Consider the following 56,892-nt stretch of genomic DNA (forward strand, 5'->3'; position numbering starts at 1 on the left):
TCGGCGATCCGGGCCGCGAACACCAGCCCCTCCAGCAGCGAGTTGGACGCGAGCCGGTTCGCGCCGTGCACGCCCGTGCAGGCGACCTCGCCGCAGGACCGTCAGCGCGGCGCCGAGCCCGCACGCCGCGCGCGGCCGCCGCTGCGCCGCCGCCGCGAGCGCCAGCGCCGCGACCCCGAAGGCCGCCAGCGGCGGATCGACGGACATCAGCGCGCACGGGACGGCGACGGCGGCGATGACCGGCACCGTCCGCGGGTGCGCGGCGGCGAACGGCCGCACCAGCGCGCAGCCCGCCACCGCGGCGAGGCTCACGAACGCGGCGACCCGCAGTGCGCCGTCCGGGCTCGGGTCCGCGAGGTGCCAGACGTGCGAGAGGACGGGCGCGGCCGCCGGGCCGGGAGGGAAGATGTCCACGGTCACCTCCTGTGCGGGCGGCGGCGTCGGCCGGACGCTCCGGGTGCGAGGGCTCCAGTGTGAAATGGTCGCTAATCATTTTTCAAGTGCACGGCGGGTGCGGTGGAGCCGCTCACACCACGTGCACGTCGGGCACGTAGCGGATCCAGCGCCCGCCGCTCTCCCGGAAACCCCGCTCCTTCGCCATGATCTCCTCCGCGTGGTTCCACGCGAACAGGACGGCGTAGTCGGGATAGGGGTCGGCGAACGCCTCCGGCGGACGGACGGGTATGTGCGTGCCCGGGGTGAGCAGGCCCTGCTTGCCGGGCGTGGAGTCGCAGACGAAGGCCACCAGGTCGGGACCGATCCCGCAGTAGTTGGTCACGGTGGCGCTCTTGGCGGTCGCCCCGTAACCGGCCACCACCCGCCCCTCGGCGCGCAGCCGGCGCAGCAGCGCGGGCAGTTCCGCGCGGACCCGCTCGGCGCCCGCCGCGAGCCGCCGGAGCGAGGCCGGCTCGGCGAGGCCGAGCGCGTCCTCCCGGGCGAGCGCCGCGCCGACGGCGGCGCTCGGGCGGCGGCGGCCCGGGCGCGCCACCGTGAACCGCATCTCGCCGCCGTGCACGGGCAGGGCCTCCACGTCGACGAGCTCGAACCCGAACCGGCGTACGGCGTCCCGGACCGAGCCGACGGCGAAGAAGTAGAAATGCTCGTCGATGACCTGGTCGAACGCCGACCGGGCCAGGACGTCCCCGAGGTAGGGGTCCTCGAACACGAACCTGCCCGCGGGGGCGAGCAGCCGGTCCACGCCCGCGAACACCGACGCCAGATCGTCGATGTGGCTGATGGTGTTGGCCGAGTAGATCAGGTCGGCCGGGCCTTCCGCGGCGCGGACGCGGGCCGCCGTCTCCTCGCCGAAGAACTCGGTCACCACCCGGAGCCCGCGCACGGCGGCGGCGCCGGCCGCCTGCACGGACGGGTCGACGCCCAGGCAGCGCACCCCCGCGGCGTGCACGGCGGTGAGGAGCCCGCCGTCGTTGCAGCCGATCTCGACGACGAACGGGTCGGTCCCCGGCAGGTCCCGCAGCAGGGCCCGGCAGGTGCGGTCGAAGTGCCGGCGCATCCGGGCCGACTGCGACGAACGGTACGGGTAGTCGTGGCGGAACATCTTCTCCCGCGGCACCGGTTCGGTGAGCTGGACCATGCGGCAACGCGCGCAGCGGCCGACCGCGAGCCGGAAGAAGTACTCGGCGCCGACGTCTCCGGGCGCCACGAACGCGTCGGACAGCGGCTGCGGGCCGAAGCAGGCGAACTCGTGCACCGGGCCTCCGCAGATGCGGCAACCGCTCATCGTGGACGCCCTTCCGGCCGGGCCGGGGACGGATCCGCGGCGAGGGAGAGCAGGCAGGCGACCAGGCTCCGGGCCTGCATGCAGACGTAGTGGCTGTGGCGCAGCAGGGACGCCAGCTGCGCCAGCGTCATCCAGCGGAAGTCCGGACGGCCGTCGTAGCGGACCCGGGGGTCGGCGTCCACGATGAGGTGCCGGGCGCGCGCGTGGTCGAGGCGTCCGCCGTCCTCCGACTGCACGGCCGCGTACCTGATGCGCTCCGGTCCGGCGCCCAGGACGTCGTCCACGAAGGGCGGGCGCGCCGACGCGGGCAGGTGCGCGAGGTCGGCGGGCGCGCACCGGACCGTCGGGGCCAGTTCCGCCACGTCCACCAGTCCCGGCTCCACCTGCGCGCGCACCAGGACGTGCAGCACGCCCTCGAAGGACGTGACGACGAACGCCGCCACGCCGCCGCTCCGGGGCCGCAGGAGCGGCTGCGACCAGCGGCGCACCTCCCGGCCGGACGCCACGACCGACACGCCGCCGATGTCGAAGTACCGGCCGTCCCGATGCGTGATCGCGGTGCCGTCCGTCCGCCAGTCCCGCAGTTCGCCGAGCGGCACCCGCCGGGTGCGGAGCTCCGTGCGGGTGCGGATCTCGGTGATCCAGTGCAGGATCTCGTCCTCGGTGTGCCTGGCCGGGGCGCGGGCGTCGCACGAGCGGGCCAGCGCGTCGCGGAACCCGGAGCCGCGGGACGTCGCCGCCGCGCCCGCCTCGGGACCGGCGCCGGGCGCGGCGAACGGCAGGCAGGCGAGGACCGACCGCAGGTCCATGTTGACGAGGTCGTCGCGGGCCAGGAGCCGATGGAGCTGGCCCAGCGTCAGCCAGCAGAAGCCCGGCGCCGGGTCGACGGCGTCGGTGGTCTCCACGACCATGTTGCGGTTGCGTTTGCGGTAGAACCAGGCGCCGTGCTCCGACTGGCGCACGTCCACCAGCGCCCGGCGGCGGGCGTCCTGGAACAGCTCCAGGTACCGGACGGGCCCGCCGCGGTGCACCCGCGTGTAGTTGCTGCGCGTCGCCTGGACGGTCGGCGCCACCTGCGCACCGCCGCGGTTGCCCGGTTCCGCCTTCGCCTGCACCAGGCAGTGCAGCACGCCGTCGAACTCGCGCACCAGCAGGCCGAGGATGCCGACCTCGGGCTGCTCGATGATCGGCTGGCCCCACCGGGGCACCGGCCCGTCCGGACGGTCCACCTCCAGGCCCACGACCCGGAAGAACCCGCCGTCGGCGTGGGCCAGCGTCCCGGCGTCCGGGTCCAGCCGCCACCGGTCCAACCGCGCCAGCGGAACCCGCTCGACCGTCATGCGGGTCCTTTGCAGGGCATCGGCCCACCAGCGGCGCAGGTCGTCCGGGCCGGTGCGCGCGCCGTCGCGGCACCGCGCGGACGCGGCGATCCGCGCCGGGTCCCGCCCCGCGTCGATCATCGGCCGGCGGCCGCGCCGCGGGACGCGGCCGCGAGTTCCGCGGGCAGCAGCGGCTCCTCCAGCAGGCGGCGGTAGCGGTCCGCCACGGGCTGTCCCGGGGGACGCGCGCCCAGCCACCCGCGGACCAGCCGCGCCCCCTCGATGTAGGTCACCGTGTACGCCCGCCACAGCGGGTCGGTCAGGAAGCCCACCATGTGCCGCGCGCGCGTTTCCGGGACGAGCATCCACCGGCTCAGGTAGGCGACGACGTCGTCGACGTCGGCGCCGCGGTCGTGCAGCATGACGGCCGCGTCCTGGCGGGCCGCCAGCAGCCGCGTGGTCAGCGGCAGGAGCCGCTCGGCGAACTCGCCGTCCAGGTGCAGGCCGATCCGCTCCAGGACGCGCGCGGTCCACGGGCCCCAGCCCTCGCCCAGGAGGGCTTCCAGCGCGGCCTCGGCCATGCCCTCGGCGACGAGGCACTGGGGGGTGTTGACGAGCGAGATCACCTGTTCGCCGTGGCCCCGCTCGCGGACCAGCGCCTTCTCCTTGGCGCAGTGCTCGGTGTGGTGCCCCGGGTAGCACTCGTGCGTCGCCAGATGCGGGAGCGCCGACATGCCGTGGCCCGCGTCGGCGTTCAGCTCCACGACGGACCGGTAGCCGCCGTGGTACCGGTTGAACGCGTTCCACGGCTTGCCGGTGACCACCCGGTACTCGACGCGCTCGCCCGGTGGGAGGCCGAAGCGCGCGCCGGTGAGGTCGCGCAACTCGGCCGACAGCGCGCGCACGGCGCGTTCCAGGTCGGCGGGGGAGACCCGGTCGTCGTCCTGCCGGGCGTGCAGCCGGGCGGCGAGGGGGCCGCGCCCGGGCAGCAGCGCGTCGATCTCGTCGTGGACGGCCGCGTACCGGTCGGGCTCGGTCAACCCGATCTCGACGTCGAAGTACGCGGCGACCTCGGCGCCGAACGTCACCGGTTCCCCGGCGAGCCGCCGCGCCGAGCACTCCAGCGCCCGCACCTGCGCGTCGAGGAAGCCCAGCCGGACGGGGTCGAGCCCGCTGCCGGGCAGCCGGCGCAGCAGCCCGGCCGCGTCCCGGGCCAGGTCGGCGGGGTCGGGGACGGGCTCGGCCGCCACCCGCGCGGCCGTCCCGGGGTCGCCGAACCAGCAGTCGACGAAACCGTCGACGAGGCGGCCGAGGCGCAGCCCGAGCAGCAGGTAACCGGTCACGACTGATTCGTCGGCCACCGCGGTCACCGTCCGGCCATCGAATCCGTCAGCTTGATCATTGCCTCGACCGTGTGGTCGAGCTCGTCACGGTCGTTGTACAGGTGCGGCGCGAGCCGGACGGCGAAGCGCTCGGTGTCGGAACCGCGCGCCGGGAAGAACGTGAAGCGCAGGTTCACCCCGTGCTCGCTCTCCATGCGTTCCTCGAACTCCAGGAACTTCGCCGGGTCGACGGCGTCGGCGGGGTCGCGGAAAGGCTGGAAGGCGACCATTCCCGAGTGCAGCCGCCGGTCGCGCAGCGGGCTGAACAGCGACTCCGGCCCCCAGTGCTCGGCGATGCGCTCCTTCAGGTGGTCGCACAGCCCGTGCACGTACCGCTGGATGCCGGCCCGGCCGATGTGCTCCCAGATCTCGGCGGCGGTCTGCAGCGCGGGGCCGCGAGACAGGTCGGCCGAGCCTGTCTTCTGCAGGTAGGTGCCGATGTCGTAGGACGGTTCCCGGCCGGTGGCGCGCGGCGGCAGCTCGCCCTCGATCGGGTACCACAGCGAGATCACCGGCCAGAACTCCGGCAGCGGGAGCGGGTTGTACTCGGGCAGCACCTTGTTGCGCGCGTAGACGATGCCGGTGCCCATCGGCCCGCACTGGTACTTGGCGCCCGAGCCGCTGAGGAAGTCGACGCCGAGCTCGTGCAGGTTCATGTCGTACTGGCCCGGCAGATGGGCCCCGTCGACGACGCTGATCAGGCCGTGCCGGTGGGCGAGTTCGGCCAGCCGCCGCGTGGGCATGGCGGTGCCCACGGTGAACGTGACCGCCGCCCATTCGATGACCTTGGTCCGGGGAGTGATCGCCGCCTCGAACATCTCGACGATCTCGTCGGCGTCCTGGTCGGGGCCGAGCGGCGGCGTGAGCTTCTTGACGACCACGCCGCGCCGGTTGCGGAGCATGTTGAGCGGCGCCTGCATCGTGTAGCACTCGTGCGTGGTGGTGATGACCTCGTCGCCCTCGCCGAGCGCGAGCCCGTTGAGGATGCGCGCGTTGCCGTCCGTGGCGCCCTGCACGACGGCGATCTCGTCCGGGTCGCAGCCGTAGCAGCGCGCGAGCGCGGCGCGCGGTTCGGCGAAGGTGGTGGGCGGATAGGGGTCGCGCGGGTAGCGGGCGTATTCGGCGTCGGCCTCGCGCAGCAGGTCCAGCACCGGGCGCGGGGTCGAGCCCAGCGTGCCGACGTTCAGGTGGATCAGGTCGGGCGCCAGCGGGAACAGCGCGCGGACCCGCTCCCAGTTCGCCGGATCGTCCAGCGGCCCGGACGGCACGCGCGACGCCCACTCGGGGAGGGAGTGCCGCCCGCCTCCGGACGCCTCGGTCTCGGCCGCGGTGCGGCGGCGCGCCATCGCGACCACCGCCGACTCGGCCGTCGGCTCACTCGCCATGCCCTCCACGAGTACCTCCGTCGGAGCGAAACTGCCGGTTCCGTCCCACTCTAGGAAAGTACTTTAAAAATATCTAGTAGTTGCGGGACGGGCGTGACGGTTGACGGCGCCCCCGCGGCTCGCTATCCATGTCCCCATGCCAGTACCGATCACTGTCCCGGATCTGTCGGACCGGCCGCTGCGGCTGGTCGTCGAACGCGACATGCGCTCCTCTCCGCAGGCGATTTATCAAGCGTGGACCGAGCGGATCGACCGGTGGTTCGCCGCGCCCGGCACGGTCCTGATGGAAGGGCGCGTCGACACGCCGTTCTTCTTCGAGACCCGCTTCGAGGGCGCCCGCCACCCCCACTACGGACGCTTCCTGCGGCTGGAGCCGGAACGGCTGGTGGAACTGACCTGGGTCACCGGGCAGGGCGGGACCGACGGCGCCGAGACGGTCGTGACCGTCGAGCTGTCGCCGCTCGGCACGGGCGCGCACGTGCGGCTCACCCACGCCGGGTTCGGCACCGAAGCCGCCCGCGACCGCACCGAGGCCGCCTGGCCGAACGTCCTGGCGCAGATGGACGAACGCCTTTCCTAGCCGGCCGGGGACGAGAGGGCGAAGTCCGCGATCCGCAGCGGCGGCATCGCGGCGCGGGGCGGGCCCTCGTCCCACTCCCGGGGCAGGGCGGGCACCGTCCGGCCGACCTCGGTGACCCGCTCCAGCAGCGCCGCCGGGCTCTCGTTGAACCGGAAGTCGGGCGCCGCGCCGACGATCTCGCCGTCCTCCACCAGGTAGACGCCGTCGCGGGTCAGCCCGGTGAGCAGCAGCGACCGCTGGTCGACCGGGCGCAGGTACCACAGGGACGTGACGAGCAGACCCCGCCGCGTGCCCGCCACCATCTCCGTCAGGGACCGCGCGCCCGGCCCGCCCTCCAGCCGCAGGTTGTCGATCCGGGGGGTGACCGGCGCGCCGGTCAGCTCCGCGGACCGCCGCGTCTGCACCAGCGCGGTGAGCGTCCCGTCGCTGATCCATTCCGTGGGCCCCAGCGGCAGCCCGTTGTCGAACACCGACAGGCCCTCGCCGGAGGAACGGGCGATGACGAACGGCGCGCACTCGAAACCGGGCATCAGCGGCTCACCGCGCAGCGTCAGCGGCTGGGGGGCGAGCCGCTCGCCGATCCGCAGCCCGCCGTCCGCGCGGCCGAACGGCGAGCGGCCGTCCAGGGCGTCCTGCGCGCCCGCCGCCGCGTAGAGATGCCCCATGAGATCCGCGACGCACGAGGGCGACAGCAGCACCTCGTGGCGTCCGGGCGGGACCTCCACCCGGCGACGCCCCCAGCCCAGCCGGTACCGCAGCCGCCGGTCCAGCTCGTCCGGTCCCGGGGCGGGCGCCTCGCCGCACGACGTCGCACCGGCCCACGCGGACGCGCCGTCAGCGGCGCGACCCGTGAGGTCGACCAGCCCCGCGGGCTGGACGTGCCTCAGGCGGAGCCCCGAGCCGGTCGCCACGTAGGTCGAACACAGCTCGCGCCGGGCGAACCCGTAGAGCATGCGTTTCTCCGCGGCGGCCCGAGCCACCGCCGTCCGCAACCCGCCGGCGAGCGAGCCGAGCACCTCGCCGGGCAGCCGCTCCGGCGGAGCCGTCCAGTCGGGCGAGACGCCGCCGTCGTGCAGGGGGGCGGCGTCGGGTGCCGCGGGGGCGGAGCGGGCGGCCCGCACGGCGGCCTCCACCATGCCGCCGACCTCCGCGACCGGCTCGCCGTGCCGCGCCACCACGCCCGCCGCCGTCCCGCGCCCGCCCGCGACGACCGCCACGACCGTCACCCGCGTGTCCCGCACGTGCCCGGCCGCCGTCACGGCGTTGCCGGCCCAGCGCAGGTGGGCGGTATCGGCCTCGTCGACGATCACCACGAGGTCGTCCGGGCCGCGGACCGCGAGCGCCCGCTCGGCGATGTCCTGCGGCGCGGCGCTCACAGGCCCGCCTCCCGGGACGCGTCGACGACCCGGACCCCCTCGAACACGGCGGCGGGGGAGCCGTGGCTGGCGGCGGCCGTCTGGACCGGCTGCCCCTTGCCGCACAGGTCGGCGCCGAACACGCGGTGATCCGCCGGGCCTCCGAGCGCCCTCAGCGAGTTCCAGAAGCCGACGGTGTCGCCCTGGTACGCGACGTCGTTCACCTGCCCGGCCAGCCGGCCCCCGCGGATCCGGTGGCAGCGCTGGGCGGTGAACTGGAACCCGCGGCGCCGGTCGTCGATCGACCAGCTCCCCGAGCCGACGACGTACAGGCCGTCGGTCACCCCGCCGATCAGCTCCTCGGTGGACGGGCCGCCCGGCGCGGGGCGCAGGCAGACGTTCGGCATCCGGGTCAGCGGCGCGTGCAGTCCCGGCTCCGCGTACGCGCAGCCGGTCGAGCGTCCGGCACCGATGAGCGGGGCGGTGCCGCGATCGGTCTGGAACCCGGTGAGGACGCCGCCGGTCACCAGATCCCACTCCTGCGCCGCCACGCCCTCGTCGTCGAAGCCGACCGTCGCCAGCCCATGCTCGGTCGTCCGGTCCGCGGTGACGTTCATCTCCGGCGAGCCGTACCGCAGCGAGCCCAGCCGGTCGGGCGTGGCGAAGCTGGCGCCCGCGTACGCGGTCTCGTGGCCGAGGGCGCGGTCGAGTTCGGTCGCGTGCCCGACCGTCTCGTGCAGCGTCAGCCACAGGTTCGACGGATCGATGACCAAGTCGTAGCGGCCCGGCCGGACGGCGGGCGCCGCGAGCTTCGCGCCGAGCAGCCCGGGCAGGGCGGCGAGCTCGGCGTCCCAGTCCCAGCCGTCGCCGTCCAGGTACTCCAGGCCGCGGCCGGTGGGCGGCCCGAGCGTTCGCAGCGCCGCGGCGGCACCGGTACGCGGATGGACGCCGAGCGCCTGCAGCATCGGGTGGATCCATGTCCGCTGCTGCAACGTCACGGTGCCCGCCGAGTCGGCGTAGAACTTGGTCTCCCGGGTGAAGCGGAGCTTGGCGAGGACGTGCAGCACCTCGGGCGCGGCCAGCAGCCGCTCGCTCCACTCGACCAGGCGTGCCGTACGGTCCGCCGGAGACGCGTCGAAGGCGTCGATCCGGCAGGGAGCGGCCCAGACCGCGTCCCGGTACACGGGCTCGGCGGCCGGAGCGGGAGCACGGTGGCCGTCGGCGGCCAGGACGCGGGCGACCGCCACGGCGCGTTCGGCGACGGCCGCCGCCTCCTCGGGCGCCGGACGTCCGGCGGCGGCCGCGAAGCCCCGGGCGCCGCCCGCGGTCACCGTCACGGCCAGTCCCGTGTGCGTGGTGTCGTGGTCGCCGACCGGGGCGGCGTCGCGCAGCAGCGTCCCGTACCGCCGGACGCGCTCGACGCGGACGGCCGCGTCCCGGGCGCCCAGTGCGGCGGCCCGGTCGAGCGCGGCGTCGGCGACGGCGCGGAGCGGGAGGGCGCGGAACGCCGGGTCCACGGCCGCGTCCGTCGTCGGCATCGGGACACCTCCGCCGTCTGGTGTCGGGGTCGCCCTTTCGAAGAAGTTATAGCTTTATCAAGTGCCCGAGGAGGGTTCGCTTACCTGGTGGCGTTAAGGATCTAACCATCGGTATATACTAGTAAAGCACGGGAGGAGGCCGCCGATGAAGCAGCAGCGGCGCAACTACGGACAGTACTGCGGGCTCGCGGGGGCGCTCGACGTGATCGGCGAGCGCTGGACGCTTCTGATCATCCGCGAGCTGCTCACCGGCTCCTGCCGCTACAACGAACTGCAGGGCAACCTTCCCGGCATCGGCACCAACCTGCTGGCCGAGCGGCTGAAGTTTCTGATGGAGACCGGTCTGGTCCGCCAGCGCACGCTCCCCGGTTCCAAGGTCAAGACCTACGAGCTGACCGAGCAGGGGGAGGGGCTGCGCGAGACGGTGCTGTCCCTGGCCCGGTGGGGGCTCGGCCTTCTCGGCGCGCCCCGCGCCGAGGACGTCGTCCGCCCCCGGTGGGGCGTGCTCGCCGTCGAGGCGATGGTCGACCCGGCCGCCGCGGGCCCCGACGAGGTGTACGAGTTCCGCGTGGACGACGAGGTCTTCCACGTCGACGTCCAGGACGGCGAGGTCAAGGTCCGGCACGGGGCGCCGCACAGCGAACCGGTGCTGGTCGTCTCCACCGACGCGGTGACCTTCGTCGAGATCGGGTCCGGCCGGCTGAACCCCCTGGAGGCCACCCTCACCCGCCGCCTCGTGATGGAGGGCGACGAGGAGGCCGTCCTGCGCTGCTCGCGGCTCCTCGGTCTCGTCGGCTGACCGCCGGCCCCAAATTCCTCCTTTCCCACGTCCTTTTCGCGGACCGCGCCGACCGGTGATCCAGCCTGGCGGAGCCGGCCGGGCCGGCCGTCCGGTCGGCTTGGACCGACCCGGACTCCACCGCTCTGGGCGGCCCGGCCTGTTCTGAAGCCGCGGGCCTGGACGTCCGTTGTTCCCGGGAGCGTCGGCTCCCGCCCGTCCGCCCGCGCCCCTGCGTCGCCGCCGTGCGCCCGCCCGGTCCCGCGCCGCTTCGATCGCGCGACCGAAATACCCATTTGGGGATCATGGTGATGATTAGGCATTTCCTTCGCGAACCTTGACGGGGGCCGCGCGCGCATGATGAATGTTCTCTCGGTGGACCGAAGTAACCGGAGCGGCCTCGCGGTCGCTGCGGGGCGAGGAGGCGAGCCAGGTGCCAGGGACATCGCGACGCACGGCGGCCCGACGGCCGGCGAACCTCAGCGCAGACCCCCTGACCTGCTTCGGGTTCGCCGTCGACGCATCCTTCGGACGGCGGCCCATGCGCTACGCGATCGTCCGCCGGTTCGCCGGTGACACGGCCGAGACGTGGCTGTTCGTCACCGAGCCCGAGACGCTGGCGGGCACGCACGTGCGGATCGTCGAGGACCGGTCGCGGTGCCATTGCGAGGTGCGCACGTTCGTGCCCACGATGCGGCGGTCGCTGGTGCTGACCGAGCGGCACGTCTTCGGGTGCCTGCCGCTGACCGACATCGGATACCTGGACCTGATGGCGTGGCGCCACCCCGGGCTGGCGCCTGTTCCCGAGGACCGGGAGAGCGACCTGTCCTGGAGCCGGTGGCCCGGCGCCGAACCGCACTGCCATCTCGGCCCGGCGGTCACCCCCGGCCTGACCGTCACCGAGGCGGTCGATCCCGGCACCGGGACGGTCGTCGCCCGCGCCGTCGACCGGCGCGGCGAGCCGGAGCACCGCTGGGAGGTCCTGGAGCCGGGCGGCCCGGACGCGGTCGGACTGCCCCGGGTGGTGCGGGCCTGCGGCCCCGGGGGCCGATGGACCGAGTTCCGCCGGATCGGGGCGCCCTTCCCCGTCGATCCCGCGCACGTGGACGCGGGTCCCGACCGCCTTCTCGATGATCTCGACCGGCGCCTGAACCTCAGGACCGGCCCGGCCGCGGGCCGGTTCGCCGCGGACGGGCGCCACGGAGGACGCTGAGATGCCGGATGGAACCGTCCACCGAGCCGTGGCCGCGAGGGGCGCGCGGGTCGCCGCCGCCGGCGGCCTCGCGCTGGCGCGCGGTGCCGGTGCCCGCCTGGTGCGCGGGCGGCGCGGCACGGCGGACGACGCCGCGCGGCTCCTCGAGCGGCTCGGCGGCGGGTTCCTCAAGGCGGGCCAACTGCTCGGCACCCGTCCCGACCTGGTCGGCGAGGCGGCGGCCGCCACGCTCGGCAGGCTGCAGGACGGTATCGCGCCGATGCCTCCGGAGGCGGCGGCGACCGCGGTGCGCCGCGCCCTGGGAAAGGTGCCGGACGGCATCGCGGCCGCGCTCGCCGGTCCTCCGGTGGCCGGTGGGGCGATCGCGTGCGTGTACCGGGCCGAGGTGGACGGACGGGCGGTCGCCGTCAAGGTCCGCCGGCCCGGGGCGGACGACGCCATGGCCGCCGACGTCGCGATTCTGCGGTGGCTGGCTCGGACGGTCGCGTGGGCGCCGCCGTTCCGCCGGGCGCCGCTGACGGAGATCGTCGACGAACTGGGGACGCTGCTCGCCCGCCAATCGGACCTGCGGGCGGAGGCCGCCGCGCTGCGGCGGCTGCACCGCGCCCTCGCCGACCTGCCCGGCGTGGTCGTGCCCGACACCGTCCCCGGCCTGTGCGGGGACGGCGTGATCACCATGGACTTCGTCGACGGGCTGGACCGGGCGGGCGCCGGGACGTTGCCGGCGTCCACCCGGCGCGAGCAGACCGGTCTGCTGGTGCGCGCGGTGTACCGGATGCTGTTCGTGGAAGGGCTCGCCCATCTCGACCTGCACCAGGGGAACGTCTACTTCCGGCGGGACGGCAGCGTCGTGCTGCTGGACGCGGGCCTGGTCTGCGCGCTGGACGACGGCAGCCGCCGCGCGTTCACCGAGTTCTTCGCCGGCATGATCCGCGGGGACGGCGACGCCTGCGCCGAGATCCTGATGTCGACCGTCCGCGCCGCCGCCGCGGGAGCCGATCCGGCGGGTTTCCGCCGCCGGGTCCGTGAGCTGGTCGCCGATACCGACCGCCGCGCCGCCGGGGACTTCGACCTGCCCGGCTTCTGCGTGCGCCTGTTCGACCTGCAGCGCCGGCACCGGCTGTTCGCCGACCCCCGCTTCGTCGTCCCGATGACCTGCCTGCTCACACTGGAGGGCGCAGTACGCAGAAATCACCCCGCCATGGATTTCCAGCTGGAAGCCGCTCCCTACGCACTGGAAGGGCTGCTGCGGCCGGCCACGGCGCCGGGCCGTCCGTGATCACCGCATGATCCGCACGAGCGGCCGGTGGCCGCGCGTTTCTCGTGGGCTGCCCTAAAGTCACCGACAGAACGCCGACGCGATTCTGTTGCCATTCTTAAATGATCACTCGAAGGCTGCATAAATTGCTACATAAAATTCTACACTTGCCAGGTCGGCTAAGTATGTTATAGCCGTCTACCTGTGATGATGTTCGTTCATAAGCCGGTCTCCCCGTCTTGGTCGTGCGGGACCGGCGGTGCTGCCCCGTGCCGTAAAACGGGTGTCCGCATCCGGGCGGCCGAAAATCTCGCGTCTTGACATCCAGCTTTAAAAACAATTAGTTGGTATCTGGTCCGAACTTCGGGTGGAGATCATGTATAGGAACTTTCCTGTCGACGTACCCCGCTCCCGCCTCCCACGTCTGCTCATGCTCCACGAAAATCGGGTTTCTCTTGACAGATACGGTCATGCACGCGGCGACACCGAGATCCGGCGGCGGCTGGAGGAGGTGGTGGGCGCCTTCGCCACCGGCTACAACACGGCGCTCGAGGAGCGCGAAGGCGCACTCGACCTGAGCGGGATTCCGCGCGAGCTGCGCGGCTTCGCCTATGAGGGCGCGGCGATGAGCCGGGCGCTCCTCGACCTGCTCGCGCTCTCGCGCGGCCGTCGCCTGGACGGCCTGCGCACCGGGCCGGGCGCCGGATACCCGCACCTGATCCACGTCGGGGCGGGCTGGGCCTACGCCCGGTTCCGGCTCCCCCCGCGGACGGCGGGCAGAGGCGCGGGCGGACTGCCCCGGTGGCTGGCGTGGGACGGCTGGGGCTTCCACAACGCCTACTTCCGCCCCGGCCCGGTCTACCGCGAGCGCCGCGTCGAACGCGCGGCGCGCGGGCCGGTTCGTCCCGTCCGCGACCAGGGCGTGGGGCGTGCGCTGTGGTTCCACGCCTGCGCCGATCCCGAGCGGATCGAACGGGTCATCGGCGGGTTCCCCGCGCACCGGCGCGCGGACCTGTGGGCCGGGGTGGGGCTCGCCGCGGCCTACACCGGGATCCAGCCCCGCCCCGTGCTGGCCCGGCTCGGTGAGGCGGCCGGGGCCCACCGGGACCAGCTGGCGCAGGGCGCGGCGTTCGCCGCCAAGGCGCACGTGGTGTCGGGAGAGGTGCCCGGGCGCGTCGAGGCGGCCGTGGCCGAACTGTGCGGGACGACGGCGGCCGCCGCCGCGCGGTGGACCGACGACGCCCTGGCCGCGGCCGAGGCGCACGGCGTCGGCGTCGGCGCCTACCAGCAGTGGCGGGCCGGGGTGCGGCGCGCCTGGCGACGGGAGATCGGCGAGGTGCGGGCATGAGGCGGGTGCTGCGGAAGCGTCTGGTGCAGGTCTGCTCGATCGTGCTGCTCGTCGGCGGGTGGCAGCTGGCGACGCTGCCGGACGCCGACGAGGCCGAGGCGGCTCGGCTGGCCGCCCCGTTCGCGTTCGAGAAAGCGGCGCTCAACGGCACGGCATCGCCGCGCCGCGAGCGGACCGTCGCTCCGGCCTACGAGCGCATCCGGCACTGGATCTCCTCGGTGGGCGCGGCGGTCGCGCTGGCCGATGTCGACGGCAACGGACGGCCCGACGACGTCTGCCTGGTCGACCCGCGGGACGACTCGGTGACCGTGCGGCCGGCGCCGGGCACGGGACGGCGGATGCCGGCCGTCCGGCTCACCCCGGACGGCCTGCCGTTCGACCGGACGATGGCGCCGATGGGCTGCACGCCGGGCGACTACAACGAGGACGGCCGCACCGACCTGCTCGTCTACTACTGGGGCCGGTCGCCGGTGCTGTTCCTGCGGACCCCGGAGCGGCTCGGCTCCGCAGCCTTCGCCGTCCGGGAGATGGTCGAGCCCTACCAGGTGTGGAACACCAACGCCGTCTCCCTGGCGGACGTGGACGGCGACGGGCACGGCGACGTCGTCGTGGGCAACTACTTCCCCGACGGCGCCCGGGTGCTCGACCCGGCGGCCCGCCAGGACGAACTGGTCATGCAACGGTCCATGTCCGCGGCCTACAACGGGGGCGAGAACAAGGTCCTGCTGTGGCGGTCGGGACGCGGCGGCGAGCGCCCCGCCGCCTCGTTCGCCGAGGCGCGCGGCGCGTTCTCCGAGCGGACGGCCCGGGGCTGGACGCTGGCGACCGGCGCGCAGGACCTCGACGGCGACGGGAGGCCGGAGCTGTACTTCGCCAACGACTTCGGTCCCGACCGGCTGCTGCGCAACCTGTCCGAGCCGGGCCGGGTGAGGTTCCGGACGGTGGAGGGCACCCGGAAGTTCACCACCCCGAAGTCGAAGGTGCTGGGCGGCGACTCGTTCAAGGGCATGGGCGTGGCGTTCCCCGACCTGAACGTGGACGGGATCCCCGACATGGTGGTCAGCAACATCACCGAGACGTACGGTCTCCTGGAGAGCAACTTCGCGTGGCTCAGCCAGAGCGAGCGGATCTTCGACGGCGGCACCGCCCGCTACGACGACCACAGCGAGCCGCTGGGACTGTCCCGATCGGGCTGGGGCTGGGACGTCAAGGCGGGCGACTTCGCCGGGGACGGCCGCACCCAGATCGTGCAGGCGACCGGTTTCATCAAGGGCGAGACCGACCGCTGGGCGCAGCTCCAGGAGCTGGCCATGACCAACGACGACCTCCTCGACAAGCCGGGCGCGTGGCCGGACTTCGAGCCGGGGAAGGACGACATCTCGGGCAGCAACCACAATCCGTTCTTCGTGCGCGGTTCCGAGGGGCGGTTCGTCGACATCGCCGCGCGCCTCGGCGTGGCCGACACCAGCGTGACCCGGGGCATCGGCCTCGCCGACATCGACCACGACGGCCGGCTCGACTTCGCCACGGCCAATCAGTGGGGCCGGTCGTTCCTGTACCGCAACACGCGACCGGACCGCCGGCCCTTCCTCGGGTTGCGGCTGGTCCGCCCGGCGGGCGCCTGCTCCGCGGGCGCGCAGCGGCGGCCCCCGGCGGCCGGCGCGCCGACGACGCCGGCGATCGGGGCGTCCGCCGAACTGCACGGCGGCACCGACGGCGTCCGGATCGGCCAGGTCCATCCCGCCAACGGGCACGCCGGGGTGTCCGCGCCCGAGCTGCTGTTCGGGCTCGACCGCGGCACCACGACGGTCCCGCTCACGGTCGCCTGGCGGGACGCCTGCGGTGAGCGCCACAGCGGCAGGGTCGACATCGGCCCCGGCTGGCGCACCTTGGTCCTCAACCCCGATGGTTCGATCCGGGAGATGATCCGGTGAGTTCAGCGACCCTTCAGACGACCACGGCCGAGCCGCCCGCACGGCCCGCCAAGGACCCCCGCGTCATCGCGCTCCGCCGGTTCGCGATCTCCATCACGGCGTTCACGATCCTCGGCCACACCGTCCTCGGCTTCGAGCAGGCGTACGTCACCCCGCTGGCCGCGCTGGCCGTGGCGTACACGCTGGAGCTGGGGCTGGAGGCCCTGGACGCGTGGGCGAACCGCCGCCCGCGCAAGTTCGCCGGCGGGACCCGGGCGACGGTGGAGTTCCTGCTGCCCGCGCACATCACCGCGCTGGCGTGCGCGATGTTGCTCTACGCCAACAGCCGTCTCGGCCCCGTCGTCTTCGCGGTGATCATCGGGATCACGTCGAAGTACCTGATCCGGGTGCGGGTCGGCGACAAGGTACGGCACGTGATGAACCCGTCCAACCTGGGCATCGCGGTGATCCTGGTGCTGTTCCCCTGGGTGGGGATCGCGCCGCCCTACCAGTTCACCGAATGGGTGAGCGGGCCCGTCGACTGGCTCGTCCCGGTGCTCATCCTGCTCTCGGGCACCATGCTCAACGCCATGCTCACCAAGAAGATGCCGCTGATCCTGGGCTGGGTGGGCGCGTTCGCCGCGCAGGCGGTCGTGCGCACGCTGATCGACGGGACGTCCACGGTCAGCGCGCTGCTGGGGATGACGGGCGTGGCGTTCGTCCTGTTCACCAACTACATGATCACCGACCCGGGGACGACGCCGGTCCGGCCGCGCAACCAGGTGTGCTTCGGCGCGGCCACGGCCGCGGTGTACGGGCTGCTCGTCGCCTTCCACGTCGTCTACGGCCTGTTCTTCGCCCTGGTGATCGTGTGCGCGCTGCGGTGGGCCGGACTCGGGGCGCTGTCGCTGCGTCGGCGTGCCGCCGAGCGCGCCGCGTCCCCGTCCGGCGCCGCGGTGCCGCGGCAGGTGACGGCGCTGCCCGGCGCGACCCTGGCGACGCCCGACGAGGCCCGGTGAGCGCCGTGAACGAGCCCGGGATCGCCGTCGTGGGAGTCGGCTGCCGGTACCCCGACGCCGCCGGCCCGCAACGGCTGTGGGAGATGGTCCTCGCGGGCCGCCGGGCGTTCCGGCCGCTCCCGCCCGGACGGCTCGATCTGGACGACTACGCCGGCGACGGCCCGGACTCGACGTACGCCCGGTTCGCCGCCGTCCTGGAGGATTGGACCTTCGACCGCGCCCGCCACCGCGTGCCCGGAACGACGTACCGCGTCACCGACCCGACCCACTGGCTCGCGCTGGAGGTCGCCGCGGACACGCTCGCCGCGGCCGGGTTCCCCGGCGGGCGCGGGCTGGACGGGGACCGCGCGGGCGTGGTCCTGGGCAACACACTGGGCGGCGAGTTCGGCCGGGCGTCGCTGCTGCGGCTGCGGTGGCCGTACGTGCGCCGCCGGGTGGAGGCCGCGCTGGCCGGGACGAGCCTGCGCCCGGCCGAGCGGGACGCGCTGCTGGCGGGCCTGGAGCAGGACTTCAAGAAACCGTTCCCCGAACCGACCGACGAGAGCCTCGCCGGCGGGCTGGCCAACACCATCGCGGGCCGCGTCTGCAACCACTTCGACCTCCGCGGCGCCGGCTACACCGTCGACGGCGCCTGCGCCTCGTCGCTGCTGGCGGTGACCACCGCGTGCACGGCGCTGGCGGACGGCGATCTCGACCTCGCCCTGGCCGGCGGCGTCGACCTGAGCCTCGACCCGTTCGAGCTGGTGGGATTCGCCCGGGTGGGCGCTCTGGCGGCGACGGAGATGCGGGTCTACGACGAGCGGCCGACCGGCTTCCTGCCGGGGGAGGGGTGCGGCATGGTGGCGCTGATGCGCCTCGACGACGCCCTGGACGCCGGGCGGGCGCCGCTGGCCGTGATCCGCGGGTGGGGCGTGTCGTCCGATGGGCGCGGCGGCCTCACCCGGCCGGAGAGCGACGGGCAGGTGCTGGCCATGCGCCGTGCCTATGCCCGCGCGGGTTTCGGGCCCGACACCGTGCCGCTGTTCGAGGGGCACGGCACCGGCACCGCCGTCGGCGACGAGGCGGAGTTGCGCGCGCTGGGCGAGCTGCAGGGCGGACGCACGCTGCCACCCGCCGCGATCGGGTCGGTGAAGGCGAACATCGGGCACACCAAGGCGGCCGCCGGCGCCGCCGGCCTGATCAAGGCCGTGCTGGCGCTGCACCACCAGGTGATACCGCCGACCGTCGGCTGCACGCGGGAACACGAACTGCTGCGCCGTCCCGGGGCGCCGCTCCGGGTCGTCCCGGAGGCGACGCCCTGGCCGCAGGCTCCCCTGCGGGCCGCGGTGAGCGCCATGGGGTTCGGCGGCATCAACACCCACGTCGTGCTGGAGGGCGCGGCGCCTCCGCGGCGCAGCACGTTCACGGTCACGGAGCGGCGCCTGGCCCGCCGCGCCCTGGACGCCGAGGTGTTCGTGTTCGCGGCGGAGACCGCCGGGGACCTGGCGGCGGCGCTGCGGCGGGTCGCGGACCGCGCGGACGGCATCTCGCTGGCCGAGCACATCGACCTCGCCGCGGCGCTCGCCGACTCCGCCGCGCACGCCGCGCCGCCGTTCCGCGCCGCCGTCGTCGCCGGCGACCCCCGGGGGCTGGCGCTGCGCGCGCGCCGCGCGGCGCAGCGCCTGGAAGAAACGGAGCGGCCGCCGCTGGCCGCGGGCCCGGGCATCTACCTGGGGCAGGGCGCGCCCGGAAGGGTCGGCCTGCTGTTCCCCGGACAGGGCGCCCCGGTCCGCGCCGACGCCGGAGCGCTCGGCGTGCTGCTGCCGGAGGTCGCGGACCGCTTCGCCGACCCCGGCGGCGACCGCTTGGACACGGCGGTGGCGCAGCCCGCGATCGTGCGGGCGTCCCTCGCCGGACTGCGGTGGCTCGCCCGCATCGGCGTCGACGCCGATGCGGCGACCGGGCACAGTCTCGGCGAGATCACCGCGCTGTGCTGGGCGGGCGCGCTGACCGGGGAGGACGCCGTCCGGCTGGCGGCGGCGCGCGGACGCGCCATGGCCGACGCGGGGGAACCGGGCATGGGCATGGTCTCGCTCGCCGCCTCGCCCACGACGGTGGCGGAGCTCATCGCCGGGACCCGGCTCGCGGTGGCGGCCGACAACGGCGCCGTCCAGGTCGTGGCCGGCCCGCTCGCCGACCTGGACACGGTGTCGGACCGCGCCGCCCGCGCCGGCGTCACGGCCCGGCGGCTCGCCGTCGGCCACGCGTTCCACACCGCCGCGGTCGCCGCGGCGGGCCCGCCGCTCGCCCGCCTGCTGCGCGGCGTCCGGCTGGACCGGCCGCACCGGCCGGTGTACTCCACGATCACCGGTGGTGCCCTCGAGCCGGACGCCGACCTGCACGAACTCCTCGTCCGGCAGATCACCGAGCCGGTCCGGTTCCGCGCCGCGCTGGCGGCGCTGACGGCCGGCTGCGACCTGCTGGTCGAATGCGGTCCCGGGCACTCGCTGAGCACCCTCGCCCAGGAGGCCGCGGGCGTGCCCGTGGTGACGCTGGACGTCGGCGCGGCCTCGGCCGAGCCGGTGGCGCGGGCGAACGGCGCGCTGTTCGCGGCGGGCGTCGTCGGGGACCCGAAGGCGTTCTTCGCCGAGCGGTTCCACCGCCCGTTCGTCATCGACCGTGTGCCGGCCTTCCTCACCAACCCGTGCGAGACCGCCCCGCGGATCCCCGAGCGCCGTCCCGGTCCGGGCCCGGCGGGCGAGGCCGAGGAGGCGGCGCCCGTCCCGCCCCGAACGGCCCCGGACCCGGCCGCCGCGGACGACCGGGCGGCCGGCGACGGCGCGGCCGGGACCGTCGGCACCGACCCGGTGGAGGCGGTGCGCCTCCTGGTCGCCGAGGCCCTCGAACTGCCCGCCGAGATGGTCGGCGACGACGACGAACTGCTCAGCGACCTGCACTTCAACTCGCTGCGGGTGATGCAGCTGGCCGTCCGGGCCGCCGAACGGTGCGGGCGCGGGGTACCGTCCGTGCCGCCGCCGCTGGCGTCGGCCACCGTGGCCGACCTCGCCGCGGCCGTCGCCGCGCTGCCCGCGGCCGACCGGTCCGGCGGACGCCCCGGCGGTCCGCCGCCCGGCGTGGACGAGTGGTTCCGCGTGTTCGCCGGTGAGCGCCGTCCCGTCCGGCTCTCCGGCGAGCGCGCCGCCCGCCGCTGGCGGGTCTGCGGCGGGGGAGCGCTCCGCGACCTCGCCGAACCCCTCCTGGACTCGGCCGCGGACGCCCCGCCCGCGTACGCGGTGTTCCTTCCCGAAGACCCCGGCGACGAGGCGATCGGCGCGCTCCTGGAGGCGGCGGCGGACGCCCTGGCCGCGGGCGCGTCGCTGACCGTGGTGGATCTCGGGGTCACCGCGCCCGGATTCGTCGGCGGCCTCGCCCAGGAGTATCCGGGTCGCGACCTGCGCTGGATCGGCGCCGACGCGGCGACCGAGGCCGCGGCCCGGACGGTCGCGGACGCGCTCGCGACACCGCACCGCGGCCACGTCGAACTGCTGGTCGACGCGCGCGGAGAGACGGCCGAGCCGGTGCACCGGCCCGTCCGGCTCGCGGCCGGCGAACCCCCGCTCGCGCCGGGCGAGGTGCTGCTCGTGACGGGCGGCGGCCGCGGCATCGGGCTGGAGACCGCCGCCTTCCTCGGCGACCGCTGGGGGGTGCGGCTCGCCCTCATCGGCCGCGCCGACCCCGCGGACGACGCGGAACTGCGCGCCGCGCTCGACCGCCTGGAGGCGGGCGGGGCCGTGTTCCGGTACGAGGCCGCCGACGTCGGCGACCCGGCCGCGCTGCGCGCGGCGGTCGACCGCGTCACCGCCGCGCTCGGCCCGGTGCGCGGCGTCGTCCACGGCGCCGCGATCAACCGTCCCGCGCGGTTCGCCGAGCTGGGCGTCCGGGACTTCGCCGCCCACGCGGCGCCGAAGCACCACGGCCTGCGGACGCTCCTCGCCGCCCTCGACCCGCTCGAGCTGCGGCTCGTCGTCACCTACGGGTCGGTGATCGGCCGCTTCGGGCTGCCGGGCGAGGCGCACTACGCCCTCGCCAACGGCCGCCTGCGGGAGCTGGCGAGGGTGCTGGCGGCCGACCTGCCCCGGTGCCGTGTCCACAACATCGACTGGACCGCGTGGTCCGGCGCCGGCATGGGCGAACGCCTAAACGTCCTGGACGGGCTGGTCGCCGCGGGCGTCGCGCCGATGCCCGTCGAGGTCGGCACCCGCATGGCCGCGCGGATCGCCGAGTCCGGCACCGCGGCGACGACCGTCCTGGCCACCGGACGGCTGCCGGCGCTGCACTCCGCGGCCACCGAGCCCGCGGACGCGCTGTTCCGGCACGTCCGCACGCACACACCGGGCGTCGAGCTCGTCGCCGACGCCGAGCTGAGCCTGCGGGACGCGCCCGACCTCGACGACCACCGCATCGACGGGCTCGCGGTCCTGCCCGCGGTGAGCGCGCTGGAGATGATGGCGCGGGCCGCCTCCGCGCTGACGGGACGGCCGTCCGGGTCCGTGGCCGACGGGACCTTCGAACGTCCGATCATCGTCCCGGAGAAGGGGCTCCGTACCGTGCGGGTGTGCGCGCTGGCCGAACCGGACGGCGCCGTGCGGGTCGTGCTGCGCAGCGACGAGACCGACTTCGCCGTCGACCACTTCTCCGGCACCGTGACCGGCCCCGCGGAGCCCCCGGAGCCGCCCCGCGTCGACGGCGTCCCCGTACCGCACGACGGGCGTTCGCTGTACGGTCCGCTGTTCTTCCACGGTCCGCGCTTCCGGCGGCTCCAGCGTTACGAACGCCTGGAGGCCACGGGGTGCACGGCACTGCTCGACGCGGGGGAGGCGGGGCCGTGGGCGCTGGGCGACCCGGCGCGCAACGACGCCGCCATCCACGTGCTGCAGGCCTGCGTTCCGCATCGGCGGCTACTGCCCGTGGGATGCGGCCGCTTCACGGTCCACGGCGGCGGACGCGGCGAGCTGACCCTGCACGCCGCCGAACGGTCGCACGACGGCTCGGAGTACGTGTACGACGTCCTGCTCCTCGACGCCGACGGGCGGCCCGTGCTGAGCTGGACCGGGCTGCGGCTGCGCGACGTCGGGCCGCTGCACGCCGCGCGCGGACTCGCGCCCGTGCTCGTCGGCGTCCACCTGCAACGGGGGTTCGCCGACCTGCTGCCCGGCGTGCGGGTGAGCATGGACGGTCCCGTCCCGTCGGTGTCCGGCGGCGCCGTCGCGATGGGCGGGGACGGCGGCGACGTCCCGTGGCCGGTGCAGGCGGACCGTCTGCGCACGCTGATGGACGAACCCCCGGAACACGTTCGCGCCCGCCTGGGCGCCGTGCGGGAGTGCCTGCGGAAGGCGGGACGCGAGCCGCCGGCGGAGCTCGCCATCGAGGGAGTGTACGAGGGCGGCTGGGTGGCGCTCCGGACGCCGGACGCGTGCCGGATCGTGTCCGTCCTGCTCGCCGTCGAGGGACGTCCGGAGCCGGTCGCGGTCGCGGCCCTCACGACGGAAGGGCGGTGCTCATGACGAACGCGCCCTACTACGAGTACAGGCACCGGGTGACGTTCGCGGAGACGAACGTGGTCGGCAACGTCTACTTCGCGGTCTACCTCGGCTGGCAGGGCGCCTGCCGGGAGATGTTCCTCGCCGACAAGGCGCCGGGCGTGGTCGAGCGGTTGCACGACGATCTGGCGCTGGTGACCGTGTCGTGCTCCTGCGAGTACTTCGCAGAACTGTTCGCGCTGGACACGGTGGCGGTCCGCATGACCCTCACCGGAATCGACGACCACCGGATCGGCATGGGCTTCGACTATTACCGGTTCGGGCGAGGGCCCGCACAACTCGTGGCGCGCGGTGAGCAGACCGTCGCCTGCATGGCCCGCTCGTCCGGCGAGCTCTTTCCGGAACCGATCTCGGAGGAATTGATGCGAGCTCTGCGCCCCTACGCCGCGAGAGCGACGGAACTTAAGTAGTCAACTCGAAAGCAGCGGCGAAAGCAGCCCGCCGTGTGGCGCCGCAAGTCTTTAGAAATCTGATCATAAAAAACCCGCCCGGACCTTTTCTGGTCCGGGCGGGCCGTCACGCCCGCTGTCACGCCCAAGGCGCCACGGGGAACCAGATCAGGTCGCGACGGGCCAGCAGCCGGACGTCCCAGTAGAGGATGGTGAAGACGCCGGCCGTGATGAGCATGACGCCGGTGATCAGCGCGGCCCGCCCCGGCTTCGCCGTGATCCGGCGGCCGAGACGCCCGCCGGCGACGACCGCGAGGGCCACGAAGACCGCCCCGAAGATGACGACGTTGCCGAGGGACTGCAAGGCGAAGGCCCCGGCCCCGTAGAACACGTTGCCCTCGTCGGCGACGTCCCGGAACAGCTGCCGGTAAAGCCCGTACGGCCGGCCGATCAGGAAACCGCCGATCAGCCCGCCCATCACCAGCATGCGCCCGTTCGGGAACTGGCTCAGCGGGTCTTTGACCAGGCCCAGGGCCGCCAGCCCGAGATACGTCAGCACCACCCCGATGACACCGAAGACGATCATCGATTGGATGCTGCGCGGCGAGAGGCCGCTCGTCTGGACGGCCGTCGAGTACTGGGGCATCCGCGTCCCGGCGACGGCCACCACGACGCCGTACGCCGCCGAGACGGCGGCGGCCCCCGCCGCCAGCCACAGCAGCGGCCCGATCGCCGCGCGGAAGCGTCGTCCGGCGCCGCCCCGCCCCATCATGGGCGCGGCCGCGCCGATCGCCGCGATGTTGCAGGCCGTGAACGTCCCGCCGAGCCCGGACGCGAAGGCGAACGCGGCGCCCGAGAGGAGCCCGCCGATCGGCGCTCCATCGGCCTCGTGGCCGAGAAGCGTGCTCGTGGTGTTCTCACCGATCACGCGATCGACGAATTCCGCGGACCAGATCACGGTGAGGACGAATCCGGCCAGGACGCCGACGAGCACGGCGAGTCGGCGCCCTGCGGGCGGGGAAGGCGATTCCGAGGTTCTTTCGACGTGCTGGACTCCAGCCACGTGGCTGCCCTTTCTGTGCAGTCCCCCGGTGAAGACGAGTGCCCCTCGATGAGAACCTAGAATCGAGAATTATGCAACCGGCATCGAAAGATTCTGTAACCGTTTGTTGGAACGTTCGACGCCGCAGAAGTAGACGGTTTTTCGAGCGTAGCCGCCGTATGGTCCGGTCTACTCGCCGAAAAGGACCGCCGCGCGTGCGAGATCGGCTACCGCAGCCTGTCCGGAACGGCCACCGGTGCGGCCGTCGGCTCGGCCGTCGGCTCGGCCGTCCGGTGGGCGGCCTTGATCTGGTCGCGTTCGCGCCACAGGTGGTACAGCGCGATGCCGAAGACGATCGTGCCCAGGAGATTGGCGATCATGTGCCACCAGATCCGGTAGGTCCACAGCCCCGGCCCGGGGTCGAGGAGCCCGAACCAGGTCGACATGCCGATCGCCTGTGTCGCGCCGAGCGCCACCGACAGCGTCAGCACGGCGTGTTCGACACCGTGGACGCCCTGCATCCACATCCCCATCTTCGCCCACTTGCGCGTTCGCGTTCCCAGTGCGCGCCGGCTGATCAGCATGACCCCGGCGATGCCGGCCAGGAAGAGCAGGTTGCCGGTGAAGTGGAGGACCTCCATGCCGAGCGCCGGCTTGGACGTGTCGATCTGACCGAAGCCCTCGGCGAGCCCGGTGCCCAGAGGCGTCATCCATGCCTCGGAGTTGGGATTCATGACCCAGTAGCCGGTTTGGGCGATGTGCTCCTGGATGTGCCCCAGCTGCCCCACGACACCCAGGCCGATGACCGCGGTGGCCACCCGAAACGACCAGGGGTGTACGGATCTGCGATCGGCATAGGCGAGCACCAGCACGGCCGCCCACATGGCCACCGTCCACAGGATGAGCAGCGCGGTCCCCGCGTTGTCCCACACGGACACCGACGGAGCGTGCATCGACGGGTCGTGCATCGATGGGTGGTCGTGCATGGCGCCTCCTCGTATCGACCTACTACATCTTATTGAAGTAGGGCAAAAGGTAAATTCCCCCAGGAACGCCGCGCAGGCCGGGCAGATCGGACGACGTGCTGCCGCGGGGGGACGGTGCGGCGGGGGTCGACTTTGGTCTTTCGGCGATGGCCGGGTGGACGATGCCGGAGCGGGCGGGCGTCCCTAGCGTGGGAGGCAGGCGGCAGGTGCGGCGAAGGGGCAACGGGGCGTGGACGTCAAGGGGATCTCGTACACGGTCGACGACAGGCCGAGCGAGCTCGTGGGCCGGGATCTGCGCGCCATCGCCGCGGACCTGCACTGCACGACGGTGATGCTGATCGGGACCGATGTCCCGCAGCAGATGCGGGCTGCGCGATGCGCTTTGGAGGCCGGGCTGGACGTCTACGTCCGGCCCTCGCTGCAGGACCGTCCGCGCCGGGAGCTTCTGGCTCATCTGGCGGAGACGGCGGCGGGAGCCGAGAAGCTGCGCCTTGAGTATCCGGGCCGGGTCACGCTCCTGGTCGGCAGCGAGTTCTCGCTGACGTCCGCGGGCATGATCCCGGGGCCGCGCGTGTTCGTCCGCCTCCAGGTGCTGGTGCGTCCGCGGTTGCGGCGCCTGTTCGATCGGCGGATCACGCGGAAGCTGAACGCGCTGCTCGCCGAGGCCGTCGAGGTGGCCCGCCGCGCGTTCCAGGGACCGGTCACGTACGCGGCGGGCGCCTGGGAGCGGGTCGACTGGTCGGGGTTCGACGTGGTCGGCGTCAACCTCTACCGCCAGGGTGACGACCTCGCGGGCTACCGGGAGCGGCTGCGGGCCCTGCTGCGCGAGAACGGCAAGCCGGTGGTGATCACCGAGTTCGGGTGCGGGGCGCATCGGGGCGCGCAGCGGCGGGGACCCGCCTCGTTCATGATCGTGAACTGGTTCGCCGACCCGCCCCGCGTCAAGGACGGCCACGTGCGGGACGAGCGCACGCAGGCCGACTACCTGGCCGAACTCCTCGACCTCTACACGGCGGAAGGCGTCCACGGAGCCTTCGTCTTCACCTTCTCCATGCCCGATTTCCCCCACCATCCCGACCCGCGCCGCGACCTGGACATGGCCGGTTTCGGTGTGGTGAGGCAAGCCGCCGACGCCCCCGACTGGGAGCCGAAAGAGGCGTTCCACGAGGTCGCGCGCCGCTACGGACGTGCGAACGTGTAGCGGCACGGGGGATGGCGCCGACGCCCGTCCGAATTCGCCACATCCGGGCCGTGCTCTGGGGGAACCTCAGATGGTCGCGGTCCGACATCACTCCGAGGACGCGTCTCGGGACTGCACGTCCCGCGACGCCGGGGAGTCGGCTGGGGGCGTGCGTGCGGCGGGGATGCTGCCCAGAGCGAGGGCTGCGGCGACGGCGGCCGTGAAGGTCAGGACCGCGAACAAGGCGGGGTAGCCGCCGAGGGCCGCTGCCAGGCCGGCGCCGGCTGCGGGCGCGACGGCTCCGGCGATGGTGACCGGGGCGGCCAGCAGGCCGGAGAGCGTGCCGTAGTGGGTGGCGCCCCAGCGGTCGGTGATGGCGGTGGCCTGGAGGAGGGTGGCGATCCCGCGGGTGGTTCCGGCCAGGACGGCGATGGCGATGAGCAGGAGTGCCGGGCCGGGCGTGACCGCGAGGGCCGCGGTGGTGACGGCCGACAGGCCGAGGACCAGGGCGGTGCGGTTGCGGACGTTCGTCCGGCGGGTCAGGGCGCCATAGCCGAGGCGCCCGGCGACTTGGCCGACACCGCCCAGCCCCAGCGCCCAAGCCGCGACGGTCGGGGACGCGCCCCTGTCGGTGAGCAGGGGAACGAGGTTGATCAGCACCGCGTACATCGCGAACGCCGACAGGGTCAGTGCGGCCGTCAGCATCCAGAAGGGACGGCTGTGCGTGATGTGCCGCGTCCCGGCGGCGTCACCGTGGTCGGTCGGGGGATCGGGCGGCGTCGGCCAGGGGCGGCGCAGTGCGAGCGCGTGCAGGGGGATGGTGACGAAGGCCAGAACGGCGGCCAGGACGAGATAGGTGTCGCGCCAGTCCAGGTGGCCGGACAGTACGTCGGTGAGCGGCGCGAACACGGTGCTCGCCAGGCCCGCGACGAGGGTGAGTGTCGTAAGCGCGGTGAGGTGCCGGGGACCGTAGTAGCGGGTGAGGGCGGCGAACGCGGGTTGGTAGAGCACGGCGGACATCGCGATCCCGGCGACGAGCCAGGCGGCGGCGAACCAGGCGAGCGACGGCGCGACGGCCAGGCCGATCACTGCGATCGTGGCGAGGACGGAACCGGCGGTCATCAGCAGGTGCGGGCCGCGGCGGTCCAGCCGGCGCCCGACGGGGATGCCGGCGAGGGCGGCGACGACGAGCGCGGCGGAGAACGCCGCGGTGATCGCGGGCGTGGACCAGCCGGTGTCGGCGGTGATGGCGGGCGCGAGCACCGGGAAGGCGTAGTAGAGGACGCCCCAGCTGGTGATCTCGGTGACGCACAGGGCGATCAGGACGCCGCGCAGGCGCCGGCCGGTCCCGGCGGACGAAGCCGCCGGGACCGGAGCCGAGGACGCGGAACCCACGGCTGATTCAGGACTCGCCGCGGTCGGCGTCGCCCGAGTGGCCGTGGGCGTGCCCGGTGGCGAACCCGAGTCCGGCCGGTGCGCCGATCCCGATCGCGACCGGCTCCGGTGCGCCGCAGCAGGAGGACACGAGCTCGTCCGCCGTGGCGGGCCGGGTCGCTTCAGCGGAGCAGGAGGTGCCGCAGCCGTCGTCACGGGCGCCGGCGAGGAGGTCGTCCGTGACGAGGTCGGTGGAGCACACGCCCGTCTCCGGCAGGTCGAGCCGGACGTCGTCGGCGGCCTCGCGGTCGCCGGCGAGTGCGGCGGCGATGGAGCGGACCTGTTCGTATCCGGTGGCCATGAGGAAGGTCGGGGCGCGGCCGTAGCTCTTCATCCCGGCCAGGTAGAAGCCGGTTTCGGGGTGGGCCAGGACGCGCTCGCCGTGCGGCGGGACGGTGCCGCAGGAGTGGAAGTTCGGGTCGATCATCGGCGCGAGCCGGACGGGCGCCTCGGTCGCGGGATCGAGTTCGACGCGGATCTCGCGGAGGATGTCCAGGTCGGGCCGGAATCCGGTGGCGGGCACGACGACATCGGCCGTGACGGCGTGCTCGCCGTCCGCCGTGGTGCCGGTCACGGTGACGGGGCCGTCGCCGTCCAGGCGGGTGATGGTGAAGCCGCGAACCAGGTCGATCTTCCCGGCCTCGACGGCCTGCTTCAGCCGGGTGCCCAGTGCGCCGCGGGCGGGGAGCCCGTCGGCGTCCCCGCCGCCGTAGAGGCGGGCGACGGAGGTGGCGCGGACGGCCCAGGTGATGCGGGTGCCGGGTTCGGTCTCGGCGAGTTCGGCGAGGGCGAGGAGGGTGCCGGCGGCCGAGTGGCCCATGCCGACGACGAGGGTGTGTCGTCCGGCGAAGCGGGCGCGGTCGCGGCCGAGGACGTCGGGGAGCGGGCCGGTGATGTGGGCGGCGGCGGTGTCCTCGCCGGGGGCGGGCAGGCCGGAGTGCCCGAGCGGGTTGCGGTTGCTCCAGGTGCCGGAGGCGTCGATGACGGCGCGGGCGTCGATGTCGCGGACCGTCCCGCCGGCTTCGCGGACGCGCACGAGCAGGGGGCGGCGGTCGCGGCCGATCGTGCGGGTGGCGTCCGCGCCGCGGCGGGCGACGGCGATGACGCGGGTGCCGGTGCGGACGCGTCCGTCCAGTTCGGGGACGCGGGACAGGGGGAGGAGGTAGCGGTCGAGGAGTTCGGCGCCGGTGGGCAGGTGGTCGGGGTCGGGCAGGACCCAGCCGGTGGGTTCCAGCAGGCGGCGCGCGGCGGCGTCGGTGTCGTAACGCCAGGGCGAGAACAGCCGGACGTGGCCCCACTCGCGGATCGCCGCGCCGACCTGGTCGCCCGCTTCGAGCACCAAGAAGTCGAGGCCGCGTTCGGCGAGGTGCGCGGCGGCGGCCAGTCCGACCGGCCCGGCCCCGATCACCACGACCGGCCCGGCGACAGGGACGTCACGGGCCCCGGTCCGTTCCGCGGTGACGGCCGTGGCCGTCGGCTGACCGGTGTCCGTGGGGGAAGCGCCGGCGCCGCAGCAGCCTGCCTGAGCGGTGGGCTCCTCCGGGCTGGTCTCGTCGTTCATTGGATCCTCCTAGGTGAGAGCAAACCTGTTGCCGGGCGGGCGCGTCACAGGCGGGCGCGGTAGGCGGCGATGGTGACGCGGTCGCGGTGGGCGGTCGAGCGGCAGGCGCGGGTGCAGACCTCGCCGCGGCCGTCCCGGAAGGTGATCTCCCCGACGCGCCGGCGGTCAGGCCGATGGGCGGTGATGCGGGCGAACAAGGTCTTCACCGCGACCTCCTGATTCGAAATCCATCTAAGTAGTACTTAGTTTGCCTCGCTGGCTAGAAGGGTGTCAAATTAGATGCATGTCTAAGTTGATGGGACAGGGTGCCGTCGATGACGGGGTGTGCTGCGCGCCGTTGAGCGGTCCGCTCATGCGCGAGGACGAGGCCGCCGAGCTCGCCGGGGTGTTCAAGGCGCTGGCCGATCCGGTCCGGCTGCGGCTGCTGAACATGATCGCCTCGGCCGAGGACGGCGAGGCGTGCGTGTGCGACTTGACCGGGCCGTTCGAGCTGTCGGGGCCGACGATCTCCCACCACCTGAAGGTACTGCGCAACGCCGGTCTGATCGAGGGCGAGCGGCGCGGCACCTGGGTGTACTACCGGGTGGTGCCCGAGAAGCTGACCCGCCTGTCGGGGCTGTTCGCGCTGCCCGTCCTCACCGGCACCTGACCTTCGCGCGTCCCGCCGGATCGTAGCGGGGCCTCAGTTCGCGGCCCGCGTCAGCGTCTGTCGTCCGGCCTGGACTGCTTGAGCAGCCGGGTCAGGACATGGCGGGCGTCGGCGCCGACCCCGCGCAGGGTCGCCGACGCGAACGAGCGTTGCCACTCCAGCCCCACGTATCCCAGCCCCGGGCGGGTGGTCGAGACGCCGCCGCGGTGGCGCGGCAGTCCCTCGCCGTCCAGGGCGCCGAGGCCGGCGAGGCAGTCCACGCCCGGCCGGTACCCGGTGGCCAGCAGGACGACGTCGACGTGCTCGCGCGTGCCGTCGTCCCAGACGACCCGGTCACCATCGAGCCGGGCGAACATCGGGCGGCGGTCGGGGTTGCCGGTCGCGACGACGGCGCGGTAGGTGCCGGTGTCCATGACCGGGGTGCCCTTGCCGCCGGTCAGCAGGGGCTTGGCCCAGGCCGCGGTGTCCAGGCCGGTGCGCTGCAGCCAGATGTGCACGTCCCGTCCGGCGATCCGCTGCGGCATGAAGCGCAGCGGGTGGCGGGTGGCCAGAGTGACGTCGGCGACCGCGGCGAGTTCGATGGCGATCTGCACCGCCGAGTTCCCGCCGCCCACGATCACCACCCGCTTGCCCGCCATCGGCTCGGGACGCCGGTAGTCGGACGAGTGCAGCACCGTCCCGTCGAAGGTGTCCAGGCCCGCGAGCGGGGGACGGTGCGGTCGGCTGAAAGCCCCCGTCGCGGCGACCACCAGCGGCGCGGTCAACTCCTCCCCGCCGGACACGGCGACCCGGAACCCGTGCCCGTCCGGTGCGGACACCCGCTCGACCCGGTGGCCGGTTCGGACGTCGGCGTCCAGCCGCCGCGCGTAGCCCGACAGGTACTCCACGACCTCGTCGCGCGTCGGGTAGCGGTCGGGGTCGCCCGGGAAGACCGCACCGGGAAGACCGCTGCGGCGGGCGGGCGAGAACAGCGTGAGGCTGTCGTAGTAGTGCGGCCAGGATCCCTCGGGCCGGTCGGCGGCCTCCAGAACGATCGGCGCCAAGCCCAGGTCACGGGCGACGCGGGCCGTTGCCAGCCCCGCCTGCCCGCCGCCGATGACGATCAGTGATGCGGTGTGCGTGCTCATGACCGCAACATATCGTCACATTCTTATATGTCAATATGACGATGTGTCGCGTAGGCTGGGAGGCCGTGGCCGGGCCGGAGGACGGGAGGAACCGGGTGACGACACGATCCGTGGCCGGAGGTCCGGCGGAGCGGGACGCGTCGGGCACTGACGGCGACCGGGACGAGTCCCCGGCCGGGTGCGGTGGCGCCGCGCCGCTCGGCCCGGGCGCCCGCGAGTTCCTGAAGGCGCTGGCCAGCGAGCAGCGGCAGCAGATGCTCGAGCTGTTCACCGGCGGCGTCGAGATCACCGTGGGTGCGGTCGCCGAACGGCTCGGCATCGCGCAGCCGACGGCGTCCCAGCAGCTCGCGATCCTGCGCCGCGGCGGCCTGCTCACCTCCCGCAAGGTCGGCAAGCAGGTCCACTACCGCATCGACTCCGCCGCCGTCGACGCGTCCCTCACCGAGCTGCGGACGTACCTGCACGCCTGCTGCCCGCCGCCGAACCCCGAGCCGTCCGGCTGACCACGGGTGCGCGCCGCGACCACGAGCAGTCGCCGCCTCGGCGACGCGGTGCGTGGTGGCCGACGGTCGGCCGCCGGAGGCCGAGCGGTGTGGTCAGCGCCTCCGGCGGGCGGTCAGGGGCCGGTCAGTTCGCCGATCAGCGCCTCGATCCGGGTGCGGATCTCGTCGCGGATGGGACGGACCGCCTCGACGCCCCGCCCGGCCGGGTCGTCGAGCTTCCAGTCGAGGTAGCGCTTGCCGGGGAAGACGGGGCAGGTGTCGCCGCAGCCCATGGTGACGACCACGTCGGACGCCCGCACCGCGTCGATCGTCAGGACCTTGGGCGTCTCGGCGGAGACGTCGATGCCCTCCTCGGCCATCGCCTCCACCACGGCCGGGTTCACCCGGTCGGCCGGTTCGGACCCGGCCGACCGCACCTCGACGGCGTCCCCGGCCAGGTGGGTGAGGTAGGCGGCGGCCATCTGCGAGCGTCCGGCGTTGTGGACGCACACGAACAGCACGCTCGGCTTGGCGGACGTCTCGGGGCCGCCCGTCTCGGAGGCGGCGGGGCTCTCGGTCATGTGTTCTCCTTGTGCCGGATGGTGGTGAGCAGGTCGGTGACCAGCAGGTCGAGCTCGTCGCGGATGCGGCGGACTTCCGTGCAGGGGGCGGCCGGCCGGGTCGGGGACCGTCCAGTCGAGGTAGCGGATGCCGGGCGGCACCGGGCACGCGCCGCCGCGGCCGAGCGTGACCACCAGGTCGCCCGCAGCCGCTCGTAGGAGTCGGCGACCAGGCGTCCGATCGTCTCGGCCGAGGCCAGGCCGTGGAACCGGACCGCCAGTCGCGCCGCGATCCGCTCGAACACCGCCCGCTCGCCGGTCCTGTTCACGCCGGTGACCCCGGAGGGGCCGTGCCGACGGCCGTGGCGAGCCGTCCGACGCGGTGCCGGATGAGGGCCAGCGCCTCCTCGAAGGCCGCGTCGGTGTCGGCGGGCACCGGGTCGGGGACCGACCAGTGCAGGCGGCGCGCCCGCTCGGCGGGCGTCCCGGAACGCCGCTCGAGCTGCTCGTGGGCGTTGTCGCAGACGGCGACGACGAGGTCGCCGGGCTCCAGGACGTCCCGGACGTGCGCGGTGCCCCGCGCCGGGAGGGTGAGCCCGTGGGCCCGTGCGGTGGTGACCGTCCGAGGATGGACCCGCGGGCTCGGCCGGGTTCCCGCCGACGCCGCGGGCACCGGGCTGCGTCGCGTCCAGAGCGCCGCGGCGAGCTGGGAGCGGGCGGAGTTGTGCGTGCACACGAACACCACGCGGGACGGCCGGGGCAGGGGTCGCACGGCCGCGGGCGTCAGGCCGTCCAGCGTCTCGGGGACCAGGCGGACGTAGCTGCGGCGGCGGTCGGCCTCCGATCGGCCCCGGACGACGAGGCCCGCCCGCTCCAGCACCCCGAGGTGGTGCGCCAGCAGGTTGGAGGGCAGATCGAGCCGTGCGCCGAGCTCCTTCGGCGAGACGTCCTGCAACGCCAAGGCGTCCACCATCGCCAGCCGGACCGGCTCGGCGAGCGCGGCGTGCACGGCCGCCCGCCGCACCAGGCCAGATTGCTCAGCATTCATTGAGTCAATGTAGATTGAGGCATCCCCCCGGTCAAGCAGGAGCGAATACGCGCATTCGGGCGCTGCGGCTATCATCAGCCTGTGCTGATATCACCCAAGACTGATGTGTCGCGGATGCTCGCCGATCCGCTGCGCGCCCGCATCGTCGAACTGCTGGCCGTCGAGGCGCTGTGCGTGTGCCACCTGGTCGAGGAGACCGGCGCCCGGCAGAGCAACGTCTCCAACCACCTGCGGGCGCTGCGCGAGGCGGGGCTCGTGGAGACCGAGCCGTGCGGCCGGTTCACCTACTACCGGCTGCGTCCGGAGCCGCTGCGGGCCGCGTCCGCCCGGCTGGACGAACTGGCCGGCGCCGCCGAGGCCGCCCGCGCCCAGACCCGGAAGAGGCCCTGCCCGTGACGTCATCGCCCACCGCCCAAGCCCCGGCCCCCGAAGCCGGACTGGTCGGCAAGCTGTCCACCCTCGACCGCTTCCTGCCCGTCTGGATCATCGCGGCGATGGCCGCCGGGCTCCTCCTCGGCCGCGCCGTCCCCGGCATGGACGACGCGCTGTCGGCGGTCGAGGTCGGCGGCATCTCGCTGCCGATCGCCCTCGGGCTGCTGGTCATGATGTACCCGGTGCTGGCGAAGGTCCGCTACGACCGCCTCGACGCCGTGACCGGCGACCGCAGGCTGATGGTCTCCTCGATCGTCCTCAACTGGGTCGTCGGCCCGGCGGTGATGTTCGCGCTCGCCTGGATCTTCCTGCCCGACCTGCCCGAGTACCGCACCGGCCTCATCATCGTCGGGCTGGCCCGCTGCATCGCGATGGTCATCATCTGGAACGACCTGGCCTGCGGCGACCGCGAGGCCGCCGCCGTCCTGGTCGCCCTCAACTCCGTCTTCCAGGTGATCGCCTTCGGTGCCCTCGGCTGGTTCTACCTCCAGATCCTGCCCGGCTGGCTCGGCCTCGCCCAGGACGACCTGGACTTCTCCACCGGCAAGATCATCGTCAACGTGCTGGTCTTCCTCGGCGTCCCCCTCCTCGCGGGCTACCTCACCCGCCGCTTCGGCGAGAAGGCCAAGGGCCGCGACTGGTACGAGAACCGCTTCCTGCCGCGCATCGGCCCCACCGCCCTGTACGGGCTGCTGTTCACGATCGTGATCCTGTTCGCCCTCCAGGGCGAGACGATCACCTCGCGGCCCGCCGACGTGGCGCGCATCGCGCTGCCGCTGCTGGTGTACTTCGCGGTGATGTGGGGCGGTTCGTACGCCCTCGGGCGCGGCGTCGGCCTGCCCTACGACCGCACCGCCACGCTCGCCTTCACCGCCGCGGGCAACAACTTCGAGTTGGCGATCGCCGTCGCGATCGGCACGTTCGGCGTCACGTCCGGGCAGGCCCTCTCCGGCGTCGTCGGCCCCCTCATCGAGGTGCCCGTCCTCGTCGCCCTGGTGTACGTCTCCCTCTGGCTGCGCCGCCGCGCCCTCTCACGATCGGCCGAATCGCGGGGAGAACGGGCTTGACCCCTGCGTCCGTTCAACCCGGTCCGGTCGACGCCGTGGTGATCGGCGGCGGCCAGGCCGGGCCGGCCGCCGGCTTCTACCTGCGCCGCGCCGGCCTGGACTTCGCGACCCTCGACGCGCAGGACGAGCCCGGCGGCGCATGGAGGCACGCCTGGCCCTCACTCCACTAGTTCTCGCCCGCACACCACGCCCGCCGGACGACGACCGAGCCCGCCCCACGGCCGCCACTTTCACCGAGGTGCTCGCCCTCGTCGGTGCCGGCGAGGGCGTTTTCCCTTCACCGTCTGCGGCAGGCCGACGCGGACACGGTCGTCGTCCTCGAAGGCGTCTGGAACCGGCACCTACGACGGGTCCGGGGCGGCGACCAGGCGGATGTCGGGGCGGGCGGCCCTATGTCAGAGGCTGCGTTCTAGGTCGGTGCGCAGGGTGTCGTAGGTCGGAGCCAGAGCGTGCAGGGTCTGGACGGCGGTGCGGGTGTCGCCGGTGGTCACGGAATGCTGCAGGGCGCCGACGAGGCGAGCCTGGCGGTCCAATGTGGCCGCTGCGGCGGTACACCCCGCGCGGTGCAGACAGGTGGCGGCATCAGTGAGCCGCCGGGCACCGACGCGGACGGCGAAGTGGACGAGGTGCTCGCGTAGATCCTCCTCGCCGGCGTCGAGCAGGTCTGCCAGAGCGACAGCGGCGTGGCCGTTGGCGAGACTGCCTGGAGGCATGGACTGCTGCGGGGCGGCGGTGAGCCAGGCGATCGCCCTCGGCAGGACGGCGGCGACGGCGGCGTCGACGCCGACACGGGCGACCCGGGTGAAGTCGGTGCGCATCGTGTACGGCTGACCGTATTCGAGTGTGTCGGCCCGCCAGGCGTCCATAAAGTCGGGCAGAGGAAGCCGCGCGTATGGATAGCCCTGGGGATCGTGCAAAGTAATGTGGCCTCCCTGTACGCCAATGGCGATGAGATAATGGTCGGCGCCGATCGGGCCCGTCTTACCGGGCTGATAGCTCAAATATCCCATTTCGACAGGGCCGACCATGACCGGCCCGGCCTCCAGCAACGAGGTGAGCCGAACGAGCGCACGGTCGGCGTCGCCTCCGCTGTGGGTGCGTGCGCTCCATCCGAGCACGGCCAGGGCATCCCGCACACCGATCTCGGGAGTCCACCCGTATGGGTCGAAGAACGGCAGAGCGCCGCCGACGAGTTGCATGCCGAACGGACTGCCGGTCACGGTCTCGATCAGCCTCGGGTCAGGTGCGTCGGCTCCCATCATCATGGCCAGCGAGTTGGCATAACAGTACGGGCCCGATCCCCGGTACGAGATGTGGAACATCGCGGCAGCGTGCCAGTTTTCCTCGGAAAACGCCACTGGATCGGAAGCGGCTATGCGGGCTCGGGATCCTGCACGAGCAGGCCCACGTCGACTTCTGGGAGTCTCTCGCCGCCGACTCCGACCGCCCCGATGTCGACTGAGCATCCCGCCGCGGGTCTGGTTACGGTAGGCGGCCGTTTGCGTTCGGGGGTGTAGCGCGTGGTCAAGCACCCGCGTGGACGTGTGCGGCCCACACCGACGGCAGGTTCGGATAGTTCGTCCTGAGCTGCCTGACCGTGCGGTGGACCGCCGCCGACGCGCACAAGGCACCGGATCGATCCGCGATCAACTCGCCGTAGATCTGCCGGCTGAAGGCTGGCGCCACGGCGTCGTGGACGCGCCAGAGCGTGCCGACCACCTGGGAGAACCCGGCTATCTGAAAAGCGGCCAGCGGGTGGATCGCCTCGTTGGACAGGCGCGCGGTGGTGCGGGCCGTGTCGCAAGCGGACAGGAAGGCGACTCGGCGTTCCGCAGGCGCAGCCGGGAAAGGTCCAGCACCCGGAACGGCGCGTCGTGCAGCGCGAGGTGGCTGTCCGAAGGGTTGCCCGGGTCGCTGTACCCGTGGCAGGCGAAGTGCGCCCAGCCATTGGCCGGCAAGGCGTCGAGGACGGCGTCGCGAGTGGCGTCCGCGCCGACCAGGATCGTGGCGTCGGGCAGGAGTGCGGCCAGGTGGTCGGCTTCGGCCTGTGCGCCGGGCAGGTCCGGGGCGTCCGGAGTGTGCGGCATCGCGACCACCAGCAGCCGCGGGTCGTTCCGGTCGTCGCGGTGGTTCGCGCGGGCGTGGCCCAGAGCGCGGATCGTCGGCGTCGTCGAGGAGACGACGAGGTCGAGGAGGGCGGGTCCGCCGGTGCGGTGATGGCCCGCCGCGTGCAGGGGGAGCAGGCTGAGCGTCCCGACCGGGGCCCACCAGATTCTCGGCCACGGACCGTCCGCCGCCGGTTCCGCCGTCAGCCCCAGGTCGTCGAGCACAGGGCCCGCGACGGTGTCCCACAGCCACTCGAGCGTGTCGTGGACCGCCTGCTCGGCGGCCAGCCGCCCCTCCGTGAACGCGGTGTGCAGAGCGCGCACGCGGTGATTCACGGTCGTTTCGCTCAGCCCGTCCAGCGCGCGTGACCGGACACCGTCCGGAGTGACGATCAGCGCGTCGCACCGGTGTCGGCTGACGTTGACGTACACGATCGGGCCCTCGTGCGCCTGCGCGGTGAGGTCGGTGAGCAGCGGGGGCCGCAGGAACCGTTCCATCCCGGGCAGGGCGCGGATCCGGTCGGTCACCGCGTCGAGCTCGTCGGCGAGGGCCACGCGGTCGCTCGCGGTGTCGGTTTCGAACTCCGCGGTGAGCGTCAGGAAACGCTCGGCCAGGTCGGGCGCCCGCTCGCGCAGGTCGGAAAGATCGCCGCGGCTGTCGAGCGCCTGGGCGGCGAGCACGCAGCGCCCGGATTCGAGCAGGGTCACCGCGCTCACCTCGTCGCCGACCGCCAGGGCGCACGCGGCCGCGTCGGCGGCCGCCCCGGCGAACCTGCCGAGCCAGTACTGGGCGTCCTCGCGGCCCAGGTGGCGCCCGGCGAGCCGGGGCAGCAGCCGGACCGCGGCGGCGTACCCCTCGGCGGCCACGTCGTACCGCCCGGCTTCGGCGGCCAGAGCGCCCCACCGGTCTGCCGCGTCCGCCCGGCTCCTCGCCGGCGATCCGGTGGACGTCGCCGCCTCCCGGTAGCAGTCGAGTGCCTCGGTCAGCGCTTCGGCGTCGCCGAGGTGCCGGAAGCCGAGCGCCAGGACATTGGCGACGCTGGTCAGGAAACCCGCCCGGAAATAGGCGTCCTGCTCGGACCTCCGCGCCGCCGTCCGGGCCAGGCCGACCGCCTCGGCGAGGACCTGCGGATCCGGCGGCTCCCGTCGCGCGTCGGCGGGTGCGACGGGGTTCGTGCACCAGTCGCCGAGCGCGGCGGCCAGGTATGCGGTGTACCGGGGCCAGTGCGGGTCGTCCTCCGGGGTCGCGGCCACGGACGCGCGACGCGCGGCGATCGCGTCCCGCAACGCGTTCCGGTCGCCGAAGTTCTCGTACGCCTTCTCCAGCACACCGCCGAGATTGGCCAGCCGTCCCGCCCGGTCCGGGTCGTTGTCCGCCGTCACGTCCGCGGCCGCGCGGTGCGCGTCGATCGCGTCGTCGAGCACGCTCGCCTCGCCCGTCCTGGTGAACCGGTCGGACAGCATGGCGCCAAGGTTGGAGAGCCGCTGGGCCTGCCCGGCGACCAGGCTCTCGCCGAGGCGGACGGACTCCCGCGCGTGGCCGACCGCCTCCGACAGCACCTGCAGCTCGCCGGTCACCCGGAACCGGTTGTGCAGCACAACGGCGAGGATCTCGAGCGAACGCGGGTGGTCGCCCTGCCCGGCGGTGGCCTCGGCGGCACGGCGAGCGACGTCGATCGCCTCCACGACGTGGGTCAGGTCTCCGGTCGCGTGGAACAACGCGTTCAGGTTGACGGCGAGGTTGCCCATGAACAGGACCCGCAACGGATCGCCCGCGGACGTGCACGCGATCGCCTCCCGCTCGACGGCGACGGACTCCGCGAGCGCGGCGTGGTCCCCGAACTCCTCACCGCGGGTGGCCAGCGCCGCGGCGAAGTGGTCCAGCCGCACGCCGCGGCGGGGATGCCCGACGGGGGTCGCCGCCGCCACCGAGCGCCCGAGCTCGATCGCCCGCTCCAGCAGCGCCTCGTCCCGGGTCTGCTTGAACTCGGCGGCGAGCCGACCGCACGCTTCGGCTTCGGTATCGGCGCGTTCCCAGCCGCCGGCCCGTTCCGGACGCTCGCCGGTGAGCGCGGCCCAGTCCCGTTCCGTGGCGTTCAGTTCGACGAGGTTCCGCGAGTGCCGAGGGTCCGTGACCGGCGTATGGGCCACCAGCGCCTGCCGGACCCGGAGCAGCTCGGCCAGATCGTCCCGCGCTCCCCGAGCCCGGTAGCGGTCGTCGAGCAGGTACGCGAGGTTGCTCAGCCGGTCGAGCACGTCGGACGACCCGGCCGGCGTGAGCTCCACCGCTCGCCGCGCGGCGTCGACGGCTTCGTCCACGACACCGGTCTCCCCGGTCTCGCGGAACCAGTCCCGCAGGACGACGGCGAGGAAGTGCAGGCTCCTCGCGGTGATCGCGTCATCGGGGGAGCACGCGACGGCGGCCCGCGCGTGCTCGACGGCTTCCGCCAAGGGGTCGGGGTTCTTCGTCACGAGGAACGCCGTCCGCAGCGCGACGACGAGGTTGCCCAGGTAGAACGCCTTCTTCGTGGACGGCCCCTCGTCGACGGCCGTCCGGCTCCACTCCAGCGCCTCGCCCAGGGTTCCGCGGTCCTGGTTCCGCCCGAACGCGGTGTGCAGCAGCATGCCGATGTTGTTCGCGAAGGCGGCCGAATCCTCCGGGCTTTCGTACGCCAGGAGGTAAGCCTCCATCACTTTCCGGACGGCTTCCTGCAGAAACTCGAAGTCGCCGGTCTGGTGGTAGCGGGTCTGCAGCAGGCCCCCGAGATTGGACAGCACCGAGCGGCGATCGGCCACGTCCTCGGCGGCCAGCACGGCATTGCCGAGCTCGATCGCCTTCTCGACCGACGCGGGGTCCGCGCTGTGCCGGGCCACGTCGAACGCCTCCCGGAAACGCTCGGCCGGGCCGTCCGCGGGCCCGCCGCCCACGCGTCAGTCCTCGTTGCCCTGCGAGGTGCCGGCCGGTCCGCCGGGCGCCTCGTCCGGCTCGGCGACCTGGCGTTTCGGGGTGTAGCCGCGTTCCGCGGCCTGCTCCAGCAGCGCCGCCTCTTCGGGCGAGAGCTCGGGTTCGTCCGCCATCACCGCTCCTTCCCCGGCGCAGCCGCCGGTTCTCCGGCTTCGATGAACTCCAGCACGTCGAAGTCTTCCGCCCGCAGCCGCAGGCCCGCCGTCCCCTGCACGCGCGCGCCGAACGACCCGTCGGCGCCCATCACACGCGCCGATTCGAGGTACAGCTCGGCCGGGTGGGGATACGAGGAGGCGTACGACCGGTTGCCGTACCAGCCGCCCGCCCAGTTGCCGTCCTTGAGCCGCACGCGCACGAAGCACGGTTCGCGGTCGCGGAACGCATGGTCCCAGGCGCTGGGCGTGCGCAGGAACCGAGACTTGCGCCGTCGCCGATCCACCAGGGAAACGATGACCGCCGCCACGGCCGGCACGACGAGGAACAGCACCAGGGCGACGAAGCCGACCACCCGCGGCCGCTCCACGAAGCCGTCCCAGCCACCGCCGGGGCCCCGAACCAGGCGAACCAGCGCCGGCCCCGCCACCACGGCGTACAGGGCGTCCAGCGCGATCGACGCGACGATCGCCCGCAGCACCCGCTCGCCCAGATCACGCTCACCGGGCACCGGCCCGCGGCGACGTTCCCGGACGAACTGGTAGGTGACCCCGGGCAGCACCAGAAGGACGAGCAGCGCGAGCTGCACGACGGTCGCGGGCGCCTGCACGCACCACCCCCATGTCTCACGGTCTCCGTCCGATCACGCTACTGACTCCACGGTCGGCAGGACACCCCTTTCCGCGGCCTCGGTCGTCGCCTGATCAGCGGGAGCGCAGGACCAGAGGGGCGGACGTGCCCGAAGCGGGGCACCGCAGCTCCCAGCCCCGTGCCGGAGGACTCGTTCGCGTGCATCCGTCTGGTCGCTCACCCGTATCGCCCCGGTGGTGGGCCGGCGTGCACCAAGGGCGGAATCCATAAATTCGGTTGAGTTCGCGAGCCGTTCTCTGGTCTGCTGAACACATCGCCCTTCCGGTGCGAAGGCCACGGGTTACTTCTCTCGACAAGAAATTCGAACCCGAGGTCGTCCTCGATCTCGGAGGGTCCACAACTTCAGATCGCGCCCGGTGCGCAGGCGAGGGTTACTTCGACTGAAAATCGAGCGGTTGCGGGTTCGAGTCCCGCCGCGAGCCACGGCTCGTGTAGCTCAATCGGCAGAGCGCTAACGTTCCCCTCACCGACTTGATCTCGGGTGCGCCCTTTGACCACAACTGAATACGCACCTCCCGGTGCGCAGGTGAACGGATACTTCGAGGTTCAATTCCTTGCAGGCCCCCCATGGGCCTGTTGCCCCATCTGGCGGGGCTGCTCCGTACACCGCCTTGATCTCGGGAGGGAGCACATGCTTCGCGGGTGCCCGGTGCGCAGGCCACGGATACTTCCTTTGTAATCCGGAGGGCGTGGGTTCAAATCCCATCGCCGTCGCAACTCCTCGCACGAGGACGAGACGGCGTAGCTCAGCACGGTAAGAGCACCGGACCTGTCGGACCGTGGCCGACTTCTGATCTCGGGCGCCCCCGCGAATTCTTCAAGGGCTCCCTCCGTCCATGGAAGGGAGCTCTTGCTCATGGCGAAGTTCAACCGTCCCGCGGTTCGCCCCGCCGTCTCCGGCCCCATTCGCGGCGAGGCGATGCCGTCCGGTCGCACCCATGAGGGCGCCCCCGGATACGTCCGCGACGCCAAGGGCGAGCTCTTCCTCCTGGCCGTCGCGAACATGGTCGGCGAGAGCACCTTCTACGAGAAGGCCGACGACCGCGACGCCCGGTATCGCGAACTCGTCCACCGCGTCGCCCTCGATGACCCGCTCTGGCTCCTCCGGATGCTCAAGTGGCTGCGTGCCGAGGGCAACATGCGCAGCGCGCCGCTTGTGGGCGCCTGCGAGATGGTCAAGGCTCGCCTCGACGCCGGTGCCGATCCGATCATGATCGACGACTTCGACGGTTCGCTGCCCGCGCGTGGCATCGACCGGCGAGTGATCGACGTGGTCTGCCGTCGCGCGGACGAGCCGGGCGAGCTACTGGCCTACTGGACGTCCACCTACGGCCGCGCGATTCCCAAGCCGGTCAAGCGCGGTGTCGCCGACGCCGTCCAGCGCCTCTACGACGAGCGGTCGCTGCTGAAGTACGACACCGCGAGCAAGGGCTTCCGGTTCGCCGACGTCATCGACCTCGTCCACCCTTCGCTCGCGCCGGAGAAGGCGTGGCAGGGCCACCTGTTCCAGTACGCCCTCGACCGGCGGCACAACCGCGCCACGGCGCCCGACCCGAACGTCCTCGGCACTCTCGCGTTCAACCTGGCCTTCCTGGAGTCCGCCGCCGAGCGGCCCGAGCGGGTGCTGGACGGGGAGGCGCTCCGGCAGGCCGGACTCACGTGGGAGAACGCCCTGTCGCTGGCAGGTTCCCAGGTCGACAAGGCCCGGTTGTGGGAAGCGCTCATCCCCTCCATGGGGTACATGGCGCTGTTGCGCAACCTGCGCAACTTCGACGAGGCGGGCGTGAGCGACGAGGTCGCCGAGGCCGTCGCGGCGAGGCTCGCCGATCCCGAGCAGGTCGCGCGGTCACGGCAGTTCCCGTTCCGGTTCTTCTCGGCGTACCTGGCGGCTCCGTCACTGCGGTGGGGCCACGCCCTCGACAAGGCGCTCACCACGGCGACCGCGAACGTGCCCGCCTTCCCCGGCCGGACGCTCGTGCTGGTGGACACCTCGGCGTCCATGACGTCGCGCGGCGTCTCCGAGCGGTCGAAGATGAACTACGCGCAGATGGCGGCCCTCTTCGGTGTCACCCTCGCGGCCCGTGGCAACGCCGTCGACCTCCACGGGTTCGCCGACCGCACGTTCCGCCACGACGTCGGTCGCGGAGCGTCGGTGCTACGCGAGGTCGACCGTCTCGTGAAGCGGGTCGGTGAGGTCGGGCACGGCACCCGGATCGCCGAGTCGGTGCGGGCGACCTACGCCGGCCACGACAGGGTGATCATCCTGTCGGACATGCAGACGTTCCACGGAGGCCGGGCCGGCAACGTCGCCGACGCCGCGCCGAAGCACGTGCCGATGTACGGGTTCAACCTCGCCGGCTACCGGCACGGCGCGATACCGACCGGCTCGGGCACCCGTCACGAACTCGGCGGCATGACGGACGCGACCTTCCGGATGATCCCGCTCCTGGAGGCCGGACGTAACGCCGATTGGCCGTGGCTGTGAAGCGCTCCCGGGCCTCGCCGTACCTCATACGGCGAGGCCCCGGATGCTCTGTCCGGCGTTGACCGGCGTGACGCGATGCTGATCGCCACCTGAAGCCCGCGTCCGTCCTCGCGGAGATCGCGGCCAAGAGGCCGACGCTCGACAACCATCGGACGCCTACACCAGCGTCCTGCCGGACCTGGCTGAGCTTCCCCCAACCACACAGCCGTCGTCCTTGCTCGGCATGGTGCGGCGATCGGTTCCGGATGCGTGGTTCGTCACAGAACGATCTTGCTTGACAGGGCCCTCCTGCATCCCGTTAGTTATTGCATATTGACTGCAGTAGCCGAGGGGATGCATGAGTTCGTCATCGGTGGTCCCGTCAGCTGTGGTTCCGACACCTGACCTCGACGATCTGGGAGCGGCGTCCCGCCGGCGTCGTTACCTGCTGCTTCTGCTCGGGCTTCTGACGGTCTTCTGCGGCACGGTCGTCGCGGCGGTGGGGATGGGCTCGGTGTCCGTTCAGCCGCTGACCGTCCTCGAGATCGTCGGTCATCATCTGATCGGCAGCCCGGCCGAGGTCACCTGGCGGTCGTCGCATGACGCGATCGTGTGGCGGGTCCGGTTGCCGCGTGTGCTTCTCGGTGCGGCGGTCGGTGCCGGGCTCGCCGTCACCGGGATGGCCTTGCAGGCGATGGTGCGGAACATGCTGGCCGATCCGTACCTGCTGGGGGTCAACTCGGGTGGTTCGACGGGTGCCGCGGCCGCGATCCTGTTCGGGTTCGGAGTGGGGTGGGGAGAGCACGCGCTGCAGATCGCGGCGTTCTTGGGCGCGCTCGCCGCCTCGTTGCTGGTCTTCGTGATCGCGCGGGCGGCCGGGCGGATCACCTCGACGCGGCTGCTGATGACCGGGGTGGCCGTCGGGTACGCGCTCTACGCCCTGACCAGCTTCTTGATCTTCGCTTCCGACTCGGCCGAGGGCTCCCGGTCGGTGCTGTTCTGGTTGCTGGGCACCTTGGCGCTGGCGCACTGGTCGGCGCCGCTGGTCGTGGTCCTGGTCGCCGTCGCCCTGGTGACCACGCTGCTCACGTTGTGGGGACGGCGCCTGGACGCGCTGGCGATCGGTGACGAGACCGCGCACACCTTGGGCGTCTCGCCGACGCGGTTCCGGCTGGTGCTGCTGGTCCTGGTGTCCCTGGCCGTGGGGGTGCTGGTGGCCGCCTCGGGCAGCATCGGCTTCGTCGGGCTGGTGATCCCGCACCTGGCCCGGCGCATGGTGGGGGCCACGCACCGCAGGGCCGTTCCCGTCGCCGCGCTGACCGGCGCGACCTTCCTGCTGTGGGCCGACCTGGCCGCCCGCATGGTCCTGAGCCCGCAGGAGCTGCCGATCGGCATCATCACCGCGCTCGTCGGCGCGCCGTTCCTGCTCATCCTGGTCCGCCGCATGCACGCCGGAAGCGAGTGAAATGATCGAAGGAGTCGGGCTCAGCTACGCGTACGGCGCGACGACCGTGGTGCGCGATATCGATGTGCGGGCCGAGTCGGGCCGGGTCCTCGGGCTGCTCGGCCCCAACGGCAGCGGCAAGACCACGGTGGTGCGGATGCTCACCGGGATCGTGACCCCGCGCAGCGGCCGGGTGCTGCTCGACGGGCGTCCGCTGAACTCCTTCACCAATCGGGAGCTCGCCCGGCAGGTCGCCGTCGTGCTGCAGGAGTCGTCGGGCGACCTGCCGATGACCGTGGCCGACATGGTCATGCTCGGCCGGGCGCCGCATCAGGCGATGTTCTCGCGCAACGGCGCGGAGGACCACCGGATCGCGGCGGCCGTCCTGCGCAGGGTCGGCGCACGGCACCTCGCGGACCGGATCTTCGTCGGACTGTCCGGGGGCGAGAAGCAGCGCGTGATGATCGCGCGTGCGCTGGCGCAGCAGCCCACCCATCTGGTGCTCGACGAGCCGACCAACCACCTCGACATCCGTTTCCAGCACGAGCTGCTCACCTTGATCCGCGGGCTCGGCATCACCACGGTCATCGTGCTCCACGACCTCAACCTGGCCGCCCGTTACTGCGACGACGTCCTGGTGCTGCAGGAGGGCGACGTCGTCGCGCACGGGCCCTGCGCCGACGTGCTGACGGCCGAACTGCTCCAGGGCGTCTACGGCGTGGGCGTCGAGCGTCTCGAGACGTCCCGCGGCATCCAGTTCCTCTTCCACCCGCTCGACGCCGTGTCAGAGCCGATGAGCACCCCCGCGTCGGTCTCCACCTCCGGTCGGCCTGAACGGCGTGCCGGTCACCGCAAGGAGTAATCCGCCTGATGAAGCGATACCTCGCCTGGGCCGCGGCCGGTCTGCTGGCCGCCGCGCTCACCGGCTGCGGCTCGACCGGCTCCGGGGCGGGCGGCGACACGATGAGTTACCCCCTGACCGTCGAGAATTGCGGGGTGGACGTCAGGGTGGAGGAGCCCCCTTCCCGCGTCATGATCGTGAACAGCGCGCCGCTGCAGTACCTGTCCACGCTCGGTGTGCTCGACAAGCTGGCCTCGCGGGCCGGGCAGTTCCCACCGGAGTACTACTCCGAAGAGACCCTCGCCGCGGTCAACAAGGTGCCCTCCCTCACCGACCGCCTCGGCTCCGACGGGCACCTGAAGATCTCCACCGAGTCGATCATCGCCCAGGAACCCGACCTGGTGCTCGGCCTGCCGGACGGCGTCTCGCGAGAAGCCCTCGCCGCCGTCGGCATTCCCGTGCTCAACGAGCCCAGCTTCTGCCCCGACGGGATCCAGAACCCCGGCTACGAGACGATCTACGAGCAGATGCGGCTGTACGGCAAGGTCTTCGACCGGCAGGAGAAGGCCGAGCAGGCCGTCAAGGACCTCCAAAAGCGCATCCAGACCGTTCAAGCGGAGCTGCCCGATCAGAACGGCCGCAAGGTCGCCGTGCTGTGGCCCTACCGAGGTGAAGGAACCGTCGGGGCCTACGGCAAGCAGAGCATGGCCACGCCGCAGCTCGAGACGCTCGGCGCCCGCAACGTGTTCGCCGACGTCGACAAGCGCGTCTTCGAAGTCTCGATGGAGGAACTGCTGGCACGCGACCCCGACGCCATCGTCCTGCTGCACACCGATGGGACCGACCGGGAGATCGAGCAGGCTCTGCTCGACATCCCCGGCGCCGACGATCTCCGTGCCGTGAAGAACGACGCGGTCACGGTGCAACTGTTCAACTTCACCGAACCGCCCACGCCTCTGGTCCTGGACGGTCTGGAGCGCCTGGCGACCTACTTCAAGGGGAAGTGAAGCCCGTGCCGTCGAACTCGCCGATCCAGGACCAGATCACCTGGTACTGGGACCAGCACGCCCCCGCCTACCAGCAGTTCCAGGAGCAGCGGCTGGCGCACCCCGACTACAACGCCGCCTGGACCCGGGTCTGGCAGGACGCGTTCCCGGACGACATCGACACCGTCCTCGACGTGGGCACCGGCACCGGCCACGCCGCCTTGACCATCGCCGCCTGGCAGGAGCGAATCGTCGCCGCGGGCTTCGCGGACGTCGAGGTCACTCCGCTGACGGAACTCTACGAGCTCGATGGCGTCCACGGCGTCGCGACGAACTACCGCCGTACCCTGCAGCACCTGATCACCGCGCGAAGCCCTCAGCCGGAGCCGTCCCCCGCCCAAGGCTCGTGATGGTCGGATGACTTCGGGACGAACGCCGCCCGCCGACGTCGCCCGGCCTCGAGGGACGGCGCCTTGCTTGCCGTCGTTCAGGAGGACCACCTCGTCGGCGGCGGGGGAGGCCCGGTGCGCCACCATGAGAGCGGTGCCCTGGGCCGTCCGCATCACCTTCCGGACGGCTGTCTTTACGTCGGCAATGTATTCATATCCCTTCCGGAATGTTTCGGCCCCGACCCTGCACGGCGGTACTCCTGGGCGCCGTGGCCCGGATGCGCGCGGCCGGTCACCGTGCTGCTCGCGCACACCCCAACTGCAGCGCTGATCGGCCCTCGCGACGTGCGTGACGACATCGCGCGTCAGTCCAGGAGGGTGTCGCCGATCCAGCCGTTGGACGTGCAACCGGGCGGGAGGGCGAAGACGGCGGAGCCGATGGGCGTGGTCCATGAGTTGAGGAGATCGGCGTCGGCGAGCCGTTGCTGGACGGGGACGAACTGGCGTGCGATGTCGGCCTGGTAGGAGACGAACAGCAACCCGGTGTCGGTGACGCCGCCCGAACTGATGCTCTCGTCGTAGTTGTAACTCCGGCGGAGCATGCGCAGGGCGGGATCGGGGACGTGGGCGCGGCGGATGTGGGCGGCGTCGTGGATGACGGAGAATCCGATGCGGTCCTTGGCCTCGAAGTCGGGTTCGTCGTGTTCGCGGCGGCCGGTGAGCGGGGCGCCGTCCGCGAGGCGGCGGCCGATGGAGAACTCCTTGGCCGCCTCATCGGCTTCGTCCCATTTTTCCAGCTTCATGTGAATGCGGCGCAGGACCATGAGCGTGCCCCCGCGCAGCCATTCGGGTCCGTCGGTGATCCAGACGGCCTTGTCGAGGTCGGTGGGCTGGACGGTGCCGTCGAGCTGGCCCATGAGGTTGCGCTGCGTCTGGCCTGCGGGCTGGGAGGTGGGCGGGCGCCGGAAGCCGCGCTGCGTCCAGCGGACGGTCGCGAAGGCGCGGGCGTCCTTGGCGATCAGGCGCAGGGCGTGGGCGAGCGTGACGGCGTCGTCGGCGCAGAGCTGGACGAGCAGGTCGCCGCCGCTCCAGCGGTCCTGCAACCGGTCGATGCGGAACGCGGGCAGCTCGATGGGCGGCCGGAGGCGTTCCAGATCGACGGCGGTGAACAGGCCGGGCCCGAATCCGAAGGTGACGGTGAGGCGGGCGGGGATGCCGGCGAGTTCGGGCTGGGCGTCGGCCAGGCCCGCTTCGCCTCGGGTGAGGCGGCGGGCGTCGTCGGTGAGGATGCGCATGAGGCGGCCGAGGGCTTCGCGGTCGGTGCCGGGCCGCAGGTCCAGGCCGAGGAAGGCGGCGTGGGTCTGCGGATCGGTGGCGATCCCGGCCTGATGGGGGCCGTGGAAGGGCTCGGCGGCCGGTGCCGCGGGGTTGCGGGGCCGCTCGTCCGGGCCGGGGGCGGCGAGGTAGCCGCCGGTGGCGGCGAGCGTGGAGCCCGCCGCCACCGCGCCTCCGACGAGCAGGCCGCGCCGGGTGAGGTCGCGGCCCATCGTCAGTGCCCCGGCTCGTAGGACTCGTTGCCGCCGTTGAACTCCTTGGCGAGCGCGGAGAACTCGACCGTGGACTTGTCGGCGAGGGTGAGGGTGAACGCGACCTTCTGCCCGGGTTCGATCGGTGCGGTGACGCCCATCAGCATGATGTGGTAACCACCGGGCTTGAGCTCGAGCTCGCCCTTCGCGGGGACGACGAAGCCGCCTTGCTTGGCCCGCATCTTCATCTCGCCTCCCGCGCCGACGACCTCGTGCAGTTCGACCTTGGGCGAGGCCGGGGTCGCGGCCGACACGATCGTGACGTCGGCGCCGGTGGCGTTGGTGATGGTGCCGAACGCCGCGGTCATGCCCTCATCGACGGTCTTGACCCAGGGATCGGTGATGGTCAGTGCCGCCTTGGGGGCCTGGGCCGCGGTGGTCGCGGCGGCCGGGCTCGCCGGGTCGCCCTCACCGCCGCAGGCCGACAGCGGCAGGGTCAGGACGCCGAGGACGGGGACGAGCATGCGCATTTTCATGGGTGCGTTCCTTCGTGAGAGTCGATGGCACTGCCTCGCCGGCGGTGCCTTTGGTGGGCGTGGGGTCAGGACGCCGCCGACCGTGTGCGGCTTCGGTGCCGGATCACTGCACCGATGAGGGCGTCGAGTACGAGGAAGGCGACGAGGGTGTAGCCGAACAGCGGGACGAGCCACGCGGAGCCCAGTGCGAGCGCACCGAGCAGAACCGGCAGCCACGGCGGCGCGCTGCGCCAGGCGCCGCGCGGAATCGGACGGCCGAAGCCGTGCCGTCCGCGCCGCCACCACATTCGGTAGCCCAGCACGATCAGCGTGATGAGCCCAGACGCCAGCGCGACCAGAACGAGCTGGTTGACCAGGCCGAACAGCGAGCCCATGTGGGCGGAGATCCCGATGGCGGTCAGCTTGGCGGGGAACGGGTGGTCGGCGAACCGAAGCGTGTCGACGACCTGCGCGGAGGCCGGGTCGATCGCCTTGGAGTCCTGCCGCAGCGGCCACGACCGGTCGACCTGCTGCACCACGAACGCCTCGTCGGCCGCCTTGGGGTAGGTGACCTCGACCGGGCCGTCCAGGTCCGCCGCCGCCAGAACCCGGTCGACCTCGGCCCGGTGCGCGGACGCGCCGTGGTCGTGGCCGTGGCCCGCGCCGCCGGAACCGTGGTGGCCGGTGGCCGCCGTCCCCGCCAGGGTCGGGGTGACGCCGTTGAGCTTGGTCTGCAGCACGTCGACGCGTGCTCCGGCGTGCTGCGACCAGGTCAGGCCGGTGGCGGACAGGAACAGCAGGCCCGCGGCCGCCCACAGTCCGACCGTGCCGTGCAGCGACAGTGTCCGGCGCCGCCCCCGGGCGTTCAGGTCGGGGACGGCCGGCTCGCGGCGCCGCTTGTGCCGCCGCGAGAACCACAGGACCAGGCCGCCGAGCACGACGACCCACAGCCAGGACGCGGCCATCTCGCTGTACAACCGCCCGGGATCGCCCAGGTGCAGATGGCGGTGAGTCTGGGACAGCCATGCCCGAACCGGCAGGGCTTCGGACGAGCCGTAGACGATCAGCTCGCCCTTCACCGTCCCGCGGTAGGGATCGACGTAAACGGCGAGCTTCTCCGAGGTGCCCAGGCCGGCGGCGTCCATGAGGACCCGGGTCGTCTGGCCGTCCTCCACCGAGGGACGGACGCCGAGGACGGACGCGTCGGGGCGGGCCGCCTCGGCGATCCGCACCTGCCGCTCGACCGGCAGCCGCTCACCCGCGGACGGCACCTGCAACCGATCGGCGTAAATGATCTTCTCGGCCTGCCACGAGCCCGCGTACAGCAGGCCCGTGCCAGCGGCCACGAGCAAGAAGGGCGCGATGAGCACGCCCGCGTAGAAGTGCAGGCGCAACGCCAACGCCTGGAGCCCGCCTTTAGCGGACGGGGTCGCCCGTGCGGGTTCGGGCGGGGCGGAAACAGGGCTTAGCAGGGACAATGTCGGCTCCGTTGTCCGTTGAGATCAGCCGGCCGGCGCGGCGGTGAGCGCACGGACGTTGGGCGGCATCGACCGAATGAGGCCGTGGGCGCGTCGGGAGGCCATGCTCGGTGGAGTCATGGTCGGGTTCTCGCTTTCGGTACGAGATGGATCAGCAAGGTCAGAGCACCGCCGAACAAGACCAGGACCGGGCCCGGCGGCAGGTCGAAGAGCAGGGCGAGCGCGAACCCGCCCAGGTCGAAGGCGAGTCCGCACCCGATCGCCCACCCGGCCATCGACGTCAGGGAACGTCCGAGCTGCCGAGCGGCGAGTACGGGCAGGAGTGTGAGGGCGTCCACCAGCAGCACGACGGTGAGCGGCCCCACTGACACGCCGGAGCACAACGCCGGTTCCCGGTCGTGCAGCAGCGCCGCGAACGCGAGCCGCACCGAGGTGCAGCCCCAGCAGGGACTGCACCTCTGCCGGCGAACTCAACGCAGCTCCCGCAGTCGGCCCGCCGCCATCTCCGTGACCCGGTCGCACGCACGCACCACGGCGCGATCGTGCGTGGCCACCACAACGGTCACGGGGACGGCGCCCAGCAGCGTCGCGACCTGCTCCTGCCCGGCGACGTCGAGCGCGGCCGTGGGCTCGTCGGCCAGCAGCACACCCGCCCCCGCGCTCACCTGCCCCAGGGCACGGGCGAGGTAGGCGCGCTGCAACTGCCCGCCCGACAGGCTCGACAACGGCCGATCCAGCAGCCCCGCCAGCCCGAGATCCGCGGCGGCGCGGCGGGACGCGGCAACGTCCCCGCCACTGGCCAGCAGTTCACCGACCAGCAGCGGAAAGCGGCCCGCCGTGCGCCGCTGCGGGATCCACGCGACCTGGCGGCGCCGCACGGCCCAGTCGGCCGCGCGGCGCGCGATCCGGCCGCCGACCTCGATGTCACCGCTGACGTCGCGGTGCAACCCGAGGACGGCGCGCAGCAGCGTGCTCTTACCGGACCCGTCGGTCCCGGTGAGAGCGACGCGCTCGCCCGGCTCGACGCGCAGGTCGACGGCGTCGACCGCGCGCGACCGGCCGTACCGGCAGCAGACCGAGTGGAGCCGCAGGGCCAGGGCGCCCGGCAGCTCCCCGCTCACGTGCGGAGAACGGCGGATCCGGGCAGGGGAAGGTACGCGCCGAGCATGGCGCGTCTGGAAGTACTGATCATCGATGGCTCCCGGACGAGGTGTGAAGGACGTCCGGGCGGCGCGGCGACGTGCACCGCGGCGGCCCGGCGGCGTGCTTCGCCCCGGGAGCGCCGCATCGGAAGGATCAGGATCGAATCACCGATCAGGCGGCCGTCCCCGGGACGCTCCACGCCCCGGGAGGACCGCGCCGTACCACGGCGTACCGCAGGACGGCCTGGACGGGCTCGCGCTCGTCGGCCCGCGCGCGGACGCTCGGGCGAGGCCCGGCAGGCGACTGCCCGGCCGCCAGGTACATCAGGAAGACCAGGGGCCGCAGAACCCAGCCGGCCAGTTGCCGGACCATGGCGCACAGCCGCGCCTCGCCCCATTCGAGCCAGGCGGACGTCACGAGCACGCTCACCGCGTGCATCAGCAGCATCGTCAGGCCCGGGGCACCGCCGTGGTCCATCCCCTCCATGCCCGCGCCGCCGCCCATGGGCGCGGCCGGAGCGGCGGGCGCCGTCCCGTGCGTCCCGTGGGCCGCCGTCAGCAGAAAGTGCAGCACGACCTGCGACAAGGCGGTGGCGGGCAGGATGGAGGCACGCGTGCGCTCCCGGCCGGTCAGCGCCAGCGCGGGCACCAGAATGATCAGAAAGCCGGCCAGCGTCGCGGCCGGGTCCAGGGAGCCGCCGCCGAACAGGTGCCCGAGCGCGGCGAGCCCGGCGCACGAGGCGGCGAAGCTCGCCGCGCGCACCCATCGCACCACCGACCACGGACCCATGTCGCTCGGATACTCCCACAATCACGGACGGACAGAAACGGTTCGGGCAGGCTGCGCCCGATGGGGAGCGAGGTGTGTTCAGAACACGTTCTCACCCCCCGCATCGGCGACAGCCGTGCGCGTCGTGTCCTCGCGGACCCGAATGTACTACAGGTCGTAGTACATCGCCCGGGATCTTCTCGATGCATCGTCTCGGCAGCGGCGCCGGCGATGACCGGAGGTCCCGATTCCCGGACCCGATTGGCGCTGTCGGCCATGACTTGTGCCGGGTTGAGCTCACGTATGTGAGGGAATCCGGTGCGAATCCGGACCTGTCGCGCAGCGGTGAGGGGACTGGCGAGGCACGAGATCACTGGGCCGCCGGGCCTGGGAGTGTGCCTGGTCGATGGCGTCCCGGCAACCCTGACTGGTGACCGGCTCGGCGGCGCGGCCGGGGCTCTTCGAGCTGGCCCTGGCCCTCGACCCGGCGCTCAACACCGACGTGCCCCGGCCTTCCTGCCCGATCGCCGGCCGGTGCCCGTGGGGGAGTGGCCGCCGACGCCCGGAACCTACAAGGCCCAGGCCGCAGAGTGGCGCGCGCGGTGCGCGCCGCCGCCATGCCGACCCTGAACCTGGGAAGCTGGCTCTGCCGTTCGGCGTAGACCACCCATCGCCACGTGCTGCTCGCCGCCGACCCCAACGCGGTCGGGGGCGGCTGGGCGTCCCCGCTCACCACCGGCTCCAGCAAGAATGCGCGATCGACGTGCCCGCCGGACCCGACCCCGCCGAGATCATGCTGAGCTGGCTGGCCACTCCGTGCCGCAGCCGGTGAGCGCCGTGATGGTCAGCAGGGCCGGGTGATGTTCGGACGCATGGTTCTCCCTCAGCAGGGGGGCAGGGCGGTGACCGTCACCGTGCCGGTGAGCTCGTCGTGCCGGACCGCGGCCCGGACGCCGTAGGCGTCGGCCAGCGCCTCCGGGGGTGAGGACCCGCGCGGGCGTCCCCGCGGGCGGCGATGCGCCCCCCGTTCAAGAGCGCCAGCTCGTCGCAGAACCGCGCGGCCTGGGTCAGGTCGTGGAGGACGACCGCGACCGCGGCTCCGCTCTGCGCGCGCGCCCGCAGCAGGTTGAGAACGGTGAGCTGGTGGCGCAGATCGAGGGCGGCGACGGGTTCGTCGGCGAGCAGCACATCGGTGCGCTGGGTCAGCGCCTTCGCCACGTACACCAGCTGGCGTTTGCCGCCCGACAGCGTGGGCACGGCCCAGTCCGCGAGATGCGCGATCCCGGCCGTCTCCATGGCCTCGGCTGCGGCGGCGTGATCGGCCGGGCTCTCCGCGCGCAGCCGGCCGATGTGGGGATGACGTCCCATGAGGACCACTTCGCGGACCGTGAGGGCGAACGTCGTGCGGGTGCTCTGCGGCACATGCGCGACGCGGGTCGCGAACTCCCGCACCGGGTACGCGCGCACGGCGCGGCCGTCCAGTTCGACCCGGCCCGCGCCGGGGCGGACGAGCCCGGCCAGCGTGCGCAGCAGGGTCGACTTCCCGGCGCCGTTCGGCCCCACCAGGCCGACGACGGCGCCGGGCCGGCCACGCACGGTGCGCTCGTCCGGCGCGTTGGCCACCAGGGCGGACACCACGGCGCCGAGCAGCGCGTTGAACGTGATCCCGGTCAGCAGCAGGGTGCTCATCGAACCGGACCGGCTGAACGCGGCGATCCCGTGCACCAGGGCCAAGGTGATCATGGCCCCGCCGAACGCGGCCGCCGGGAGCACCCAGCCGGCCGCGCCGGTGACCAGGGCCAGCACCGCGCCCACGGCGGCGCCGCTGGACACCCCGGTGACCCCCGGTTCGGCGAGCGCGTTGCGGAACAGCGCCTGCACGGCGCCGGACCTCCTCGTCGCCGGGGCGCGGCGAGGCGACACCCACAGAACGCTCACCCCGCCTCTCTCCAAGAACCCGTCACCCGGCCTGCTGTACAGTAACGATAATCATTATCTCTGCCGAGGTGGCCGGGCAGACCGAGCCGCGGGGGGTGAAGGTCGTCGGTAGGCAGAGACGCAGGGAGCGGGTCAGCGGCGGGCGGTCGAGACCCGGCAGCGGCTGCTGGACGGCGGGCCGCTGCCGGAGCGTCTCGAGAACGCCGGACCGGTTCGAGGGCGAACTGGTCGCGATGCTCGTCCGTTACCTCACGCCGGAGCGTCCCCGAGTACCGCGGTGAGCCGGGCCTCGACGCCGTCCAGCGCCCGGTCGACCATGTAGGCGAAGATCTGTTCGCGTTCCCAGCCGTCGGTGAGCACGGTCGCGAGGGCCGCCGCCCCCGGACGGGACGGGTCGTCGCGGAGTTCGGCGAGACGGCGGGCGATGGCGGCGCGCAGCTTCGGCGCGGCGTCGCGCTCGTCTTCGGAGGCGATCAGGTGGACTGCCGCGTTCAGCAGGGTCACGTAGGCGGCCGGGGCCTCGTCACCGAAGCCGGCGGCGGCGAGCCGGCCGACGCCCTCCTCGATGATGGTCGTGGCGGCCGGGACGATCGGGGCGGCGACGCCGAGCCAGCGTGCGACCCCCGGGTGGGCGAGCAGCACCGGCCGCATGGACGTCAGCAGCGTGTGGAACCACGGGCGCCAGCCGAGGCCGGGGTCGGGCAGCGGCGCCCGGCGCAGGATTGCGTCGACCACGGCGATCTCCACCGCCCCGCGGTCTCCGACATGGTGGGTGATCGCGGTGGGCCAGCAGTCGAGGGCGGTGGCCAGGTCGCGCAGCGACCATCCGGAGAGGCCGCGTTCGGCCGTCAGTGCCACGCCCGCCTCGACGATCTCCGCCGCGGTCAGCGGCCGCTGGTCGCGGGCGCTGCGGGGGCCGCGCGTCCCGCCCGCCCGGCGCCGCGGGACGTCCCGTCCCGTTTCCGAAGGGCTCATCGCTCCTCTTCCCAATGCCCCCACCCGAAGGTAGGTTAGGCAACCTTTTGTACAGCGAACAAATCCGGACGGAGGCGTCATGACTCCCGGTCCCGCACGCGAACCCGACGGCTCGGAGCAGGCGAAAGCGGCGTCGGGCGTGGCGTCGCCCTCGAAGGGGGAACGGCCGGACGGTGATCTGGGGCCCGGCGCGGTGCGGCGCGCGGGCTGGATCCTCGCCTGCGTCGTCACGGTCCAGTTCCTCGTCTCGCTGGACCTGTCGCTCGTCAACGTCGCGCTTCCGGCGGTCCAGAACGATCTCCGGCTCTCCGCGAGCACCCTGAACTGGGTCGTCGTCGCCTACGTTATCGTCAACGGCGGTTTCCTCCTGGCGGGCGGACGGACGGGCGACCTGCTCGGCCGCCGCCGCGTCCTGGCCGCCGGACTCGTGGTGTTCGCGCTGGCCAGCGTGGCCGGTGGGCTCGCGACCGGCGGAGGGCCGCTGGTGGCGGCGCGGGCGCTGCAGGGCCTGGGCGCGGCCGCCGCGTCCCCGGTCGCGCTCGCGCTGGTGACCGCGCACTTCCCCGAGGGGCCGGCCCGGGCGCGGGCGCTCGGGCTGTGGGCGGCGGCGACCGTGGCGGGCGGCGCGGTCGGCGTGGTGGCCTCCGGCGTGCTCACCGAGACGCTCGGCTGGCGGGCGGTGCTGCTGGTGAACGTGCCCATCGCCGCGTTCGGCCTGCTCGCGGCCGCACGGCTGCCCGGCGACCGGGCCCGCCGCGACGTCCGCCCGGACGTCCTCGGCGCCGTCCTCGCCACGTCCGGCATGAGCCTGCTGGTCCTCGGCGTCTCGGTCGCCGACGCGGAGGGCTGGACGGCGCCGCTCACCCTCGGCGCCCTCGCCGCCGGGCTCGCGGTGCTCGCCGCGTTCGTCCTGGCGGAACGGCGGGCCGCCGACCCGCTCGTCAGGCTCGGGCTGTTCGCGCACCGCGCGGTGCTCGGCGCGAACGTGTTCGGCTTCCTCATCACGGCGGGCCAGCTCGCGAGCTTCTACTTCGTCTCGCTGCACATGCAGCGGGTGCTCGGCTACGACGCGCTGAGCACCGGCCTGGCCTTCCTGCCGTTCTGCCTGGGCTCGGTGGCGGGAATGCTCGTCGCGACCCGGACGCTCGCCCGCGTCGGCCCCCGCGTCATCCTCGTCGGGGGAGGGTTGGTCGGGGCGGCCGGGATGGCGTGGTTCGGGCTCGGCGGTCCCGGCGGCACGTTCTGGTCGGACGTCCTCGGGCCGTCGCTCGTCGCGAGCGTCGGGATCGGCGCGAGCTTCGTCGCGATGGGTTCGGCCGCCACGACCGGCGTCCCCGCCGAGGACGCGGGCATGGTGTCCGGGCTGCTCAACAGCTTCCGGCTCGTGGGCGGCGCCTTCGGTCTCGCCGTGCTCGGGACGCTCGCCACGACCGTCACCGGCCGCGGCGCCGACCCGTCATCGGTCGCGGCGGCGAGCGCCGGATTCAACGCCGGCCTGCTGGCGGCGGCGTGCCTCCTCGCGGCGGGCGCCCTGTTCTGCCTGATCATCCCCGAGCATCGGCGCGCCGCCGAACCCGAGCGGCCCGGAACCGCCGCCGCCGGCTAGCGCGGGCGGGCGCGGTCGTCCATGGGACGAAGCCGTGGCGGGAGCCGGCGGGCGGCGAGGTCGCCGCCGGTGAGCCAGGCCGCCACGGCATCGGCGTCCTCGCGGGTGAGGATCGGGCCGATGGGCATGGCCGCGCCGCGCGGCCGTCGATCGGTGCCGCAGGGCTGCACCACCAGGTAGCACCCGCTGTCGTGCGCGGCCTCCGACCGGCAGCGCGGTGCCCGCAGCAGGCAGCCGGTCCGGACGAGGACGCCGTGGGGGCAGCGCCGCACGGCGGCGGCGAGTCGCGGCAGCACGTCCCGGTCCGGAGGAAGCGGACGGCAGGGACCTGCCTGGCAGGCGACGAGTGTGAACGGTCGTGCGGTCATCGAACCTCCCTGCGAGTGGTGCCGGTGCTTCCCACGACCACTGAGACCTCGGGCAACGTCTCGTTCACCTTCCACGTCCTCAACACGGTGCGGTGGCGCGGGCGGTCTCACCGGCGGCCCCGCTGCCCGAGGGCGTGCTGACCGGGCGCGGCATGCTCGGCGACGGGTGCATCGACCTGCGGCGGTTCCGCGCCGCCGTCGACGCCGCCGGC

At 73.1% G+C, this 56,892-nt stretch carries 49 protein-coding genes, 1 pseudogene and 1 riboswitch; of the genes and pseudogenes, 21 read left to right on the forward strand and 29 right to left on the reverse strand.

The window, feature by feature from the left end:
* The 5 genes from AB0L25_RS35575 to AB0L25_RS35595 all read right to left on the reverse strand — a co-directional run.
* On the reverse strand, positions 1 to 414 hold a 414-nt coding region (locus AB0L25_RS35575; protein ID WP_500177351.1), incomplete at its 3' end, for a hypothetical protein.
* 112 nt (positions 415 to 526) lie between these two features.
* Entirely contained in the window at positions 527 to 1,741 is a 1,215-nt protein-coding gene (locus tag AB0L25_RS35580; protein WP_500177353.1) for a methyltransferase domain-containing protein, read from the reverse strand.
* Entirely contained in the window at positions 1,738 to 3,201 is a 1,464-nt protein-coding gene (locus tag AB0L25_RS35585; RefSeq protein ID WP_500177354.1) for an NDP-hexose 2,3-dehydratase family protein, read from the reverse strand. The genes AB0L25_RS35580 and AB0L25_RS35585 overlap by 4 nt, the downstream gene beginning before the upstream one ends.
* Positions 3,198 to 4,421 (reverse strand): hypothetical protein, encoded by a 1,224-nt coding sequence (locus AB0L25_RS35590; protein WP_500177356.1) that lies wholly within the window; start codon positions 4,419 to 4,421, stop codon positions 3,198 to 3,200. The genes AB0L25_RS35585 and AB0L25_RS35590 overlap by 4 nt, the downstream gene beginning before the upstream one ends.
* Before the next feature lie 5 nt (positions 4,422 to 4,426).
* Positions 4,427 to 5,827, reverse strand: coding sequence for an aminotransferase class V-fold PLP-dependent enzyme (locus tag AB0L25_RS35595; RefSeq protein ID WP_500177358.1), 1,401 nt, complete (start codon positions 5,825 to 5,827; stop codon positions 4,427 to 4,429).
* Positions 5,828 to 5,963: 136 nt separating this feature from the next.
* Here AB0L25_RS35595 and AB0L25_RS35600 point away from each other — a divergent pair, with 136 nt between their 5' ends.
* Positions 5,964 to 6,407 carry an SRPBCC family protein gene (locus AB0L25_RS35600; RefSeq protein ID WP_500177360.1) on the forward strand — a complete coding sequence of 148 codons (444 nt, stop codon included), beginning with the start codon at positions 5,964 to 5,966 and terminating at the stop codon, positions 6,405 to 6,407.
* On the opposite strand, the gene AB0L25_RS35605 is transcribed toward AB0L25_RS35600, so the two are convergent.
* Both AB0L25_RS35605 and AB0L25_RS35610 read right to left on the reverse strand, forming a co-directional pair.
* Positions 6,404 to 7,783 carry a metallopeptidase TldD-related protein gene (locus tag AB0L25_RS35605; protein ID WP_500177362.1) on the reverse strand — a complete coding sequence of 460 codons (1,380 nt, stop codon included), beginning with the start codon at positions 7,781 to 7,783 and terminating at the stop codon, positions 6,404 to 6,406. The two genes, AB0L25_RS35600 and AB0L25_RS35605, sit on opposite strands and share 4 nt — an antisense overlap.
* Complete coding sequence (locus AB0L25_RS35610; RefSeq protein WP_500177364.1) at positions 7,780 to 9,300, reverse strand: TldD/PmbA family protein; 1,521 nt, start codon at positions 9,298 to 9,300, stop codon at positions 7,780 to 7,782. The genes AB0L25_RS35605 and AB0L25_RS35610 overlap by 4 nt, the downstream gene beginning before the upstream one ends.
* A 145-nt stretch (positions 9,301 to 9,445) precedes the next feature.
* On the opposite strand from AB0L25_RS35610, the gene AB0L25_RS35615 reads away from it, so the two are divergent.
* The 8 genes from AB0L25_RS35615 (at position 9,446) to AB0L25_RS35650 (ending at position 22,818) form a co-directional block, all read left to right on the forward strand.
* Entirely contained in the window at positions 9,446 to 10,099 is a 654-nt protein-coding gene (locus tag AB0L25_RS35615; protein ID WP_500177366.1) for a winged helix-turn-helix transcriptional regulator, read from the forward strand.
* 520 nt (positions 10,100 to 10,619) lie between these two features.
* A complete protein-coding gene (locus AB0L25_RS35620) occupies positions 10,620 to 11,291 on the forward strand; it encodes a hypothetical protein (RefSeq protein ID WP_500177368.1) in 672 nt (223 codons plus the stop codon).
* A 1-nt stretch (position 11,292) separates the two neighbouring features.
* Positions 11,293 to 12,570 carry an ABC1 kinase family protein gene (locus tag AB0L25_RS35625; protein ID WP_500177370.1) on the forward strand — a complete coding sequence of 426 codons (1,278 nt, stop codon included), beginning with the start codon at positions 11,293 to 11,295 and terminating at the stop codon, positions 12,568 to 12,570.
* A 409-nt stretch (positions 12,571 to 12,979) separates the two neighbouring features.
* The gene (locus tag AB0L25_RS35630; RefSeq protein WP_500177372.1) at positions 12,980 to 13,897 is read left to right on the forward strand and encodes a DUF1702 family protein; all 918 of its coding nucleotides are present in this window, start codon (positions 12,980 to 12,982) and stop codon (positions 13,895 to 13,897) included.
* On the forward strand, positions 13,894 to 15,831 hold the full coding sequence (locus tag AB0L25_RS35635) for a CRTAC1 family protein (protein WP_500177373.1): 1,938 nt from the start codon (positions 13,894 to 13,896) through the stop codon (positions 15,829 to 15,831). The genes AB0L25_RS35630 and AB0L25_RS35635 overlap by 4 nt, the downstream gene beginning before the upstream one ends.
* Positions 15,828 to 16,829: an enediyne biosynthesis protein UnbU gene (locus AB0L25_RS35640; protein WP_500177374.1), complete on the forward strand. Its 1,002-nt coding sequence runs from the start codon at positions 15,828 to 15,830 to the stop codon at positions 16,827 to 16,829. The genes AB0L25_RS35635 and AB0L25_RS35640 overlap by 4 nt, the downstream gene beginning before the upstream one ends.
* Complete coding sequence (locus tag AB0L25_RS35645) at positions 16,826 to 22,372, forward strand: type I polyketide synthase (protein WP_500177376.1); 5,547 nt, start codon at positions 16,826 to 16,828, stop codon at positions 22,370 to 22,372. Before AB0L25_RS35640 ends, AB0L25_RS35645 begins: the two co-directional genes overlap by 4 nt.
* Positions 22,369 to 22,818 carry an acyl-CoA thioesterase gene (locus AB0L25_RS35650; protein WP_500177377.1) on the forward strand — a complete coding sequence of 150 codons (450 nt, stop codon included), beginning with the start codon at positions 22,369 to 22,371 and terminating at the stop codon, positions 22,816 to 22,818. Before AB0L25_RS35645 ends, AB0L25_RS35650 begins: the two co-directional genes overlap by 4 nt.
* Before the next feature lie 118 nt (positions 22,819 to 22,936).
* Here AB0L25_RS35650 and AB0L25_RS35655 read toward each other — a convergent pair whose 3' ends face one another.
* Positions 22,937 to 23,791: a hypothetical protein gene (locus tag AB0L25_RS35655; protein ID WP_500177378.1), complete on the reverse strand. Its 855-nt coding sequence runs from the start codon at positions 23,789 to 23,791 to the stop codon at positions 22,937 to 22,939.
* A gap of 275 nt (positions 23,792 to 24,066) precedes the next feature.
* Positions 24,067 to 24,825, reverse strand: a complete 759-nt coding sequence (locus AB0L25_RS35660; protein ID WP_500177380.1) for a DUF6008 family protein — start codon at positions 24,823 to 24,825, stop codon at positions 24,067 to 24,069.
* A gap of 229 nt (positions 24,826 to 25,054) precedes the next feature.
* On the opposite strand from AB0L25_RS35660, the gene AB0L25_RS35665 reads away from it, so the two are divergent.
* Positions 25,055 to 26,026, forward strand: coding sequence for a glycoside hydrolase family 113 protein (locus AB0L25_RS35665; RefSeq protein ID WP_500177382.1), 972 nt, complete (start codon positions 25,055 to 25,057; stop codon positions 26,024 to 26,026).
* A gap of 87 nt (positions 26,027 to 26,113) precedes the next feature.
* Here AB0L25_RS35665 and AB0L25_RS35670 read toward each other — a convergent pair whose 3' ends face one another.
* From AB0L25_RS35670 to AB0L25_RS35680, 3 genes are read right to left on the reverse strand one after another with little or no spacing between them, the layout of a single operon-like run.
* The gene (locus AB0L25_RS35670; protein ID WP_500177384.1) at positions 26,114 to 27,400 is read right to left on the reverse strand and encodes an MFS transporter; all 1,287 of its coding nucleotides are present in this window, start codon (positions 27,398 to 27,400) and stop codon (positions 26,114 to 26,116) included.
* A gap of 7 nt (positions 27,401 to 27,407) precedes the next feature.
* A complete protein-coding gene (locus tag AB0L25_RS35675) occupies positions 27,408 to 29,000 on the reverse strand; it encodes an FAD-dependent oxidoreductase (protein WP_500177385.1) in 1,593 nt (530 codons plus the stop codon).
* A 44-nt stretch (positions 29,001 to 29,044) separates the two neighbouring features.
* On the reverse strand, positions 29,045 to 29,206 hold the full coding sequence (locus AB0L25_RS35680) for a hypothetical protein (protein WP_500177387.1): 162 nt from the start codon (positions 29,204 to 29,206) through the stop codon (positions 29,045 to 29,047).
* Between the two features lie 89 nt (positions 29,207 to 29,295).
* On the opposite strand from AB0L25_RS35680, the gene AB0L25_RS35685 reads away from it, so the two are divergent.
* Positions 29,296 to 29,649: a metalloregulator ArsR/SmtB family transcription factor gene (locus AB0L25_RS35685; protein WP_500177435.1), complete on the forward strand. Its 354-nt coding sequence runs from the start codon at positions 29,296 to 29,298 to the stop codon at positions 29,647 to 29,649.
* Between the two features lie 50 nt (positions 29,650 to 29,699).
* On the opposite strand, the gene AB0L25_RS35690 is transcribed toward AB0L25_RS35685, so the two are convergent.
* Positions 29,700 to 30,776 (reverse strand): flavin-containing monooxygenase, encoded by a 1,077-nt coding sequence (locus AB0L25_RS35690; RefSeq protein ID WP_500177389.1) that lies wholly within the window; start codon positions 30,774 to 30,776, stop codon positions 29,700 to 29,702.
* Between the two features lie 95 nt (positions 30,777 to 30,871).
* On the opposite strand from AB0L25_RS35690, the gene AB0L25_RS35695 reads away from it, so the two are divergent.
* Complete coding sequence (locus AB0L25_RS35695) at positions 30,872 to 31,279, forward strand: ArsR/SmtB family transcription factor (protein WP_500177391.1); 408 nt, start codon at positions 30,872 to 30,874, stop codon at positions 31,277 to 31,279.
* Positions 31,280 to 31,392: 113 nt separating this feature from the next.
* Here the strand turns inward: AB0L25_RS35695 and AB0L25_RS35700 are convergent, their stop codons facing one another.
* Genes AB0L25_RS35700 through AB0L25_RS35710 form a run of 3 tightly spaced genes read right to left on the reverse strand, consistent with a single transcriptional unit; the run spans position 31,393 to position 32,866 of the window.
* Entirely contained in the window at positions 31,393 to 31,839 is a 447-nt protein-coding gene (locus AB0L25_RS35700; protein WP_500177393.1) for an arsenate reductase ArsC, read from the reverse strand.
* The gene (locus AB0L25_RS35705; RefSeq protein WP_500177394.1) at positions 31,836 to 32,147 is read right to left on the reverse strand and encodes a three-helix bundle dimerization domain-containing protein; all 312 of its coding nucleotides are present in this window, start codon (positions 32,145 to 32,147) and stop codon (positions 31,836 to 31,838) included. The genes AB0L25_RS35700 and AB0L25_RS35705 overlap by 4 nt, the downstream gene beginning before the upstream one ends.
* On the reverse strand, positions 32,144 to 32,866 hold the full coding sequence (locus tag AB0L25_RS35710) for an arsenate reductase/protein-tyrosine-phosphatase family protein (RefSeq protein ID WP_500177396.1): 723 nt from the start codon (positions 32,864 to 32,866) through the stop codon (positions 32,144 to 32,146). The genes AB0L25_RS35705 and AB0L25_RS35710 overlap by 4 nt, the downstream gene beginning before the upstream one ends.
* A gap of 81 nt (positions 32,867 to 32,947) precedes the next feature.
* On the opposite strand from AB0L25_RS35710, the gene AB0L25_RS35715 reads away from it, so the two are divergent.
* Genes AB0L25_RS35715 through AB0L25_RS35725 form a run of 3 tightly spaced genes read left to right on the forward strand, consistent with a single transcriptional unit; the run spans position 32,948 to position 34,535 of the window.
* Positions 32,948 to 33,262, forward strand: a complete 315-nt coding sequence (locus AB0L25_RS35715) for an ArsR/SmtB family transcription factor (RefSeq protein WP_026403494.1) — start codon at positions 32,948 to 32,950, stop codon at positions 33,260 to 33,262.
* Complete coding sequence (arsB, locus tag AB0L25_RS35720) at positions 33,259 to 34,365, forward strand: ACR3 family arsenite efflux transporter (RefSeq protein ID WP_500177397.1); 1,107 nt, start codon at positions 33,259 to 33,261, stop codon at positions 34,363 to 34,365. Before AB0L25_RS35715 ends, arsB begins: the two co-directional genes overlap by 4 nt.
* The gene (locus AB0L25_RS35725) at positions 34,362 to 34,535 is read left to right on the forward strand and encodes an NAD(P)-binding protein (protein ID WP_500177399.1); all 174 of its coding nucleotides are present in this window, start codon (positions 34,362 to 34,364) and stop codon (positions 34,533 to 34,535) included. The genes arsB and AB0L25_RS35725 overlap by 4 nt, the downstream gene beginning before the upstream one ends.
* Positions 34,536 to 34,760: 225 nt before the next feature.
* Here the strand turns inward: AB0L25_RS35725 and AB0L25_RS35730 are convergent, their stop codons facing one another.
* The 4 genes and pseudogenes from AB0L25_RS35730 to AB0L25_RS35745 form a co-directional block, all read right to left on the reverse strand.
* Complete coding sequence (locus tag AB0L25_RS35730) at positions 34,761 to 35,723, reverse strand: YobF C-terminal domain-containing protein (protein ID WP_500177401.1); 963 nt, start codon at positions 35,721 to 35,723, stop codon at positions 34,761 to 34,763.
* A 166-nt stretch (positions 35,724 to 35,889) separates the two neighbouring features.
* Positions 35,890 to 39,161, reverse strand: a pseudogene (locus tag AB0L25_RS35735) (CHAT domain-containing protein).
* A 240-nt stretch (positions 39,162 to 39,401) separates the two neighbouring features.
* Positions 39,402 to 39,548 carry a hypothetical protein gene (locus AB0L25_RS35740; protein WP_500177403.1) on the reverse strand — a complete coding sequence of 49 codons (147 nt, stop codon included), beginning with the start codon at positions 39,546 to 39,548 and terminating at the stop codon, positions 39,402 to 39,404.
* On the reverse strand, positions 39,548 to 40,198 hold the full coding sequence (locus AB0L25_RS35745) for a DUF6338 family protein (protein ID WP_500177405.1): 651 nt from the start codon (positions 40,196 to 40,198) through the stop codon (positions 39,548 to 39,550). The genes AB0L25_RS35740 and AB0L25_RS35745 overlap by 1 nt, the downstream gene beginning before the upstream one ends.
* 897 nt (positions 40,199 to 41,095) lie before the next feature.
* Here AB0L25_RS35745 and AB0L25_RS35750 point away from each other — a divergent pair.
* From AB0L25_RS35750 to AB0L25_RS35770, 5 genes are all read left to right on the forward strand, one after another.
* Positions 41,096 to 42,724 (forward strand): TROVE domain-containing protein, encoded by a 1,629-nt coding sequence (locus tag AB0L25_RS35750; RefSeq protein WP_500177407.1) that lies wholly within the window; start codon positions 41,096 to 41,098, stop codon positions 42,722 to 42,724.
* A 367-nt stretch (positions 42,725 to 43,091) separates the two neighbouring features.
* A complete protein-coding gene (locus tag AB0L25_RS35755) occupies positions 43,092 to 44,168 on the forward strand; it encodes a FecCD family ABC transporter permease (protein WP_500177409.1) in 1,077 nt (358 codons plus the stop codon).
* A 1-nt stretch (position 44,169) separates the two neighbouring features.
* Complete coding sequence (locus AB0L25_RS35760; protein ID WP_500177411.1) at positions 44,170 to 45,009, forward strand: ABC transporter ATP-binding protein; 840 nt, start codon at positions 44,170 to 44,172, stop codon at positions 45,007 to 45,009.
* 8 nt (positions 45,010 to 45,017) lie between these two features.
* Positions 45,018 to 45,995: an ABC transporter substrate-binding protein gene (locus AB0L25_RS35765; RefSeq protein WP_500177413.1), complete on the forward strand. Its 978-nt coding sequence runs from the start codon at positions 45,018 to 45,020 to the stop codon at positions 45,993 to 45,995.
* The gene (locus AB0L25_RS35770) at positions 45,992 to 46,384 is read left to right on the forward strand and encodes a hypothetical protein (RefSeq protein WP_500177414.1); all 393 of its coding nucleotides are present in this window, start codon (positions 45,992 to 45,994) and stop codon (positions 46,382 to 46,384) included. The genes AB0L25_RS35765 and AB0L25_RS35770 overlap by 4 nt, the downstream gene beginning before the upstream one ends.
* Before the next feature lie 344 nt (positions 46,385 to 46,728).
* Here the strand turns inward: AB0L25_RS35770 and AB0L25_RS35775 are convergent, their stop codons facing one another.
* The 8 genes from AB0L25_RS35775 to AB0L25_RS35810 form a co-directional block, all read right to left on the reverse strand.
* Complete coding sequence (locus AB0L25_RS35775) at positions 46,729 to 47,910, reverse strand: Dyp-type peroxidase (protein ID WP_500177416.1); 1,182 nt, start codon at positions 47,908 to 47,910, stop codon at positions 46,729 to 46,731.
* A gap of 2 nt (positions 47,911 to 47,912) precedes the next feature.
* Positions 47,913 to 48,425, reverse strand: a complete 513-nt coding sequence (locus tag AB0L25_RS35780) for a copper chaperone PCu(A)C (RefSeq protein WP_500177418.1) — start codon at positions 48,423 to 48,425, stop codon at positions 47,913 to 47,915.
* 65 nt (positions 48,426 to 48,490) lie between these two features.
* On the reverse strand, positions 48,491 to 49,804 hold the full coding sequence (locus tag AB0L25_RS35785; protein ID WP_500177420.1) for a PepSY-associated TM helix domain-containing protein: 1,314 nt from the start codon (positions 49,802 to 49,804) through the stop codon (positions 48,491 to 48,493).
* Positions 49,805 to 49,998: 194 nt separating this feature from the next.
* A complete protein-coding gene (locus tag AB0L25_RS35790; protein ID WP_500177422.1) occupies positions 49,999 to 50,310 on the reverse strand; it encodes a metal ABC transporter permease in 312 nt (103 codons plus the stop codon).
* Between the two features lie 42 nt (positions 50,311 to 50,352).
* Entirely contained in the window at positions 50,353 to 51,003 is a 651-nt protein-coding gene (locus tag AB0L25_RS35795; protein ID WP_500177424.1) for a metal ABC transporter ATP-binding protein, read from the reverse strand.
* Positions 51,004 to 51,196: 193 nt separating this feature from the next.
* A complete protein-coding gene (locus AB0L25_RS35800) occupies positions 51,197 to 51,814 on the reverse strand; it encodes a hypothetical protein (protein WP_500177426.1) in 618 nt (205 codons plus the stop codon).
* A 287-nt stretch (positions 51,815 to 52,101) separates the two neighbouring features.
* Positions 52,102 to 52,218: riboswitch (cobalamin riboswitch) on the forward strand.
* A gap of 484 nt (positions 52,219 to 52,702) precedes the next feature.
* Positions 52,703 to 53,731 (reverse strand): ABC transporter ATP-binding protein, encoded by a 1,029-nt coding sequence (locus AB0L25_RS35805; protein WP_500177428.1) that lies wholly within the window; start codon positions 53,729 to 53,731, stop codon positions 52,703 to 52,705.
* A gap of 249 nt (positions 53,732 to 53,980) precedes the next feature.
* Positions 53,981 to 54,706: a TetR/AcrR family transcriptional regulator C-terminal domain-containing protein gene (locus tag AB0L25_RS35810; RefSeq protein ID WP_500177430.1), complete on the reverse strand. Its 726-nt coding sequence runs from the start codon at positions 54,704 to 54,706 to the stop codon at positions 53,981 to 53,983.
* Positions 54,707 to 54,785: 79 nt separating this feature from the next.
* Here AB0L25_RS35810 and AB0L25_RS35815 point away from each other — a divergent pair, with 79 nt between their 5' ends.
* Complete coding sequence (locus AB0L25_RS35815; RefSeq protein ID WP_500177432.1) at positions 54,786 to 56,312, forward strand: MFS transporter; 1,527 nt, start codon at positions 54,786 to 54,788, stop codon at positions 56,310 to 56,312.
* Here the strand turns inward: AB0L25_RS35815 and AB0L25_RS35820 are convergent.
* Positions 56,309 to 56,680 carry a hypothetical protein gene (locus AB0L25_RS35820; RefSeq protein ID WP_500177434.1) on the reverse strand — a complete coding sequence of 124 codons (372 nt, stop codon included), beginning with the start codon at positions 56,678 to 56,680 and terminating at the stop codon, positions 56,309 to 56,311. The two genes, AB0L25_RS35815 and AB0L25_RS35820, sit on opposite strands and share 4 nt — an antisense overlap.
* Positions 56,681 to 56,892 lie beyond the last annotated feature (212 nt).

It is taken from the genome of Spirillospora sp. NPDC052242 (genome assembly GCF_040679555.1).
In the GTDB taxonomy this organism is placed as follows: domain Bacteria; phylum Actinomycetota; class Actinomycetes; order Streptosporangiales; family Streptosporangiaceae; genus Spirillospora.

Bases quoted from the DNA above. Each gene is read 5' to 3' on its own strand.
- AB0L25_RS35675 (WP_500177385.1), bottom strand. From the start codon at position 29,000: ATGAACGACGAGACCAGCCCGGAGGAGCCCACCGCTCAGGCAGGCTGC.
- AB0L25_RS35775 (WP_500177416.1), bottom strand. From the start codon at position 47,910: ATGGGCCGCGACCTCACCCGGCGCGGCCTGCTCGTCGGAGGCGCGGTG.
- AB0L25_RS35660 (WP_500177380.1), bottom strand. From the start codon at position 24,825: ATGCACGACCACCCATCGATGCACGACCCGTCGATGCACGCTCCGTCG.
- AB0L25_RS35780 (WP_500177418.1), bottom strand. From the start codon at position 48,425: ATGAAAATGCGCATGCTCGTCCCCGTCCTCGGCGTCCTGACCCTGCCG.
- AB0L25_RS35750 (WP_500177407.1), top strand. From the start codon at position 41,096: ATGGCGAAGTTCAACCGTCCCGCGGTTCGCCCCGCCGTCTCCGGCCCC.
- AB0L25_RS35620 (WP_500177368.1), top strand. From the start codon at position 10,620: ATGCGCTACGCGATCGTCCGCCGGTTCGCCGGTGACACGGCCGAGACG.
- AB0L25_RS35740 (WP_500177403.1), bottom strand. From the start codon at position 39,548: ATGGCGGACGAACCCGAGCTCTCGCCCGAAGAGGCGGCGCTGCTGGAG.
- AB0L25_RS35610 (WP_500177364.1), bottom strand. From the start codon at position 9,300: ATGCCGACGACGGACGCGGCCGTGGACCCGGCGTTCCGCGCCCTCCCG.
- AB0L25_RS35815 (WP_500177432.1), top strand. From the start codon at position 54,786: ATGACTCCCGGTCCCGCACGCGAACCCGACGGCTCGGAGCAGGCGAAA.
- AB0L25_RS35630 (WP_500177372.1), top strand. From the start codon at position 12,980: ATGCTCCACGAAAATCGGGTTTCTCTTGACAGATACGGTCATGCACGC.
- AB0L25_RS35810 (WP_500177430.1), bottom strand. From the start codon at position 54,706: ATGAGCCCTTCGGAAACGGGACGGGACGTCCCGCGGCGCCGGGCGGGC.
- AB0L25_RS35580 (WP_500177353.1), bottom strand. From the start codon at position 1,741: ATGAGCGGTTGCCGCATCTGCGGAGGCCCGGTGCACGAGTTCGCCTGC.
- AB0L25_RS35650 (WP_500177377.1), top strand. From the start codon at position 22,369: ATGACGAACGCGCCCTACTACGAGTACAGGCACCGGGTGACGTTCGCG.
- AB0L25_RS35800 (WP_500177426.1), bottom strand. From the start codon at position 51,814: ATGGGTCCGTGGTCGGTGGTGCGATGGGTGCGCGCGGCGAGCTTCGCC.
- AB0L25_RS35820 (WP_500177434.1), bottom strand. From the start codon at position 56,680: ATGACCGCACGACCGTTCACACTCGTCGCCTGCCAGGCAGGTCCCTGC.
- AB0L25_RS35760 (WP_500177411.1), top strand. From the start codon at position 44,170: ATGATCGAAGGAGTCGGGCTCAGCTACGCGTACGGCGCGACGACCGTG.
- AB0L25_RS35615 (WP_500177366.1), top strand. From the start codon at position 9,446: ATGAAGCAGCAGCGGCGCAACTACGGACAGTACTGCGGGCTCGCGGGG.
- AB0L25_RS35710 (WP_500177396.1), bottom strand. From the start codon at position 32,866: ATGAATGCTGAGCAATCTGGCCTGGTGCGGCGGGCGGCCGTGCACGCC.
- AB0L25_RS35585 (WP_500177354.1), bottom strand. From the start codon at position 3,201: ATGATCGACGCGGGGCGGGACCCGGCGCGGATCGCCGCGTCCGCGCGG.
- AB0L25_RS35635 (WP_500177373.1), top strand. From the start codon at position 13,894: ATGAGGCGGGTGCTGCGGAAGCGTCTGGTGCAGGTCTGCTCGATCGTG.
- AB0L25_RS35700 (WP_500177393.1), bottom strand. From the start codon at position 31,839: ATGACCGAGAGCCCCGCCGCCTCCGAGACGGGCGGCCCCGAGACGTCC.
- AB0L25_RS35600 (WP_500177360.1), top strand. From the start codon at position 5,964: ATGCCAGTACCGATCACTGTCCCGGATCTGTCGGACCGGCCGCTGCGG.
- AB0L25_RS35685 (WP_500177435.1), top strand. From the start codon at position 29,296: ATGGGACAGGGTGCCGTCGATGACGGGGTGTGCTGCGCGCCGTTGAGC.
- AB0L25_RS35765 (WP_500177413.1), top strand. From the start codon at position 45,018: ATGAAGCGATACCTCGCCTGGGCCGCGGCCGGTCTGCTGGCCGCCGCG.
- AB0L25_RS35595 (WP_500177358.1), bottom strand. From the start codon at position 5,827: ATGGCGAGTGAGCCGACGGCCGAGTCGGCGGTGGTCGCGATGGCGCGC.
- AB0L25_RS35625 (WP_500177370.1), top strand. From the start codon at position 11,293: ATGCCGGATGGAACCGTCCACCGAGCCGTGGCCGCGAGGGGCGCGCGG.
- AB0L25_RS35690 (WP_500177389.1), bottom strand. From the start codon at position 30,776: ATGAGCACGCACACCGCATCACTGATCGTCATCGGCGGCGGGCAGGCG.